The organism is Streptomyces sp. NPDC051105 (assembly GCF_040682795.1).
Lineage (GTDB): Bacteria > Actinomycetota > Actinomycetes > Streptomycetales > Streptomycetaceae > Streptomyces.
In genome coordinates this window covers 340,674-398,344 of record NZ_JBFBBR010000007.1, presented here as the reverse complement: position 1 = coordinate 398,344, position 57,671 = coordinate 340,674, and the positions used below count along the sequence as shown (strand labels likewise).

Annotated in this window: 49 protein-coding genes and 1 tRNA gene (2 of these 50 cut by a window edge); 27 read left to right on the top strand and 23 right to left on the bottom strand. The window is 70.8% G+C overall.

Going from position 1 to position 57,671, the window contains the following annotated elements:
* Positions 1-703, top strand: the 3' portion of a protein-coding gene (locus tag AB0N16_RS20295) for a glycoside hydrolase family 6 protein (RefSeq protein WP_365798490.1). 1,019 nt of this gene lie to the left of the window's left edge; 703 of the gene's 1,722 nt are visible here — the last part of the coding sequence; its start codon lies off the left edge, out of view; it ends in the stop codon at positions 701-703.
* 21 nt (positions 704-724) lie between these two features.
* On the opposite strand, the gene AB0N16_RS20290 is transcribed toward AB0N16_RS20295, so the two are convergent.
* Positions 725-1,504: a phytanoyl-CoA dioxygenase family protein gene (locus AB0N16_RS20290; protein WP_365798488.1), complete on the bottom strand. Its 780-nt coding sequence runs from the start codon at positions 1,502-1,504 to the stop codon at positions 725-727.
* 123 nt (positions 1,505-1,627) lie between these two features.
* Here AB0N16_RS20290 and AB0N16_RS20285 point away from each other — a divergent pair, with 123 nt between their 5' ends.
* Entirely contained in the window at positions 1,628-2,515 is an 888-nt protein-coding gene (locus AB0N16_RS20285) for a methyltransferase (protein WP_365798486.1), read from the top strand.
* 160 nt (positions 2,516-2,675) lie between these two features.
* On the opposite strand, the gene AB0N16_RS20280 is transcribed toward AB0N16_RS20285, so the two are convergent.
* Positions 2,676-3,956 (bottom strand): glycosyltransferase family 39 protein, encoded by a 1,281-nt coding sequence (locus AB0N16_RS20280; protein WP_365798484.1) that lies wholly within the window; start codon positions 3,954-3,956, stop codon positions 2,676-2,678.
* 286 nt (positions 3,957-4,242) lie between these two features.
* Between AB0N16_RS20280 and AB0N16_RS20275 the strand changes: the two genes are divergently transcribed.
* Positions 4,243-7,659, top strand: coding sequence for a hypothetical protein (locus AB0N16_RS20275; protein WP_365798483.1), 3,417 nt, complete (start codon positions 4,243-4,245; stop codon positions 7,657-7,659).
* 57 nt (positions 7,660-7,716) lie between these two features.
* Positions 7,717-8,418, top strand: coding sequence for an SDR family oxidoreductase (locus tag AB0N16_RS20270; protein WP_365798481.1), 702 nt, complete (start codon positions 7,717-7,719; stop codon positions 8,416-8,418).
* A 53-nt stretch (positions 8,419-8,471) separates the two neighbouring features.
* Here the strand turns inward: AB0N16_RS20270 and AB0N16_RS20265 are convergent, their stop codons facing one another.
* Entirely contained in the window at positions 8,472-9,167 is a 696-nt protein-coding gene (locus AB0N16_RS20265) for a glycoside hydrolase family 75 protein (RefSeq protein WP_365798479.1), read from the bottom strand.
* 227 nt (positions 9,168-9,394) lie between these two features.
* Here AB0N16_RS20265 and AB0N16_RS20260 point away from each other — a divergent pair, with 227 nt between their 5' ends.
* Entirely contained in the window at positions 9,395-10,006 is a 612-nt protein-coding gene (locus AB0N16_RS20260) for a hypothetical protein (RefSeq protein WP_365798477.1), read from the top strand.
* Between the two features lie 268 nt (positions 10,007-10,274).
* Here AB0N16_RS20260 and AB0N16_RS20255 read toward each other — a convergent pair whose 3' ends face one another.
* On the bottom strand, positions 10,275-11,111 hold the full coding sequence (locus AB0N16_RS20255) for an aldo/keto reductase (RefSeq protein WP_365798476.1): 837 nt from the start codon (positions 11,109-11,111) through the stop codon (positions 10,275-10,277).
* Between the two features lie 332 nt (positions 11,112-11,443).
* Here AB0N16_RS20255 and AB0N16_RS20250 point away from each other — a divergent pair, with 332 nt between their 5' ends.
* The 9 genes from AB0N16_RS20250 to AB0N16_RS20210 all read left to right on the top strand — a co-directional run bounded on the left by AB0N16_RS20250 (position 11,444) and on the right by AB0N16_RS20210 (position 21,909).
* A complete protein-coding gene (locus AB0N16_RS20250) occupies positions 11,444-11,584 on the top strand; it encodes a pyrroloquinoline quinone precursor peptide PqqA (protein ID WP_365798474.1) in 141 nt (46 codons plus the stop codon).
* Between the two features lie 8 nt (positions 11,585-11,592).
* Complete coding sequence (pqqC, locus tag AB0N16_RS20245; protein WP_365798472.1) at positions 11,593-12,330, top strand: pyrroloquinoline-quinone synthase PqqC; 738 nt, start codon at positions 11,593-11,595, stop codon at positions 12,328-12,330.
* On the top strand, positions 12,327-12,581 hold the full coding sequence (gene pqqD, locus AB0N16_RS20240; RefSeq protein WP_365798470.1) for a pyrroloquinoline quinone biosynthesis peptide chaperone PqqD: 255 nt from the start codon (positions 12,327-12,329) through the stop codon (positions 12,579-12,581). The genes pqqC and pqqD overlap by 4 nt, the downstream gene beginning before the upstream one ends.
* Before the next feature lie 215 nt (positions 12,582-12,796).
* Positions 12,797-13,927: a pyrroloquinoline quinone biosynthesis protein PqqE gene (gene pqqE / locus AB0N16_RS20235; protein WP_365798587.1), complete on the top strand. Its 1,131-nt coding sequence runs from the start codon at positions 12,797-12,799 to the stop codon at positions 13,925-13,927.
* Entirely contained in the window at positions 13,924-15,111 is a 1,188-nt protein-coding gene (locus AB0N16_RS20230) for a glycoside hydrolase family 88 protein (RefSeq protein ID WP_365798468.1), read from the top strand. Before pqqE ends, AB0N16_RS20230 begins: the two co-directional genes overlap by 4 nt.
* Entirely contained in the window at positions 15,108-15,284 is a 177-nt protein-coding gene (locus AB0N16_RS20225) for a hypothetical protein (RefSeq protein ID WP_365798466.1), read from the top strand. The genes AB0N16_RS20230 and AB0N16_RS20225 overlap by 4 nt, the downstream gene beginning before the upstream one ends.
* 12 nt (positions 15,285-15,296) lie before the next feature.
* Positions 15,297-18,527: a glycosyl hydrolase family 28 protein gene (locus AB0N16_RS20220; protein WP_365798464.1), complete on the top strand. Its 3,231-nt coding sequence runs from the start codon at positions 15,297-15,299 to the stop codon at positions 18,525-18,527.
* Positions 18,524-19,867 (top strand): glycoside hydrolase family 27 protein, encoded by a 1,344-nt coding sequence (locus AB0N16_RS20215; RefSeq protein WP_365798462.1) that lies wholly within the window; start codon positions 18,524-18,526, stop codon positions 19,865-19,867. Before AB0N16_RS20220 ends, AB0N16_RS20215 begins: the two co-directional genes overlap by 4 nt.
* Positions 19,868-19,878: 11 nt before the next feature.
* Entirely contained in the window at positions 19,879-21,909 is a 2,031-nt protein-coding gene (locus tag AB0N16_RS20210; protein ID WP_365798460.1) for a PQQ-dependent sugar dehydrogenase, read from the top strand.
* A 7-nt stretch (positions 21,910-21,916) separates the two neighbouring features.
* Here AB0N16_RS20210 and AB0N16_RS20205 read toward each other — a convergent pair whose 3' ends face one another.
* A complete protein-coding gene (locus AB0N16_RS20205) occupies positions 21,917-23,743 on the bottom strand; it encodes an AMP-binding protein (RefSeq protein WP_365798458.1) in 1,827 nt (608 codons plus the stop codon).
* Between the two features lie 247 nt (positions 23,744-23,990).
* A complete protein-coding gene (locus tag AB0N16_RS20200; RefSeq protein WP_365798456.1) occupies positions 23,991-25,490 on the bottom strand; it encodes an MFS transporter in 1,500 nt (499 codons plus the stop codon).
* Positions 25,491-25,599: 109 nt separating this feature from the next.
* On the opposite strand from AB0N16_RS20200, the gene AB0N16_RS20195 reads away from it, so the two are divergent.
* The gene (locus AB0N16_RS20195; RefSeq protein WP_365798454.1) at positions 25,600-26,580 is read left to right on the top strand and encodes an AsnC family transcriptional regulator; all 981 of its coding nucleotides are present in this window, start codon (positions 25,600-25,602) and stop codon (positions 26,578-26,580) included.
* Between the two features lie 56 nt (positions 26,581-26,636).
* On the opposite strand, the gene AB0N16_RS20190 is transcribed toward AB0N16_RS20195, so the two are convergent.
* Positions 26,637-27,512: a LysR substrate-binding domain-containing protein gene (locus tag AB0N16_RS20190; protein WP_365798452.1), complete on the bottom strand. Its 876-nt coding sequence runs from the start codon at positions 27,510-27,512 to the stop codon at positions 26,637-26,639.
* A 157-nt stretch (positions 27,513-27,669) separates the two neighbouring features.
* Here AB0N16_RS20190 and AB0N16_RS20185 point away from each other — a divergent pair, with 157 nt between their 5' ends.
* Together AB0N16_RS20185 and AB0N16_RS20180 are read left to right on the top strand one after the other, a co-directional pair.
* Entirely contained in the window at positions 27,670-28,719 is a 1,050-nt protein-coding gene (locus tag AB0N16_RS20185) for a bile acid:sodium symporter family protein (protein ID WP_365798450.1), read from the top strand.
* A 141-nt stretch (positions 28,720-28,860) separates the two neighbouring features.
* Positions 28,861-29,388, top strand: coding sequence for an isochorismatase family protein (locus AB0N16_RS20180; protein ID WP_365798448.1), 528 nt, complete (start codon positions 28,861-28,863; stop codon positions 29,386-29,388).
* A gap of 12 nt (positions 29,389-29,400) precedes the next feature.
* Here AB0N16_RS20180 and AB0N16_RS20175 read toward each other — a convergent pair whose 3' ends face one another.
* Positions 29,401-30,120, bottom strand: coding sequence for an SDR family oxidoreductase (locus AB0N16_RS20175; RefSeq protein WP_365798446.1), 720 nt, complete (start codon positions 30,118-30,120; stop codon positions 29,401-29,403).
* A gap of 138 nt (positions 30,121-30,258) precedes the next feature.
* Here AB0N16_RS20175 and AB0N16_RS20170 point away from each other — a divergent pair, with 138 nt between their 5' ends.
* Positions 30,259-31,089 (top strand): LysR substrate-binding domain-containing protein, encoded by an 831-nt coding sequence (locus AB0N16_RS20170; RefSeq protein WP_365798444.1) that lies wholly within the window; start codon positions 30,259-30,261, stop codon positions 31,087-31,089.
* Between the two features lie 72 nt (positions 31,090-31,161).
* Here AB0N16_RS20170 and fdhD read toward each other — a convergent pair whose 3' ends face one another.
* The 5 genes from fdhD to AB0N16_RS20145 are packed head-to-tail and all read right to left on the bottom strand — an operon-like array spanning position 31,162 to position 37,585.
* Positions 31,162-32,010, bottom strand: coding sequence for a formate dehydrogenase accessory sulfurtransferase FdhD (fdhD, locus tag AB0N16_RS20165; protein WP_365798442.1), 849 nt, complete (start codon positions 32,008-32,010; stop codon positions 31,162-31,164).
* A gap of 7 nt (positions 32,011-32,017) precedes the next feature.
* Positions 32,018-32,878 carry a 2Fe-2S iron-sulfur cluster-binding protein gene (locus tag AB0N16_RS20160; protein WP_365798440.1) on the bottom strand — a complete coding sequence of 287 codons (861 nt, stop codon included), beginning with the start codon at positions 32,876-32,878 and terminating at the stop codon, positions 32,018-32,020.
* Positions 32,875-34,692, bottom strand: coding sequence for an NADH-ubiquinone oxidoreductase-F iron-sulfur binding region domain-containing protein (locus AB0N16_RS20155; RefSeq protein WP_365798585.1), 1,818 nt, complete (start codon positions 34,690-34,692; stop codon positions 32,875-32,877). Before AB0N16_RS20155 ends, AB0N16_RS20160 begins: the two co-directional genes overlap by 4 nt.
* A gap of 5 nt (positions 34,693-34,697) precedes the next feature.
* The gene (locus tag AB0N16_RS20150; RefSeq protein WP_365798438.1) at positions 34,698-36,617 is read right to left on the bottom strand and encodes a molybdopterin-dependent oxidoreductase; all 1,920 of its coding nucleotides are present in this window, start codon (positions 36,615-36,617) and stop codon (positions 34,698-34,700) included.
* Positions 36,614-37,585, bottom strand: a complete 972-nt coding sequence (locus AB0N16_RS20145) for a 2-dehydropantoate 2-reductase (protein ID WP_365798436.1) — start codon at positions 37,583-37,585, stop codon at positions 36,614-36,616. The genes AB0N16_RS20150 and AB0N16_RS20145 overlap by 4 nt, the downstream gene beginning before the upstream one ends.
* A gap of 283 nt (positions 37,586-37,868) precedes the next feature.
* Here AB0N16_RS20145 and AB0N16_RS20140 point away from each other — a divergent pair, with 283 nt between their 5' ends.
* From AB0N16_RS20140 to AB0N16_RS20120, 5 genes are all read left to right on the top strand, one after another.
* Positions 37,869-39,203 carry an OFA family MFS transporter gene (locus tag AB0N16_RS20140; protein ID WP_365798434.1) on the top strand — a complete coding sequence of 445 codons (1,335 nt, stop codon included), beginning with the start codon at positions 37,869-37,871 and terminating at the stop codon, positions 39,201-39,203.
* Positions 39,178-39,312, top strand: a complete 135-nt coding sequence (locus tag AB0N16_RS20135) for a hypothetical protein (protein ID WP_365798432.1) — start codon at positions 39,178-39,180, stop codon at positions 39,310-39,312. The genes AB0N16_RS20140 and AB0N16_RS20135 overlap by 26 nt, the downstream gene beginning before the upstream one ends.
* Positions 39,313-39,459: 147 nt before the next feature.
* Entirely contained in the window at positions 39,460-40,407 is a 948-nt protein-coding gene (locus AB0N16_RS20130) for a beta-ketoacyl-ACP synthase III (protein ID WP_365798430.1), read from the top strand.
* A 128-nt stretch (positions 40,408-40,535) separates the two neighbouring features.
* Positions 40,536-41,213 (top strand): GntR family transcriptional regulator, encoded by a 678-nt coding sequence (locus tag AB0N16_RS20125; protein ID WP_365798428.1) that lies wholly within the window; start codon positions 40,536-40,538, stop codon positions 41,211-41,213.
* Between the two features lie 244 nt (positions 41,214-41,457).
* On the top strand, positions 41,458-41,868 hold the full coding sequence (locus tag AB0N16_RS20120; protein ID WP_365798583.1) for a hypothetical protein: 411 nt from the start codon (positions 41,458-41,460) through the stop codon (positions 41,866-41,868).
* A 202-nt stretch (positions 41,869-42,070) separates the two neighbouring features.
* Here AB0N16_RS20120 and AB0N16_RS20115 read toward each other — a convergent pair whose 3' ends face one another.
* The 5 genes from AB0N16_RS20115 to AB0N16_RS20095 all read right to left on the bottom strand — a co-directional run bounded on the left by AB0N16_RS20115 (position 42,071) and on the right by AB0N16_RS20095 (position 50,063).
* A complete protein-coding gene (locus tag AB0N16_RS20115; protein ID WP_365798426.1) occupies positions 42,071-43,474 on the bottom strand; it encodes an OFA family MFS transporter in 1,404 nt (467 codons plus the stop codon).
* A gap of 1 nt (position 43,475) precedes the next feature.
* Positions 43,476-44,864, bottom strand: a complete 1,389-nt coding sequence (locus AB0N16_RS20110; protein ID WP_365798424.1) for an OFA family MFS transporter — start codon at positions 44,862-44,864, stop codon at positions 43,476-43,478.
* A gap of 123 nt (positions 44,865-44,987) precedes the next feature.
* Entirely contained in the window at positions 44,988-47,132 is a 2,145-nt protein-coding gene (locus AB0N16_RS20105; RefSeq protein WP_365798422.1) for an acetate--CoA ligase family protein, read from the bottom strand.
* A gap of 4 nt (positions 47,133-47,136) precedes the next feature.
* On the bottom strand, positions 47,137-48,369 hold the full coding sequence (gene frc / locus AB0N16_RS20100; RefSeq protein ID WP_365798420.1) for a formyl-CoA transferase: 1,233 nt from the start codon (positions 48,367-48,369) through the stop codon (positions 47,137-47,139).
* 11 nt (positions 48,370-48,380) lie between these two features.
* Positions 48,381-50,063: a thiamine pyrophosphate-binding protein gene (locus AB0N16_RS20095; RefSeq protein ID WP_365798418.1), complete on the bottom strand. Its 1,683-nt coding sequence runs from the start codon at positions 50,061-50,063 to the stop codon at positions 48,381-48,383.
* A gap of 186 nt (positions 50,064-50,249) precedes the next feature.
* On the opposite strand from AB0N16_RS20095, the gene sucC reads away from it, so the two are divergent.
* The 4 genes from sucC (at position 50,250) to AB0N16_RS20075 (ending at position 54,296) form a co-directional block, all read left to right on the top strand.
* Complete coding sequence (gene sucC / locus AB0N16_RS20090) at positions 50,250-51,380, top strand: ADP-forming succinate--CoA ligase subunit beta (RefSeq protein WP_365798416.1); 1,131 nt, start codon at positions 50,250-50,252, stop codon at positions 51,378-51,380.
* An 11-nt stretch (positions 51,381-51,391) separates the two neighbouring features.
* Entirely contained in the window at positions 51,392-52,276 is an 885-nt protein-coding gene (gene sucD / locus AB0N16_RS20085; RefSeq protein WP_365798414.1) for a succinate--CoA ligase subunit alpha, read from the top strand.
* Between the two features lie 2 nt (positions 52,277-52,278).
* Positions 52,279-53,814: an aldehyde dehydrogenase family protein gene (locus AB0N16_RS20080; RefSeq protein ID WP_365798412.1), complete on the top strand. Its 1,536-nt coding sequence runs from the start codon at positions 52,279-52,281 to the stop codon at positions 53,812-53,814.
* Between the two features lie 394 nt (positions 53,815-54,208).
* Positions 54,209-54,296 (top strand) — tRNA-Leu (locus AB0N16_RS20075).
* A gap of 285 nt (positions 54,297-54,581) precedes the next feature.
* On the opposite strand, the gene AB0N16_RS20070 is transcribed toward AB0N16_RS20075, so the two are convergent.
* From AB0N16_RS20070 to AB0N16_RS20050, 5 genes are all read right to left on the bottom strand, one after another.
* Entirely contained in the window at positions 54,582-54,989 is a 408-nt protein-coding gene (locus tag AB0N16_RS20070; RefSeq protein ID WP_365798409.1) for a transposase, read from the bottom strand.
* Positions 54,990-55,448: 459 nt separating this feature from the next.
* Positions 55,449-55,628 (bottom strand): hypothetical protein, encoded by a 180-nt coding sequence (locus AB0N16_RS20065; RefSeq protein ID WP_365798407.1) that lies wholly within the window; start codon positions 55,626-55,628, stop codon positions 55,449-55,451.
* A 9-nt stretch (positions 55,629-55,637) separates the two neighbouring features.
* Complete coding sequence (locus AB0N16_RS20060) at positions 55,638-55,940, bottom strand: hypothetical protein (protein ID WP_365798405.1); 303 nt, start codon at positions 55,938-55,940, stop codon at positions 55,638-55,640.
* 19 nt (positions 55,941-55,959) lie between these two features.
* Positions 55,960-56,145 carry a hypothetical protein gene (locus tag AB0N16_RS20055; protein WP_365798403.1) on the bottom strand — a complete coding sequence of 62 codons (186 nt, stop codon included), beginning with the start codon at positions 56,143-56,145 and terminating at the stop codon, positions 55,960-55,962.
* A gap of 98 nt (positions 56,146-56,243) precedes the next feature.
* Positions 56,244-57,671, bottom strand: partial view of a Tat pathway signal protein gene (locus AB0N16_RS20050; RefSeq protein WP_365798401.1) — the final stretch only. It continues 3,006 nt past the right edge of the window; only the last 1,428 of its 4,434 coding nucleotides appear in the window; its start codon lies off the right edge, out of view; the stop codon is at positions 56,244-56,246.

The following is a 57,671-nucleotide window of genomic DNA, read 5'->3' as shown; positions in this document are numbered from 1 at the left end:
CCACGGCTGGCTCGGCTGGGACGACAACTTCGCCCCGGCGGCCACCCTGTTCAAGCAGGCGGCCACCAGCGAGGGCGCGACCGTCGACGACGTGGCCGGCTTCATCACCAACACGGCCAACTACAGCGCCCTGAAGGAGAACAACTTCACCATCAACGACACGGTGAACGGCACCTCCGTCCGCCAGTCCAAGTGGGTCGACTGGAACCGCTACGTCGACGAGCTGTCCTTCGCCCAGGCCTTCCGCACCCAGCTGGTCTCGGTCGGCTTCAACTCCGGCATCGGCATGCTGATCGACACCTCCCGCAACGGCTGGGGCGGCAGCGCCCGCCCGACCGGCCCCGGCGCGACGACCAGCGTGGACACCTACGTGGACGGCGGCCGCTACGACCGCCGGATCCACGTCGGCAACTGGTGCAACCAGTCCGGAGCCGGCCTCGGCGAACGCCCGCAGGCCAGCCCGGCCACCGGGATCGACGCCTATGTCTGGATGAAGCCCCCGGGCGAGTCCGACGGCTCCAGCACCGCCATCCCGAACGACGAGGGCAAGGGCTTCGACCGGATGTGCGACCCGACGTACACGGGCAACGCCCGCAACGGCAACAGCATGTCCGGCGCCCTGCCGAACGCGCCGCTGTCCGGGCACTGGTTCTCCGCCCAGTTCCAGCAGCTGATGGCGAACGCCTACCCGCCGCTGTCGTAGGACGGTGACCGTCCGCCGGGGTCAGCCCTCCGCAGAGTCCAGGGCCAGACCCCGGCGGACCGCACGTTCGACCGGCGAGTAGTTCCCGTCGGGGCGGTCCAGCTCCAGGGGCGCGTTGAGGTACAGGGGCGGCTGGGCCAGGAAGCGCGGACGGGTGCCGTGGTTCGGCTGGGCGGCATGGACCAGGAAGGGGTGGCACAGGTAGACGTCGCCCGGCCGGCCGGTGGCGAGGGCCACCGGGCGGTGCGCGGAGGCCGCCGCCACCCGCGGGCCGAGCTCGCCCAGCGTGGCACCCTCCGCGCCGTACGGCTCCAGGATGCGGGGCACGTCCAGGTGCGAGCCGACCCGGACGCGGGTCGGTGCGTCCGCCTCGGTCACCTCGCTGAACAGGAACAGCATCAGCAGGGCGCGCTCCCTGGACCACAGGTTGGCGTACCAGTAAGTGGCGCCCTCCGGCATGAAGCTCGTGTCGATGTGCCAGCCCGCGTCGTCCGGCTCCTCCCGGTGCGGGAACCGCAGGGGGAAGGCACCCAGCGAGTAGCGCGGGTCCCAGCGCCGCTCACCGACCAGCAGGTCGAACGCCCGGTGCAGCGCAGGGGAGTTGGGGGCGGCGGCGAAGGGGCCGTCGGCCAGGCCGGCCACCCAGACCACCGGGTCCTTCCAGGTGGCCGGGTCCTCGGGGTCGTACCCCGTCTCCTGCCACAGCCGCCGGGCGCAGCCCTCGGCGACGCGGGGTGCGACGGCCCCCTCGAGCTTCACGAAGCCGTCGGTCAGGAAACGCTCCACCAGCTCGTCGTCCATTCGCCCATCGTGGCCCGCCGGTCTTGCCATCCGCATCCTCTTTTTTGCCGCCCCGGCAACAGGACTGGCCTCCGGGTGGTGCGTCGGCGCACCCTGGCCGCACCCGGACGAGAGGCTGCTCCCATGGCGCACGATCACCACCACCAGCACACCGACACCCACGCGCACACCGACATCGACTGGGCCGAGATGGCCCCGCACCTGGAGTCGCAGGCCGAGCTGTTCGCCCCGCTCTACGAGAACGCCCTGGGCTGGCTCGGCAAGGAGGTCACCGAGCCGGGGCTGATCGTCGACGCGGGCAGCGGGCCCGGTGTGGTGTCGTGTCTGTTCGCCGAGGCATTCCCGGGCGCCCGGGTGCTGGCCGTGGACGGCAGCGAACCGCTCCTCGACCGCGCCCGGGCCCGCGCCGAGCGGCTGGGTGTGGGGGACCGGTTCGGCGTCCTCGCCGGTGAACTCCCGGGCGTCCTGGACAAGCTGGACTACCCGGCGGACCTCCTGTGGGCCGGGCACAGCCTGCACCACCTCGGCGACCAGCGGGCCGCGCTCACCGCCTTCGGCGAGCGGCTGGCCCCCGGTGGCACCCTGGCCATCCTCGAAGGCGGCCTGCCAAGCCGCTTCCTGCCCCGTGACATCGGCATCGGCCGGGCCGGGCTCCAGGCACGGCTGGACGCGCTGCAGGAGGAGTGGTTCGCGCGGATGCGCACCGACCTGCCCGGAGCCGTCGCCGAGGCCGAGGACTGGCCCGCGCTGCTCAGCTCCGCCGGACTCAAGTACGCCCGCAGCCGCAGCTTCCTCATCGACCTGCCCGCCCCGGCCTCCGACCGGGCCCGCGCCTACGTGACCGAGATCCTCTCCCGGCTGCGCGACACCGTGGGCGAGGGGCTGGACGCCGACGACCGCACCACCCTGGACCGCCTCCTCGATCCGGCCGACCCGGCGAGCGTGCACCGCAGGGCCGACGTGTTCGTCCTCGGCGCCCGGACGGTGCACACCGCCGTACGGCCCGTCTAGTGCTGTGACCGGAAAGCTTCACCGGCTCGCGACGCCCGGCACGGCACCTCGCCGCGTTGTCGCACCAACCGAGTACATCCCGTACGCGGGTGATGCTCCGCCCTGCGACGCACCGCACCGGACGCCGCGAGCTTCCCGGCAAACCTTCCCGGTCACAGCACTAGCAGCCGCGCGCGTACACGCTCACCCGTGCTCCCCGCACCGCCCGTGTCCCGCACTCCTCGAACCGCTCGGCGAGCGTCCTGCGCTTCATGACCTCCCCGGGCGCGGTGTCCGGCGGCTGTCCCACCGGATCCCGCAGTACGACGACCCGGTGCGCGGTGAGCAGCCGGGCCCGGATCACGGACGGGCCGGCCTCCGTGCCGTACAGCGTTCCGGAGGCCGCGGGGGCGCGGTCCAGGGCGAGGTCGCGCAGTCCCCGCACGGTGTCCGGGTCGGCGAGCGACCAGACCCGGCGGCGGGCGGGCAGATAGAGGATCCCGTCGGCGCCCGCGCCCGCCGTACGCACGGCCGCGCCGATGGCGGTGACGTCGTCCAGGCGGCTGCCCGGGGTGCGCAGGTACGTGGTGACGGGGAGCAGTGCGGCGACGGCCGCGCCCGCGGCGAGCAGCGCGCCCGCCCGGCGCGGACCGCCGGCCCGGATCAGCCGGTCCAGGGCGGCACCGGCCAGCAGCGCGGTGCCCGCCTGTCCGTAGAGGACGTACCGGTCGACGTACAACGGCTTGGCCGGCGACATCAGCATCAGCAGCCCGGCGGGCAGCACGGTGAGCGGCAGGGCCAGCCGGACCAGAGGCCTCGGCAGCACCGTCGCGCAGGCGCAGCCGAGCAGCGCGACCCCGCCGAAGCCCAGCAGCGCCCCGGCCCCGAGCCCGCCGATCCACGCCACCTGCGCCGACTGCCGCATGCTCAGGACGGCGAGGGGCGCCAGCGCGGCGACGACCGCGCCGGCCACCCTCAGCCATGCACGCCGGGCCTCGCGGGGTACGGCCACGGCGTGCGCGGCGAGTGCCAGTACCGCGAACTCGTGCAGCAGACAGGCGGTCAGCAGCACCGCGCCGTAGCCGGCCCAGGCCCGGGCGGTGCCGGCGTCCACCGCCCGTACCAGCAGACACGTCGCCCAGACGACGAGAGCGCAGACCAGCGCGTACGACCTCCCCTCCTGCGCATAGCGCTGGACCGGCGGCAGCACCGCGAACACCAGCCCGGCGAGCAGCCCCGCGCGCGGGCCCGCGTACCGGGCGCCGAGCAGGGCGAGCAGGCCGGCCGTGACGGCGACGGCCAGCACGGAGGGCAGCCGCAGCACGAGCAGCGGGTCGGCCCCGGGGAGGAGCCGGAACAGGGCGTGGACGAGGAGGTAGTAGAGGCCGTGCACGGCGTCGGCTCGCTCCAACGTGCGCGCCAGATCCGGGAGTGCGCGTCGGGACAGGTCGTAGCTGACCACCTCGTCCCGCCACAGGGCGCCGTCGCGTCTGATCCCCCACAGACCGAGGGCGAGGGAGAGGACGACCGGGGCGAGAGCGGGTACGGGTCGGTGCCGTGCCCGGGCCGGAACGGACGGGGGCGCGGTGCGGTCGGCGTGCAGGGTGGCGATGGCGGGCTCCGGTGCAGGTCGGGGGCTTGTGCACCGGCGAGTTCAGCGGCCGGCGGCTTGATGGGCAGCCCCGAACCGGCTCTCCTGTCAATTCCGGTTAGGTTGGGGAGAGTTGCTGTCGACGGGGGAGACGTGGATGGGGCGCCGGGAGAAACCGCTGGATCCCGCGGCGGGGGCGGTGGAGCGGTTCGCTTTCGAGCTGCGCAAGCTGCGGGACGAGGCGGGTACGCCGACCTACCGGGCGATGGGGCTGCGGGCCGGTTACTCGGGGCCCACGCTCTCGGCGGCGGCCGCCGGGGCGCGGCTGCCCACACTCGCCGTGGTCACGGCCTACGTCGTCGCGTGTGGCGGCGACCCCGAGGAGTGGGAGCGGCGCTGGCGGACGGCCGCCGCCGAGGCCGCAGGCACCCGGCTCGCCGAGGACGACGAGCCCTGTCCCTATCCGGGCCTCGCCCGGTTCGAGGCCGGTGACCGGGACCACTTCCACGGTCGCGGCGAACTGATCGCCGAACTGGTCGCGCACACCCGTCGCAGCCGTGTCGGGGCGGTGGTCGGCGCCTCGGGCAGCGGCAAGTCGTCCCTTCTGCGGGCCGGGCTCGTCCCCGCCCTGCGGGAGGACGGGGACCCGGAGCGGCGCCCCGCCGTCATCCGGATCCTCACCCCGGGCGCCCACCCCGCCCGCACCCACCCGGCACTCCTCACCCCGCACGACGCCCCCGGAGACACCCTGCTCGTCGTCGACCAGTTCGAGGAGGTCTTCGCGCTCTGTGCCGACCCGGCCGAACGCGAGCTGTTCATCGGCCGGTTGCTGCGGCCGGACCCCCGGCTGCGCGTACTGCTCGCCGTGCGCGCCGACTTCTACCGGCACTGCGCCGAACATCCCCGGCTCGCCGAGGCGTTGCGGGACTCCACCCTGCTCGTCGGCCCGTTGGCGCCGCAGCGGCTCCGGGAGGCGGTGGTCCGGCCCGCGGCAGCCCGGCAGCACATCGTCGAACGTGCCCTGACCGCCCGGATCGTCGCCGACGTCGCCGGTCAACCCGGCGGACTGCCGCTCATGGCCCACGCCCTGCGCGAGGTCTGGCGACGGCGCTCCGCCAAGACCCTGACCCTCGCCGCCTACGAGGCGGTCGGCGGCGTCCGGGGCGCCGTCGCCCACACCGCCGAGGAACTCCACGCCCGCTGCACCCCCGCCGAGGCGGCGGCCGTCCGCGCCCTGCTGCTGCGCCTGGTCACCCCGGGCGACGGCACCGGCGACACCCGGCGCCCGGCACAGCGCGCCGAACTCGGCACCGACCCCACCACCGCCCATGTCCTCGAACGCCTGGTCAAGGCACGCCTGTTGACCGTCGACGGCGACACGGTCGACCTCGCCCACGAGGCCCTGCTCGGCGCCTGGCCCCGGCTGCGCGGCTGGATCGACGCCGACCGCGAACGCCTGCGTGCCCACCGCCGGCTCACCGAGGCGGCGGCCGCCTGGGTCGGGCTGGAGCGGGACGCGGGGGCGCTGTACCGGGGCGCGCGCCTGACCGAGGCGCGGGAGGCCTTCGCCGAAGAAGGGTCCTACCAGGGGGAGTTGAGCCTGCTTGAGCAGGAGTTCCTGACGGCGAGCGTAGAGTCGTACGAACGCGGGCACCGGGCCTCCGTGCGGGCCGGGCGCCGGCTGCGGGCGCTGACCGGTGCGCTCGCCGTCCTGCTGTGTCTGGCCCTGGCCGCGGGCGCCGTCGCCTGGCGGCAGAGCGGGGTCAGCGCGCGGCAGCGGGACCAGGCCGAGGCCCGCCGGGTGGCCGCCCTCGCCGACGGCCTGCGTACCGCCGAACCGCGCACCGCGATGCGCCTCGCCCTGGCCGCCTGGCGTACCGCCGACCTGCCGGAGACCCGGCAGGCGCTGCGGACGGCGGCCGCGCAGAGCGAACAGGACCTGTTCGTCCAGCCCGAGGAGGGCGGCCGGGCCCTGAACGCACCCGTGTGGCTCAGCACGGACGGGCGGATCCTGACGGCGGTGGCGCACGACCGGGCCGTGCAGTGGGACGTCCGCTCCCACCGGCGCATCCACTCCCTCAGCCGACCCGGCCTGTCCGACGGGGTGATCGCGGTCAGCGACGACGGCCGGCTGATCGCTTCCCGGGCGCCCGGCGGCACCGGCACGGTGATCCGCTCGCTCGCCGACGGCCGCCCCCGGCGGCTGGCGACCGGCCCCTGGCAGGACGCCGACGGGACGTTCGGGCCGAACGGACACACCTTCCTTGTACGACGCCTCGCCCACGACTCGGGAAGCGACCGGGCGACCCTGGACCTGTGGGACGCGGACGACGCCCATGACACCGCCGGCACCGACGACACCGATCGGCAACGCCCGCTCCACCGGTACGCCCACGGCGAGGACGACGGCCCGCTGCCCCTGCCGAGTCCGGACGAGCGGTACCTCGCCTGGTGCGGTCAGGACGGCACCCGGCTGCGTGTCCTCGACCTCGTGGCGGGGCGCCTGCTGTCCGCCCGGCCGCCCCGGTCAACCGAGAAGCTGCTCTGCCAGGGGCAGGAGGTCCTCTTCACCCCGGACGGTCACGCCGTCGCGGCCGCCACCCGAGTGGGCGTGGTGACCTGGGACTTCCGCACCGGCCGGGAACGCCCCCGGCTGCCGCTCGCCGGCGGCGCGAACACCGTCGTCTTCCACGGCGCCTACGCCCTGACCTGGACCCCGGGCTCCCTCGCCCTGTGGCGCACGGACCTCCCGGCCCCCGCCGCCGGCGGCCCGCGCACGCCCCTGCTCACCTATCCGGTGGCCGGCTCGGCCGTCGGCGGGCTCCGGCTGAACCCGTCGGCGGGCGTCCTGCGCTATCTGCAGGACGGCAGGACCAGCGCCGTGCACACCGTCTCCCTGCACGGGCTGACGGGCTCGGCCTGGCGGCGGAAGGCGGCGGTCCGGGCTGCGTTCGACACGCGCGGCAGGCCCGTAGCGGCCGCCGCCCCGCCGGTCGTGAACCGGGAGCACACCGTCGCCGCCGACCCCACCGGCCGCACCGCGCTGACCTACGACGGCGGGCTCGTGGACGTCACGACCGGCAGGCGGCGAACGGGCGGAGTGACGGGGGAGGACCTGCTGCGCACCGCAGCGTTCAGCCCCGACGCCCGCTATCTGGCCGCCGAGGATCTGGTCGGCAGGGTCACCCTGTGGGACGCGCACACCTGGCGCAGGCTCGCGGTGCTCAGAGCGGCCGGTGCCACCGTGGTCCCGTCGGCCCTGGCGTTCTCCGCCGACGGGACACTGCTCGCGGCGAGCACCGCCGACGGTTTCGCACAGGTGTGGGAGACGGCCCGCACCCGGCTGGACCCGGCGACCGTGCCGGCCGGTGACGGACCGGTCCTCGCCCTCGGATTCACCCCGGACGCGCGGGAGTTGCACATCGCCACGCCTCATCTCGCCGTCCGGAGCGTTCCGTTGCGGGCCGAGGAGAGTGCGAGCGAGCTGTGCGCCCGGGCGGACGGGGGTCCGACGCGGGCGCAGTGGCGGCGGTACCTGCCCTCCGTGCCGTACCGCCCCACCTGCGGTGGTTGACATCGAGAGCGCTCGAAGTGATGGACTCCGGTCGATCACCAACCACAGGGGGAAACCATGAACGACTCTCCGGTCGCGCTCATCACCGGTGGCGGCAGCGGTATCGGTGCCGCCGTCGGGCGCCAACTGCTGGACGCGGGCCACCGGGTGGCCGTCACCGGGCGGGGCGAGCAGCGGCTGCGCGCCTTCGCCAGTGAACTCGGCGACCCGGACGGCCTGTTGACCATCGTGGGTGACAGCGCCGAGTACGCCGACGTGCAGGCGGCGGTCGACAGCACGCTCAAGGCGTACGGCCGGCTCGACACCGTCGTCGCCAACGCCGGCTTCGCCACCCACGACACCGTCGCCGACGGCGACCCGGCGGGCTGGGCCCAGATGGTGCTCACCAACGTCCTCGGCCCCGCCCTGCTGATCCGCGCCGCCGTCGACGCACTGAAGGCGAGCCGGGGGCGGATCGTCCTGGTCGGCAGCGTCGCCGGGTTCGTGAACACGCCCGGCAACCTGTACGGCGCGACCAAGTGGGCGGTCACCGGGCTCGCGGAGAACACACGCCGCCAGGTCACCGAGTTCGGCATCGGCGTCACGCTGGTCGCGCCGGGCCGGGTGGAGACCCCGTTCTGGGACGCCAACGGCAGCCTGCCGCCCGGCCTTCTGCTGACCGCCGACCAGATCGCCGACTCGGTGGTGTGGGCGATCCGGCAGCCGGATGGCGTGGACGTCAACACCATCGTCGTACGGCCGCTGGGGCAGCCCAACTGACGTACCGGGACGGCCCGGTACCGTGCGGTACCGGGCCGCCCGCCCTCCCCGGTTCAGTTGCTGGCGAGGAACTGCTTCGCCAGCTGGTCGCCCAGGGACACCGCCGCGCTGTGGCTCTCGATGGGGGAGACAGTGGAGTTCTTGAACAATATGTAGGTGACGCCGGAGTCGGCACCGCCGGTCGCCGGGTCGGGGTCGATGCCGAGCGCCTTGGCGGTGGCGTACGACGCCTCGCCGATGATCTTCGTGGGGCCGGTGTCGCCGACCACCGCGTACTCGACCTTGTTGTTGTAGATGACGGCGACCACGCCGCCGCCCTTGATGCCGGCACTGGAGTAGTTCCAGATGCTGCTGGAGCTCGGCACCACGACGTACGGAAGCGACTCGGCCTTGAGCGGCTTGCCGTCGGACTGGTGGAACGCCGTGTCGTCCTGGTACCAGGGGTCGCGGTCCTCGTTGCAGTTGGTGGTGCGCTGGCCGTCGCAGTCGATGTCCATGTCGGACTTCCAGAACACCGCGCCGTTCTTGCCGCACACGGGGATCGTGGCCGAGGTCTCGTCGTCGGTCTTGTACTTGCCGCTGGAGATCTGGGAGCAGGAGGTCACCTTGGCGAGCAGGTTGGCCGCGCTGACCGAGCCCTCCTGGGCGGACTTCGGGACGGTGGTGCCGGACGCGCTCGCGGGGAGCACTCCGGCGGCCAGCAGTGCGGCCCCGGAGGCCGCGGCGAGGGTCAGTGTTCGGATGCGCACTGTGGGGGGCGCCCTTCTGTTAGGAAAGTTTCCTGACCGGGTGCCGTACAAGGTGGCCCCGCCTGCATGTCCGCGTCAACCCCTGGATGCGAACTCGGGGAATTGTCATGCATTGCGCCGATATGAAGCCCGGGGAACACTGGTGGGGCAGGACATTCCGAACATTTATGCAGGAGCCGTGCGGGGGTTGAGCAGTGGCTCCGGTGGCTCCTGGGAGGCGAGGGGTCATGTTCGTACGCACGGTGTACGCCACCGGTGATCCGGCGCAGATCGAGTCCGCCATCCGGGCGCTGAACAGCGAAGGGCGCAGTCTGCTGGAGGAACGTCCCGAGTACCGGGGCGCGGGCGTCTTCGTCGACCGGGATCTGGGCAAACTGCTCGCGGTGAGCTGGTGGGGCTCCGAGGAGGCCCGGCGCAACAGCGACCAGGTGATGCGCGAGCGGCGCGGGCCGATGCTGGAGCCGTTCGCGGGCACCGTCGCCGTCGAGAACTACGAGGTGGCCGTCTTCCATTCGGTGCAGCTGCCGAGGGTGGGCGGCGGGGTGCGGATGACCAGGGTGGAGTTCGACCCGGCCGACACGGACCTGTTCGTCGAGACGTTCCGGTCCTCGGGGGTGCCCCGCCTGGAGACCCTGCCCGGGTTCTCGCGATGTGCCCTGTTCGTAGACCGGCAGCGGGGCCGGGGCACGGTCGGTGTGCTGTTCGTCGACCGCGCCTCGATGGCCGCGTCCCGCGGCGCCCAGGCGGCCGCCCGGCGCCAGGACGTCGCCAAGGCCCATGTGACCGTGGTCGCCCTGGAGGAGTTCGAGGTCGTCCACGCGGACGTGCACTCCGACTGACGCGCCCCGCACGGGAGTCGGGGTGCGAGCCGGGGAACGCGAACGGCCGTCCCGCCGTGTGTGTTCACGGCGGGACGGCCGGTGTGCGACGGGCCGCCGCTCACTCCATGTCGGTTGCCCGGCCCATATGCGCTCGACCCACGGGCGCTCGATGCGTGTGCGCTCGACCCACGGGCGCTCGATGCGTGTGCGCTCGGCCCACGTGTGCTCGGCCCACGTGTGCTCGGCCCACGTGTGCTCGCCCCATGTGGGTTCGGCCCATGTGCGCTCAGCCCATGTCGAAGGTGGCCGGGTCCGGGCCGATGCGGCGGTCCTCGTTGAGCGCGCTGATCGCCGCGAGGTCCTCGGTGTCCAGGCTGAAGTCGAACACCTCGATGTTCTCCTTGATCCGGGACGGCGTGACCGACTTCGGGATCACCACGTTGCCCAGCTGGATGTGCCAGCGCAGCACGACCTGGGCCGGGGTGCGGTTGTGCTTCTGCGCGATGGCGACGATCGCCGGCACCTCCAGCAGGCCCTTGCCCTGGCCGAGCGGGGACCAGGCCTCGGTGGCGATGCCCTGCTCGGCATGGAACTCCCGGGCCGCGTGCTGCTGCAGGTGCGGGTGCAGTTCGATCTGGTTGACCGCCGGGATGACCGACGTCTCCTCGATCAGCCGCTCCAGGTGCTCCGGGAGGAAGTTGGAGACGCCGATCGCCTTGACGAGGCCGTCGGTCAGCAGCTGCTCGAACGCCTTGTAGGAGTCGATGTACTTGCCCCGGGCCGGCAGCGGCCAGTGGATGAGGTACAGGTCCAGGTAGTCCAGACCCAGCTTCGCCAGCGACGCGTCGAAGGCGCGCAGCGTGGCGTCGTACCCCTGGTCGGCGTTCCAGAGCTTGGTGGTGACGAACAAGTCCTCGCGGGGGACGCCGGAGGCGGCGATGGCCTTGCCGGTGCCCTCTTCGTTGCCGTAGATCGCCGCTGTGTCGATGCTGCGGTACCCGGCCTCCAGTGCCGTGGCGACGGCCCGCTCGGCCTCGTCGTCCGGCACCTGCCACACACCGAAGCCCAGCTGGGGCATCTCGACGCCGTTGTTGAGGATTTTCGGGGGGACCTTGCTGCTCACGCGCTCTCGATCCTTAGGGTTGTCGACAGGTGACACTCCTATCGTCAACGATCAACGGCCGTGATGCATTCCTGAGCCCGGAATCCGCCGGAACCGAGCGGTGAGTCGGCCTCTGGAACGGAGATTGGCCGGAAATGCATCCGACCTTATGGGTCCGGACCATTGACCGCGGCCCGTTCCTGCCGAGACTCTGGTTCGCATCGTCGGACGTATCGCTGAACCCGGTACAGGGATGTGAACCATCCTGTGGGTTTTCCAGCGGATCCCTGTGAACGCGACTCCCTGTCTGCGCTCTGAGAGCCCCCCAACCTCAGGAAAGCAGGTATGCACCCATGAACGAGACGACCACCGAAGACCTCCAGGCAGAACCCACCGTTCTGCAGACATCCGATGAAAAGGTCTGGCGAAGCCCTGGTTATCAGGTCGTGGAGACCGCCCTGGAAGTGACCGGCTACGCCCTCGGCGACCGCTGACCCGCCCCGTGACCGTCACGAGCGTCCACGCCGGGACGACCGCCGGCCCCTGGCCGGTCACGGAGTTCACCGAACGGCTGCGGGCCGTCACCGCCGACCGCTACCACGACCGCCACCCCTTCAACCAGCGCATGCACCGGGGCGAACTGACCCCGGCCGAACTGCGCCGCTGGATCACCAACCGCTTCCACTACCAGCGGCACATCCCCGTCAAAGACGCCCTGATCCTCGCCAAACTGGACCGGCCGGCGCTGCGCCGCTCCTGGCTGCGCCGCATCCGCGACCACGACGGCACCGCGGTGGGTGAGGGCGGTATCGAAGGCTGGCTGCGCCTCGGCGAGGCGGCCGGCCTCACCCGTGACCAAGTGTGGGACAGCTCCCGGGTGCTGCCCGGGGTGCGCTTCGCGGTCGAGGGGTACGTCACCTTCTGCCGGGTAAGCCCCGCGCTGGACGCGGTCGCCGCCTCCCTCACGGAGCTGTCCGCGCCCGGCCTGATGCGCACCCGCGTCGCCGCCTTCGAACGCCACTACCCGTGGATCGACCCGGCCGGACTCGCCTACTTCCGCGGCCGCGTCGACCAGGGTGCCCGGGACGGCGAGGAGGCGCTCGGCCTGGTCCTGGGCTGGGCCCGCACCCGTGAGCAGCAGCAGCGCGCCGTCGCCGCGCTCGCCTACAAGTGCGAGGTGCTGTGGGCGCTGCTCGACGCCGTGGACCACGGGGACACCGGGGGCTGGGGCGGGTCATGACCTGGCGACCCGTACTCGCCCGCGCGGTCGTGCTGCGCCACGACCGGGTGCGCGGCACCGGCCTGTTGCTGCTGCCCGAGCGGGTGGTGGTCCTGCACGGCCGGGCCGCGGGGGTGCTGCGCCTGTGCGACGGCAGCCGGGCGGTGGCGGACATCGTCACCGAACTGTCCGCGAGGTTCCCGAACGCCCCGGTCGCCACCGAAGTCCCCGAGTTCCTCACCGCGTTACGGAGAGAGGGGTGGCTGAAATGACCACGGCCCGCCCGGACAGGGATCCACCTGCGGCGAACACCGCCGAGCGGGGTGCGGGCCGGCACCCACCGATCCCGGTCGATCCGGGCGGGGGGCGAGCTTCGCCGGCCCTCGTCAGGTCGGGTGGGGGACCCGTTCCGTCGGCTTTCGTCGAGTCGGCCGGAGGGTGGGTCTCGCCGGCTCCCGGCGGGTCGGGTGGCGCGCCGGAGTCACGGATCCCCGTCGAACCCGGCGGAGGAGCAGGCTCGCCCGCTTCCGGCGCGTCCGGCGGCGGACCGGCCGATCCACCCCCTGTCGCCCCGCCCTGGGCGTTGCTGGCCGAGCTCACACATGCCTGTCCCTTGCGCTGCGGGTACTGTTCCAACCCGGTCAGACTGACCGGTCGGTCAGCTGAGTTGGGGACCGGACAGTGGGCGGAGGTGTTCCGGCAGGCCGGTGAGCTGGGCGTGGTGCAGACCCATCTGTCCGGCGGTGAGCCGCTGTTGAGGCGGGATCTGCCCGAGCTGGTCGCCGCCGCCGACACCGCCGGCCTCTACACCCAGCTCGTCACCAGCGGGCTCGGACTGAGCGAGCGCCGGCTGGCCGGGCTGGTGGGCGCCGGGCTGCGCAGTGTGCAGCTGTCCGTGCAGCACCCGGAACCGACGGCCGCCGAACGCATCGCCGGCGCCCGCTCGTTCGCGGCCAAGGAGCGCGCGGCCCGGCTGGTCCGGGCGGCGAGCCTGCCCCTCGGTCTCAACGTCGTCCTGCACCGGGGCAACCTGGACGCCGTCGAGGATCTGATCGCACTCGCGGTGGCGTGGGGCGCGGACCGGATCGAGCTGGCCAACACCCAGTACCACGGGTGGGCGGCCCGCAACCGCGCCGCCCTGCTGCCACTGCCCGGCCAGGTCGAGCGGGCCCGGGAGACGGTCCTTCGCTGGCGCCGGCGCCTGGACGAACCCGAGCTGGTCTGGGTCGCCCCCGATCTGGCGGGCGGCACGGCGAAGCCCTGCATGGGTGGCTGGGGCCGGATCTCGCTCACCGTGGCCCCCGACGGCACGGTCCTGCCCTGCCCGGCCGCGGCCATCCTGCCCGGCCTGGACCCGCCGAACGTCCGGGAGCGCGAACTCGCCTGGATCTGGCGGGAGTCGAAGGCCTTCAACGCCTACCGGGGGGAGTCCTGGATGCGCGAGCCCTGCCGGGGCTGCGCCCTGCGCACCGCCGACTTCGGCGGCTGCCGCTGCCAGGCGTACGCGCTCACCGGAGACGCCCGCAACACCGACCCGGCCTGCCGCCACGCACCGGGCCACCGTGCCGTACCCCTCCGGCGGACCACCGCGGCCGCCTACCGAGAAGGAGGACCATGAAACGCCTACGAGCCGTCCTGGCGGCCGTCGCACTCACCACCGCCACGGCGGCCACGCTCCCCGCCGCCGTATCCCCGCCCGCCACAGCGGCCACCGCGGTCAGGCCCGCCACCGCCCCCGACTGGTCCACCGCGGTCGTCGACTCCACCATGGCCCGCTACACCCCGAGCACCATCGGCGGCTGGTCCTACCCGGTCGGCCTCTACCTCTACGGCCAGTACCTCACCTACCAGCGCACCCACGACCCCCGCTACCTCGCCTACCTCAAGAGCTACGTCGACCGGTTCGTGAGGAGCGACGGCTCGATCGACCAGTCGTTCAACAGCCTGGACGGCATGCAGGCGGGCCGGCTCCTGGTCATCCTCCACCACGAGACCGGCCAGGACCGCTACCGCAAGGCCGCCAAGAAGATCCGCGACCGCCTGAACACCTACCCGCGCACCGGCGACGGAGGCTTCTGGCACGCGGACAACTCCAGCCGCGCGCACCAACTGTGGGCGGACGGCGTCTACATGGTGAACCCGTTCCTCGTCGAGTACGGCAAGGAGTTCGGGGACAGCGCGTACGCCGACGACGAGGCGGCGAAGCAGCTCGCCGTCTACGGCGGCCACCTCCAGGTCGCGAACGGACTGCTCAAGCACGCCTACGACGAGTCGAAGAGCGCGAGTTGGGCGGATCCGGCGACCGGGCTCGCGCCCGAGCACTGGTGCCGTGCCGTCGGCTGGTACGCGATGGCGATCGTCAACGTGCTGGACGCCGTCCCGGCGGACCAGTCGCGCCGACCCCAACTCCTCGCCATCTTCCGGAAACTGGCGGCGGGTCTGGAGAAGTACCAAGATCCGGCGACCGGGCGCTGGTTCCAGGTGATGGACAAGGGTGGGCGCGGCGACAACTGGACCGAGACCTCCTGCTCCAGCATGTTCACCTACGCCCTGTCCCGCGGCGTCCAGCAGCACTACCTCGACCCGCACTACGCGGATGTCGCCCGCCGCGGCTACCAAGGCGTGCTCGCCGAGCTGTCCGTCGGCGCGGACGGCCGCACCGACCTGGCCGGCATCTCCATCGGCACGAACGTCGGCGACTACGCGTACTACGTCGCCCGCACCCGGGCCACGAACGACTTCCACGGCCTCGGGGCCTTCCTGATCATGAATGAGCAACTGCGAGGTGATTCAGTGTCATGATCACGACATTCAGTCGGCCGGTCCTCGGAGCCGCCCTCGCCCGTGCCGCCGTCGGGCTGCCCGCGACCACCGCACACGCCGCGGGCGTCCACCGCTCCCTCGTCGACACCTCGGGCTCCCCGCAGGACGCCTACCTCCCGCTCACCGATCTCCACGGCCACCAGCTGGTGTGAGGAACCGTCACCGTGAAACCCCCCACTGTCGCGCGGCACAGGGCTGCCGCGATCGTCCTCTCCGTCCTTGCCGTCGTCCTCGGGCTCTCCCGTCCAGCGGCCCTGGCATCCCCGCACACCGCGCCCCGCGCCGCCGTCTACGACGTACGTGATTACGGTGCCAGGGGTGACGGCTCGGCCAACGACACCCCGGCCATCGACAAGGCCGTCGACGCGGCCGCTTCGGCGGGCGGCGGCACCGTCCGTTTCACCGCCGGCACCTACAAGTCCAAGAACACCATCCACATGAAGAGCCATGTGACGCTCCAGCTCGACCGGGGCGCCACCCTCCAGGGCTCCAGCGCCGACACCTACGACAAGGCCGAGCCCAACCCGAACGACGCCTACCAGGACTACGGCCACAGCCACTTCCACGACGCGATGATCTACGGCGACAAGCTCACCGACATCGGTTTGGTCGGCCAGGGCGTCATCGACGGCGCCGGCAACCTGATCACCGGCAACCCGAAGTCCGGCGAGGCCGACAAGATCATCTCGCTGACCCGGTGCGACGGACTCAGGATCGGCGACGGCCTCACCCTGCGTCGCGGCGGCCACTTCGCGGCCCTGATCAACGGCTGCACGAACGTCACGTCCGACCACCTGACCATCGACACCGCGAGCGACCGCGACGGCTGGAACATCATCTCCACCACGAACGTCACGGTCACCGACGCGAACATCAAGGCCAACGACGACGCCCTGGTCTTCAAGAGCGACTACGCCCTGGGCGCGAAACTTCCCAACGGACACGTCCGGGTGCGCGATTCCTCCCTGTCGGCCAAGTGCTGCAACGCCCTGATGTTCGGCTCCGAGACCTGCGGGGACTTCGCGGACTACCAGTTCGAGAACATCCGTATCGAGGGCGCCGACAAGTCCGGGCTCGGCATGGTCTCCATGGACGGCGCGAAGATCTCCGACGTCCACTACAAGGACATCACCATGACCGGAGTGCACTCCCCGATCATGGAGAAGATAGGCACCCGCAGGCGCTGCGGAAACAGCCCGGGCATCGGCTCGATCAGCGATGTGACGTACGAGAACATCACGGCCACCGGCAACAGCCCCTCCTTCAGCCCGACCCTGTGGGGCGAGAACGGCCACCGCATCAGCGACGTGACCTTCGACAACGTCGACCTCACCGTCCCCGGCGGCAACGGCTCCATGTCCACCGGAGTGCCGAGCAACGACCCGAACGACTACAACCCCAAGACCATCGGCACCCGCCCGGCCTACGGCTGGTACCTGCACAACGCCGACCACGTCCGGTTCACCGACAGCAGCGTGAAGTTCGCGGCGAACGACGGCCGTCCCGCGGTCATCGCCAACGCGGCGAGCGACCTCCGCCTCACCCGCTTCACCGCCCAGAAGGGCAGCAACTCTCCGTACGACGTAGTCCTCCAGGACGTCACGGGCGCATGCCTGACGGACAGTCACAACACCTCGGGCGGAGCGCTCCGCGTCTCCGGCAGCCAGGACTGCGGTGCGGCGACGCGGCCGCTCGACCTGGAGAACCCGCGCCAGGACTTCCTCCGCAACTCCGTCGGCGGGCTCTTCCTGCACTGGGGCGAGCGCACCGCGCCCGCCCATACCGGCTGCAGCGCCTGGGAGAACGACGTCACGAACGGCGGCTGGACCCCGGACTACTGGGTGAACGAGGCCCAGAAGCTGCACACCCGGTACCTGGTCCTCGCCACCTTCCACAGCCGCCTCGGCTACGCTCGCCCCTGGCCGTCGAAGATCCCCGGCTCCTGCTCCACCCGCCGGGACTTCCTCGGCGAGCTGATCACCGCCGCCAAGGCCAAGGGCATGAAGGTCATCCTCTACATGACCGATGACCCCCAGTGGCACGACGAGGGCGGCCACGAGTGGCTCGACTCGGCCGCCTACTCCGCCTACAAGGGCAAGGACGTAGACCTCACCACCCGCGACGGCTTCGGCCAGTTCAGCTACGACAACTTCTTCGAAATCATGGACCGCTACCCCGACCTCGGCGGCTTCTGGATCGACAACGACAACGCGTACTGGGAGAGCCACGACCTCTACCGGCAGATCTACGAGAAGCGCCCGAACTACACGCTCAGCAACAACAACGAGGACACGCCGATCATGGACATGATCAGCAATGAGCAGAAGACGGGGATGACCCCGGCCTACGACTACCCGCAGGCCGTCTACACCGCCCCACCTCGCCTGACCGAGGCCGACTTCAAGCTGCCCTCGACCGGCGCCTGGTGGTACGACGGCTCCGACCCGGCCGTCGACCGGAAGCTCACCCTCGGCCGCCTCGTCACCAACGCGGGCTCCTCGGTGAAGGCCCTGATGGCCGAAACCGCCCAGGTCAACGGCAAGTTCCCGGCGAACCAGGCCGCCTTCAACAACTTCGCGAACTCCTACCTCGACCCCATCTGGGAATCCCTGCACGGCACCGAGGGCGGCGGCTATATGTACGGCGGCCTCAAACCCGGCTTCTGGAACGACGGCGCCCACGGTGTGACGACGATCGCCAAGGACGACCCGGACCGCCAGTACGTCCACGTCCTGACCCCGCCGTCGACCAGCACCCTGCGCATCCGCGACAACGGCTACCGCATCGCCTCCGTGACGAACCTCCGCACCGGCAAGGCGGTCTCCTGGTCGCAGTCCGGCGGCGTGCTGACCCTGACCGGGCTCGGCGACTGGGACCCGTACGACACCGTCTTCAAGGTCACCACCGCCGGCCGCCAGGACATCCTCTCCGGCGTCAAGGTGACCGCGAGCGCGGCGGCGAGCGGCCACGCCGGCTCGGCCGCCGGGGACGGGGACCAACTCACCTACTGGGACAACGGCAAGACCCTGCCCGTCAACCTCACCTTCGACCTCGGCTCGGCCAAGAAGGTGCAGTACCTCGGCCTCAACCAGCGCGAGGACTCGGTCGCCTACGCCCGCTCGGACACCGAGCAGTCGGCGCGGATCAAGGACTACAAGGTGTACGTCAGCAACGACGGCACCACCTGGGGGAGCGCGGTCAAGTCCGGGCAGCTGCCCAGCCGGCGCGGCATCCAGGGCATCGACCTCACCGCCACCACGGCCCGCTACGTCCGCCTGGAGGTGGACTCCACCTGGGCCGCCGCCACCGACACCACCCGCTACCAGCGACTGAGGGTCGACGAGGCGTGGATCGGCACCGCCTACGCGACACCCGTCACCGGAGGACGCCCGTGACCAGGACCAGAAACCTCACCGTGGCGGCCGCCGCGCTGCTGCTCGCGGCGGCGGTGCCGCTGCTGCGCCCCGGCCACCCGGCCCCCGCCTCCGACAACGGCCAGGCGGTGCGCCCCGCGATGGGCTGGAGCAGCTGGAGCTATGTGCGCCGGTGGCCCACCCAGGCCAAGATCGAGGCCCAGGCCGACGCGCTCGCCGCGAGCGGCCTGAAGGACCACGGCTTCGTCCAGGTCAACCTCGACGACTTCTGGCAGAAGTGCGACGCGAACGGCTTCACCGTCGACTCCTATGGCCGCTGGGCCGTCGACACCGCCAAGTTCCCCGACGGCATCAAGGCCCTCGCGGACTACGTCCACGCCAAGGGCCTGAAGTTCGGTTTCTACGTCACGCCCGGCATCGCCAAGAACGCCGTCACCCGAAACACCCCGATCGAGGGCACGTCGTACCACGCGAAGGATATCGCGGACACCTCGAAGACCGAGAAGAACTACAACTGCAAGAACATGTACTACATCGACTACTCCAAGCCGGGCGCCCAGGAGTTCGTGAACTCCTGGGCGAAGCAGTTCGCCTCCTGGGGAGTCGACTACCTGAAGATCGACGGGGTGGGCAGCCAGGACATCCCCGACGTCCAGGCCTGGTCCAAGGCCTTGCGCGTCACCGGCCGCCCCATCACCTTCGCGCTCTCCAACAACCTGGCGATCGCCGACGCCCCGACCTGGCGGTCCCTGGCCAACAGCTGGCGCACCCAGGGCGACGTCGAGTGCTACTGCGGGCCCGGCGACAACGGCAGCGGCTACCCGCTCACCGACTGGTCGCACGTCGCCGCCCGCTTCAACACGGCGGCGAGCTGGCAGCAGTACGCAGGACCCGGCGGCTGGAACGACCTGGACTCGCTGGAGATCGGCAACGGCGATCAGGTGGGCCTCACCGCGGACCAGCGGCGCTCCCACTTCACCCTCTGGGCGATGGCCGCCGCCCCGCTGCTCCTCGGCACCGACCTCACCCACCTCGACACGGTCGACAAGGCCATGCTCACCAACGACCGGCTCATCGGCGTCGACCAGGACGGGGTGGCCGCGAAACGGATCGTGAACAGCGGGGCCAAGCAGGTCTGGAGCAAGAAGGAGAGCGACGGCCAGTACGTCGTGGCCCTCTTCAACACCGGCACCTCCGGTAACTCCACGGTCAGCGTGGACTGGTCCCAGGTGGGCTTCACCGGCTCCGGGGACGTCACCGACCTGTGGTCCGGCTCCCACAAGGGCACCGTCGCCACCACCTACAGCGCGACCCTGCGTCCGGGCGAGACCCGGCTGATCCGCGTCCGGCCGCTCGGTTGAGGAGGACCCTCATGACATCGAGAACCCTACTGTCCCGCGCCCTGCCGCTGGCCCTCGCCGTCCCGCTGGTCACCCTGCTGCCGGGGACCGCGCGGGCGGCCACCGACTACCAGGCCGAGGACGCGGCGATCTCCCAGGGCGCGGTCGCCAGCAACCACACCGGATACACGGGCACCGGCTTCGTCGACTACACCAACGTCAAGGGCTCGTACGTGGAGTTCACGGTGAGCGCGACCGCCGCGGGCACTTCGGCGCTCACCCTCCGCTTCGCCAACGGCACCGCCGTCGACCGGCCGATGGACATCTCCGTGGGCGGCACGGTCGTCGCGTCCGGCGTCTCCTTCCCGGCCACCGCCGACTGGAACACCTGGGCGACCAAGACGGTGAACGTCCCGCTGACCGCGGGCAGCAACAAGATCCGCGCCACCGCCAACACCGCGAACGGCGGCCCCAACCTGGACCGGATCGGCATCGGCACGGCGGCCGACACCCAGGCCCCGACCCGCCCGGGCCAGCCGTCCTGCTCCGACATCGGCGAGGACGCGCTCACCCTCGTCTGGGGCGCCGCCACCGACAACGTGGGCGTGACGGCGTACGACCTCTACGAGCACGGGAACAAGATCGGTGAGGCGTCCGGGAGTTCGACCTCGAAAACCCTCACCGGGCTCGCCCCGAACACCACCTACGACCTCACCGTCATCGCCCGCGACGCGGCCGGCAACACCTCGCCGGCCAGTCCCGTCGTCGACTGCACGACCAAGCCGAGCAGCGACAGCACCCCGCCCACCGCCCCCGGCACCCTGTCCGCGACCGGCATCACCGCGAACACCGCCGACCTCTCCTGGGGCGCGTCCACCGACGACCGGGCGGTGACCGCGTACGACATCCGCAGCGGGACCACCGTCTACAAGACGGTCACGAGCGGCACGACCACGACCCTCACCGGCCTCGCCTGCGACAGCCCGTACACCCTGGACGTCGTCGCCAGGGACGCGGCCGGAAACGTCTCCCCGCCGAGCAACGCCGTCACCTTCACCACCAAGGCCTGCGCCACCGACGGTGGGGTCCCCTCCTCCATCGCCACGCTCTCCAGCGGCTGGACCATCCCCTGGGGCACCTACTGGATGCCCGACGGCAAGACCGCGCTGGTCACCGAGCGGGACGACTTCCGGGTCTGGAAGGTGACCAAGGACGGTACCCGGACCCAGGTCGGGACCGTCCCGAACGCCGTCACCACCAACGGCGAGGGCGGCCTGCTCGGCGTCGCCGTCGACCCCAAGTGGGAGACGAACCACTACGTCTACTTCATGCACACCGCGGACGAGGGCAACCGGGTCGTGCGCATGACCTACGACGGCAGCACGCTCGGCGACTACAAGATCCTGCTCCAGGGCATCAAGAAGAACCGCTACCACAACGGCGGCCGGCTCCTCTTCGGCCCCGACGGCTACCTCTACGTCTCGACAGGGGAGGCCCAGACACCGGACCTGGCGCAGGACAGGAACTCCCTCAACGGCAAGGTCCTGCGGATGACGACCGACGGGAAACCGGCCCCCGGCAACCCCTTCGGCAACTACGTCTACAGCCTCGGCCACCGCAATCCGCAGGGCCTCGCCTTCGACCGCAACGGGCGGCTCTGGGAAGCCGAGTTCGGCAACAGCTCCAAGGACGAGCTCAACCTGATCAAGCCGGGCGCCAACTACGGCTGGCCGACCTGCGAGGGCCCCTGCTCGGTCGCCGGGATGACCAACCCCAAGGCCACCTGGAACGTCTCCGAGGCCTCCCCGAGCGGCATCGCCATCGTCCGCAACGTCGTCTACATGGCCTCGCTCCGCGGCGAACGGCTCTGGCGCATCCCGATCAACGGCGACACCGAGAACGTCGGCACCCCGACGGCGTACTACGTGGGAACCTACGGCCGGCTGCGGACCGTGACCAAGGTGCCGGGCGCCGACCAGCTGTGGCTGTCCACCACCAACTGCGACAACAACGGCAACGAGCCGGACGGATCGGACAAGATCTTCCGGGTCGGCATCAGTTGACGGGACATCAGGCCCGGTAGAGGGCCTCGACCTCGTTGGCGTAGGCGTTCTCGATCGCCTTGCGCTTGAGCTTCAGCGACGGGGTCAGCAAGCCGTGTTCCTCGGTGAACGGCTGGGCGAGGATACGGAAGGTACGGATCGACTCGGCCTGTGAGACCAGGGTGTTGGCGGCCACCACCGCGCGCCGCACCTCGGTCTCCAGGTCGGCGTCGCGCACCAGCTGTGCCTCGGACATCCGGGGCTTGCCGCGCATCTGCAGCCAGTGCTCGACGGCCTCGGTGTCCAGCGTGACCAGGGCCGCGATGTAGGGGCGGTCGTTGCCGACGACGATGCACTGGTTGACCAGCGGATGGTCGCGCACCCGCTCCTCCAGGACACCGGGGGAGACGCTCTTGCCGCCGGAGGTCACCAGGATCTCCTTCTTGCGGCCGGTGATGGTGAGATAGCCGTCCTCGTCCAGGGAGCCCAGGTCGCCGGTGGCCAGCCAGCCGTCGTGCAGGGTGGCGTCGGTGGCCTTCTGGTTGTTGAGATAGCCCTGGAAGACATGGCCGCCGTGCAGCCAGACCTCGCCGTCGTCCGCGATGTGCACGGTGGTGCCCGGGACGGCCTGGCCGACCGTGCCGTAGCGGGTGCGCTCGGGCGGGTTGGCGGTGGCGGCCGCTGTCGACTCGGTCAGGCCGTAGCCCTCGTAGATCTGCACGCCCGCGCCGGCGAAGAACAGGCCGAGCCTGCGGTCCATCCCCGAGCCGCCGGACATGGCGTTGCGGATCCGGCCGCCCATCGCCGCCCGCACCTTGGAGTAGACGAGCTTGTCGAAGAGCTGGTGCTGCATGCGCAGGGACGCCGACGGGCCGGGTCCGGTATCCCACGCCTTCGCCTCGACGGCGTCCGCGTACTTCACCGCGATCTCCACCGCCTTCTCGAACGGGCCGCCCTTGCCCTCCTTCTCCGCCTTCCGCCGGGCCGCGTTGAACACCTTCTCGAAGATGTACGGCACGGCCAGGATGAACGTGGGCCGGAACGCGGCCAGATCGGGCAGCAGCGCGGCCGCGTTCAGCTGCGGCTGGTGGCCGAAGCGCACGCCGTGCCGGATCGCGGCCACCTCCACCATGCGGCCGAAGACGTGCGCGAGCGGCAGGAAGAGCAGGGTGGAGACCTCCTCGCCCTTCTTCGCACGGAACACCGACTCCCAGCGGCCGACGACCGTGTCCGCCTCGAACATGAAGTTTCCGTGCGAGAGCACACAGCCCTTCGGGCGGCCGGTGGTGCCCGAGGTGTAGATGATCGTGGCGACCGAGTCCGGGGTGACCGCCTGCCGATGCCGGTGCACGACCTCGTCCTCCAGGTGCGCGCCCGCGTCGTACAGCTCCTGCACCGCGCCCGAGTCCAGCTGCCACAGCTGGCGCAGCTGCGGCAGCCGGTCGATGACGGTGGCGATCGTCATCGCGTGGTCCTCGTGCTCCACGATCGCGGCCGTGCACTCGGCGTCGTACAGCATCCAGAAGCACTGCTCGGCCGACGACGTGGGGTAGACCGGCACCACCTGGGCACCGATCGTCCACAGGGCGAAGTCGAACAGGGTCCACTCGTAGCGGGTGCGGGACATGATCGCGACCCGGTCGCCGAACCGGATGCCGCGCGCCAGCAGCCCCTTGGCGAGGGCCAGGACCTCGTCGCGGAACTCGGCCGAGGTCACGTCACGCCACTGGCCGAGATCGTCCTTGCGGCCCAGGGCGATGTGCAGCGGGTCCGTCAGGGCATGCTCGAACACACAGTCGGCCAGACCGCCGACCGGCGGTGCCGACGCCAACGGCGGGTTGGTGAACTCGCGCAAACCCCGCTCCCGCTTCTCGCTCCCCAGTCACGCTCCGCACAGCGCCGTGAAAGCTACCCCACCGGCAGACCGTTCGGGAGGGGGTGCGAAAACGAGCATTGCTCTCGTATGTGCCCGCCGGTGCCTGGAAAATACCCTCACATGGGGAAGGGTCGGACAGAATCCTTACGGTTGAGTAAGTTCCGCCTCCGTAATCTCCACTGAATCTGTACGACCCGATTACCGCCCCCGGCCGGTTACCGGCCGGTCAGGCACGCGGCAGTGCCGTGTCCTCCGAGGACTGCGCCGCCGGCGCCGTTTTTGTCACTGGGCCGTCCACGCGCGGGGCCCGGACCAGCACCAGGACCAGCGCGCCCGCCACCACCGAGGCACCCCCCAGCACCAGCAGGGCACCGTTCAGCCCCGAGGCGAAGGCCGAGCGCAGGGTGTGCTCGGCGAAGGTCCCGCGCAGTGCTCCGGCGCCGCCGCCCGCCAGTGTGTGCGCGGCGTCGTGCGGGAGGGCGCCGGTCATCCTGGAGGTCACCACGGTCCCGGAGACGGCGACCCCGAGCGCGTACCCCAGCTGCCGGACCGTGTTCACCGCACCGCCCGCCATCCCGGCCCGCTCCGCGGGCACCGCGGCCAGCGCCGCGCCCGCGACCGTCGGCGACACGAGCCCCGTGCCCACACCCACCAGCACGAACCCCGGTATCAGCGCGGTCCAGGAGGAGCCCGCGCCCAGCACCGCCTGGCAGAGGTCGCCCGCGCCGATCAGCAGCAGCCCGCCGCCGACCGTCAGCCGGGCCGGCGCCCCGTGCAGCAGCCGCCCCACCAGCACCGCGACCACCATCGCCGCCACCGTCATCGGCAGCAGTGTCAGGCCGCCCCGCACCGGGGTCATCCCGAGCAGGGTCTGCATCCAGATCGACACGTACGGCAGCGCCCCGAACGCGACCCCGCTGAACGCGAACGCCCCCACCATGACTCCGGTGAACGACCGCCCGCGCAGCAGCGACAGCTCCAGCAGCGGATGCGCGGCCCGCCGTTCCGCCAGCACGAACATCAGCAGCCCCAGGGCCGCGGCGGCGAACGCGCCGAGCGCCGCCGAGGCCGTCCAGCCGTCCTCCCCGGCCCGTACGACCCCGTAGGTCACGCCACCGGCGAACAGCGCGAACGCGGCCGTACCCGCCCAGTCCACGCGCATCCCCCGCGGTCCCCGCGACTCCGGTACGACCCGCAGCGTCAGCCACACCGCGGCCACACTGACCGGCAGGTTCACCAGGAAGATCCACCGCCAGCCGGGCCCCGCCGTCAGCAGCCCGCCGACCACAGGACCGACCGCCGCGGCCCCGCCGCTCACCGCACCCCACACGCCGAGCGCCGCCGATCGCTGCCGCCCCTGGTAGACCGAGCCGAGCAGCGGCAGTGTCGTCGCGAACATCGCGGCCGCGCCCACCCCCTGCACGGCCCGCGCCGCCACCAGGGTCCCCGGCCCCGGCGCCAGCCCGCACAGCAGGCTGGCCGCGGCGAACAGCACGACACCGGCCACGTGCACCCGGCGGCGGCCGAGGATGTCGGCCGCCGCCCCCGCCCCCAGCAGCAGCGCGGCCAGCGCCAGGGCGTACCCGTCCACCACCCACTGCAGGTCGCTCAGTGACGCGTGCAGTGACGCCGCCATGTCCGGCAGCGCCACCACCACGATCGTCACGTCGAGCAACAACATGAACGTTCCCAGACATACCGCGGTCAGCGGCCCCCACCTGCGCATCTCTTCACTCCTCGGCCGAATGGCTTGCTGTCGCTCCGTACCATGGGGTCAGTCCGGCCGATCAGGTCGGTGCAGCCGGGGTGATCGGCCGAATCCGATGGGAGAGACCATGCTGACGCTGGAATCCGACACGTTCGACGACCTGGACCTGCGGCTGCTCAGCGCGCTGGAGGCCGACGGCCGGGCCTCCTTCAGCCGGATCGGGGCGGTGCTCGGCGTCTCCGACCAGACGATCGCCCGCCGCTACCGCAGACTGTGCGCCGAGGCCGGGCTGCGGGTGGTCGCCGTCCGGGACCCCGAACGGCTCGGCCAGGACCAGTGGATGCTCCGGCTGCGCTGCGCGCCCGACGGCGCCACCGTCATCGCCGAGGCCCTCGCCAAGCGCCCCGACACCGCCTGGATCGGGCTGGCCTCCGGCGGCACCGAGATCGCTTGCATGACCCGGCCGCGCCACCCCGGCGACCACGACGACCTGCTGCTCGGCAAACTGCCGCGCACCCCCAGCGTGGTGGAGATCCGCGCCCAGCAGCTACTGCACCGGTTCTACGGCGGGCCGTCCGGGTGGGTGCTGAAGTTCCGGGCGCTGACGGACGACCAGGTCGCCGCGTTGCGCCCGGCGGCCCCGGAGTCCGACGGGCCGGTGCGGCTGGAACCCGAGGACGCTCCGCTGCTCGCCGCGCTGGAGCGGGACGGGCGCGCGACCTACCCGGAGTTGCAACGGGCGACGGGACGGTCCGAGTCGTCGGTGAAGCGCCGGCTGGCCGCGCTGCTCGCCTCCGGGGCGGTGTACATCGACGTCGAGTACCGGTCCGAGGTGCTGGGGTTCTCGAAGTGCGCGCTGCTGTGGATCACCACCACGCCGGCCACGATGCACTCCGTCGGCCAGGCGCTGGCAGGGCATGACGAGGTGGCGTTCGCCGCGGCCACCGCCGGGCCGTCGCACGTCGTGGTGACGGCGGTGCTGCGAGATACGGCGCATCTGTACGCGTATCTGAGCGGCCCGGTGGGGCAACTGGAGGGGGTGCAGCATGTGGAGGCCATGCCGTTTTTGCGGAGGGTGAAGCAGTTGACGTATCAGGGGCCGTGGTGAGTCCGCGGGGCGGTGGCGGCCGGTCTCGTCCACGCGGCGGCAGCCGCACTTCCGATTCAGCCTCGCGCCCGTGCGGGCCGCAACCGCGCGCCTCCTTTCAGGATCGCGGCCGCCAGTGCGTCCGCCGCCGCCTGTGCCGGTGTGCGTCTCGGGCCGTGTACGACGACGAAGTCGACCTTGCCCAGTTCCGGGAGGCCCGCCCGGTCCGGGACACGGAACAGCCCCGGCGGGACCAGGCCCTTCGAGTGGGCCATCACGCCCAGGCCCGCCCTCGCCGCCGCGATCAGCCCGTTGAGGCTGCCGCTGGTGCACACGATGCGCCACTCGCGGCCCTGGCGTTCCAGCGCCTCCAGGGCCAGGGCGCGGGTGATGCCCGGCGGGGGGTAGACGATCAGCGGGACCGGGCGGTCGGGGTCCAGCCGGAGCCGCTCCGCACCGATCCACACCAGGTCGTCGTGCCAGACCAGCTCGCCCAGCGGATCCTCCGCGCGCCGCTTCGCCAGCACCAGGTCCAGCTTCCCGGCGGCCAGCTGCTCGTGCAGGGTGCCCGACAGCTCCACCGTCAGCTCCAGGTCGACCTCGGGGTGGTCGGAGCGGAAGCCCTCCAGGATCTCCGGCAGCCGGGTGAGGACGAAGTCCTCGGACGCGCCGAACCGGAGCCGGCCGCGCACCCTGGTCCCGGTGAAGAAGGCCGCCGCCTGCTCGTGCACCTCCAGGATCCGGCGGGCGAAGCCGAGCATCGCCTCGCCGTCCTCGGTCAGCTCCACCGAGTGGGTGTCCCGGGAGAACAGCTGGCGGCCGACCGCGTCCTCCAGACGGCGTACGTGCTGGCTGACCGTCGACTGGCGCAGTCCCAGGCGGCGGGCGGCCTGGGTGAAGCTGAGTGTCTGGGCCACCGCGAGGAAGGTCCGCAACTGCGAAGGGTCATACACTCGACCATGTTATCGCGGAACGCGATGGCAGTCAGAGTGGTATGCCGGATTCCCGATCACCTGCCGGAGGAGGACGATGGAGGGGGGCCTTCCGGCCACCGGCGAGAGCCCGGCACGCGCCGGCCCGACACCATTGACCGACCGCAAGTGGAGCACCGTGAACCGCCTGAGCTGGCCCCGTTGGATGCCGATCGACCCGTACGTCCTGCTGTTGCTCGGGACGGTAGGCATCGCCGCGCTCCTCCCGGCCCGGGACACCGCCGCCGACGTGGCCTCGGGTGCGTCCACGGCCGCGATCGCCTTTCTCTTCTTCCTCTACGGCGCCCGGCTCTCCACCCGCGAGGCCGTCGACGGACTGCGGCACTGGCGGCTCCATGTCACGGTCCTGGTCTGCACTTTCGTGATCTTCCCGGTGCTCGGCCTGGCCGCCCGCGGCCTGGTGCCCGTGCTGCTCACCCATCCGCTCTACCAAGGGCTCCTCTTTCTCACCCTGGTGCCCTCGACCATCCAGTCGTCGATCGCCTTCACCTCGATCGCCCGGGGCAACGTGCCCGCCGCGATCTGCGCCGGCTCCTTCTCCTCGCTGATCGGCATCGTCCTGACCCCGCTGCTCGCCGCCGCCCTGCTCGGCAGCAACGGGGGCGGCTTCTCCGCCGACTCGATCGTCAAGATCGTCCTCCAGCTGCTGGTGCCGTTCGTCGCCGGACAGCTGCTGCGCCGGTGGATCGGCGAGTTCATCGCCCGGCACAAGAGAGTCCTCGGCCTGGTCGACCGCGGCTCGATCCTGCTCGTCGTCTACACCGCGTTCAGCGAGGGCATGGTCCGGGGCATCTGGCACCAGGTGAGCGCCGTCCGGCTGGCCGGGCTCCTCGCCGTCGAGGCGGTACTGCTCGCCGTGATGCTCGTCCTGACCTGGTACGGCGCCAAGGCGCTCGGCTTCGGCCGCGGCGACCGCATCGCCATCCAGTTCGCCGGGTCGAAGAAGTCCCTCGCTTCCGGACTGCCCATGGCCAGCGTCCTGTTCGGCGCCCATGCCTCGCTGGCCGTGCTGCCCCTGATGCTCTTCCACCAGATGCAGCTCATGGTGTGCGCGGTCATCGCCAAGCGCCGCGCCCACGACCCGGAGGCCCAGGAGGATCCCGTGCCCCCGCCCGCCGCCGCGGCGGAGTCACGGTCGGCCGTCGGTACCGGGACCTCGGGCCGCTGAGCGGCCGGCCCGGGGCGCGGCCGCTCCGAGGCCGCCCCGGAACCCGGTCACCGCTGTCGTCGGCTGCCGAACGCGACCCGTTCACGGGCCTGTTGATCCGGATTTCCGGTACGGACGGCTGATGACGGCTAACGTTCCGTCATGACCGCACCCCTGGCGCTCGACCCGGCGCGCACCGCTCTCGTCCTCGTCGACCTGATGGACCGCATCGTCGCGCTGCCCCTGGAGCCCCGCAAGGGCACCGAAGTCCTGCACACCGCCGAGGAGCTGGCCCACGCCTTCCGCGCGGCCGGCGCACCCGTGGTGCTCGTCCGCGTCGAACGGCCCTCCCTCGCCGAACAGCCGCCGGGCAGCGGACTCGTCGCCGGACTCAGGAAGGAGGGTGACGTGGAGATCGTCAAGCAGACGATCGGCGGCTTCCAGGGCACGGAACTCGACGCCCGGCTGCGCCGGCTCGGCGTCACCCGGCTGGTGTTCGGCGGCATCGCCACCAACCTCGGCGTCGAGTCCACCGCCCGCGCCGCCGCCGACCTCGGCTACGACCTGGTCTTCGTCGAGGACGCCATGGCCGCCCTCACCGGCGCCGAGCACGAGGCGTCCGTCCGGCTCGACTTCCCGCGCCTCGGCACGGTCGTGACCGCCGCCGCCGTCCGCCTCACCCCCGCCTGACCGCCTGATCGCTCAGACCAGCGTCCCGCCGCCGTCCACGACCACCACCGACCCGGTGCTGTACCCCCCACGCATCAGGTATAGGTACGCCTCCGCCACATCCGCCGGCTCGCCCATCCGCCCCACCGGCAGCGACTCGGCGGACGACCGGAACAGCTCCTCCCGGACCGCCTCCGGCAGCTTCCGCCACAGCTCCGTCCGCACCACCCCCGGCGAGACCACGTTGACCCGCACCGGCGCCAGCTCCACGGCCAGCGCCCGGGTCAGCGACTCCATCGCCCCGCACAGCGCCGACGCGACGCTCGAACCGGGCAACGGCCGCTGTCCCGCCGTACCCGTGGTCAGCACCACCGAACCCCCGGGGCGGATCGACCCGGCGCCGTACTTCACCGCCGCGTACGCACCCCACAGCCGGGTGTCCAGGAAGGTCCGGGCGGCCGCGATCTCCGTGTCGGCCACGGTCTCCAGCAGGAGCGAGTCACCGGCCGTGTACACCAGGTGGTCGTAGGCTCCGACCCGCGCGAAGAAACCGCGCACCGCGTCCTCGTCCGTGGCGTCCAGTACCCGCCCCTCGGCGCCCTCCGGCAGCACCTTCAGCGCCGCGTCGACACTCTCCTGCCGTCGCGAGGCGACGACCACCCGCGCGCCCTCCCGTGCCGCGCCCTCGGCGACCGCGAGCCCGATACCCGAGGTACCCCCGATGACGACGACACGCTGTCCCTGCAGACTCATGGCTGATCCCTTTCCACGCCGGTGTTCCGTCCCGTTCGGACACCTCCAGCCTGTGGTCCCGCTGCATCGGCCGTCCAAGACCTCTTTCGACGGTGGCGATACCCTGAAGACATCGCCACCCGGGAAGGAGCCGCGGTCATGGACCTGGATCTGCGCAAGGTCCGCTACTTCACGGCGGTCGCCGAGCTCCTCCACTTCGGCCGGGCGGCGGACCGGCTGCACATCGCCCAGCCCGTGCTGAGCCGTCAGATCCGCGCCCTGGAGAAGGACTTGGGGGCCGAGCTGTTCGTACGGGACAGCCACGGCGTGACCCTGACCGACGCGGGCCGCCAACTCCTCGAAGACGCACGGCAGTTGCTGGCCGTCGCCGACGGAACCCGGCGCCGGGTCGTGCAGGCCGCGCGGGGCCGGCGGCGCCTCGTCGTCGGTTTCCGGGCCGGTGTCGTGGTCACCGAGGCGCTGCGGGCCTTCACCGCCGGCCACCCGGACGTCGAGGCGCGCGCCCGCCGGGTCGAGTGGGACGACCAGGAGCAGCTGATCCTCGACGGCACCGTCGACATCGCCTACGTACGGCTTCCGGTCCGGGAGGAGGGGCTCGAACTGCGGCCCCTGTACAGCGAGCCCCGCGTGGCCATGCTCCCGGACCGGCACCGGCTCGCCGGAAAGCAGGAGATCTCCCTCTCGGACCTCGACGGCGAGCAGTGGCTGCGCTACAACGACCCCCGGCCCGGCGACCTGCCGCTGCGCACCATCGAGGAGAAGTTCGAGTGCGTGGCCGCCGGCACCGCCATCACGATGGTGCCCCGCTCGGCCGCCGAGCAGTACTCCCGCCCGGACATCGTCTACGTCCCGGTCGTCGACGCCGAACCCGACCGGGTGCTGCTGGCCTGGGCGGCCGGCCGCCGCTCCCCGCTGGTCGCCGCGTTCGCCGAGGCCGCGGCGGGCGTCGGGGCGCCCGGCTCCGACTGAGGCGGGGCCCCTGCGGCGCAGGGGGCGCTCCCCGCCGGTCGGGGCCCCGCCGCCGTGCCGCGGGGAACCTCGTCAGCCCTGGGCGGCCGCGGTCCGCAGGGCGATGCGGTCCTCGCCCGCGTACACGTTCATGTTGGGGCCCCGCAGGAAACCGACCAGGGTCAGCCCGGTCTCCGCCGCCAGGTCCACCGCCAGCGAGGACGGCGCGGAGACCGCCGCGAGCACCGGGATGCCCGCCATCACGGCCTTCTGCGCCAGCTCGAAGGAGGCCCGCCCGGAGACCAGCAGGATCGTCCGGGACAGCGGCAGGTCACCGTTCTGAAGGGCCCGGCCGACCAGCTTGTCCACCGCGTTGTGCCGGCCCACGTCCTCGCGGATGTCCAGCAGCTCGCCGTCCTCCGTGAACAGGGCCGCCGCGTGCAGCCCCCCGGTCCGGTCGAACACCCGCTGGGCCGCACGGAGCCGGTCGGGGAGGCTCGCGAGCAGCTCGGGTCCGACCCGGACCGGGGGAGTGTCGGCGATCGGCCAGCGAGCCGTCGTACGCACCGCGTCCAGGCTCGCCTTGCCGCACAGCCCGCAGGACGAGGAGGTGTAGACGTTCCGCTCCAGGGTGAAGTCGGGGAGCTCGACGCCCGGCGAGGTCCGTACGTCGACGACGTTGTAGGTGTTGGAGCCGTCGACCGTGGCGCCCGCGCAGTAGACGATGTTCTGGAGGTCGGCGGCGGCCGCCAGCACCCCCTCGCTCACCAGGAAACCCGCCGCCAGCGCGAAGTCGTCGCCGGGTGTGCGCATGGTGATGGCCAGGGGTTTCCCGTTGAGTCTGATCTCCAGCGGTTCCTCGGCGACGAGCGTGTCCGGCCGGGCGGAGACCGCTCCGTCGCGGATGCGGATGACCTTGCGTCGTTCCGTGACTCGTCCCATGGTCTGATCAGCCCCGGTTCTGTACGTGCTGGTAGCCGAAACGGCCCTTGATGCAGAGATTGCCGTGGGTCACCGGGTTGTCGTGCGGCGAGGTGACCTTGACTATCTCATTGTCCTGCACGTGGAGCGTGAGGTTGCAGCCCACACCGCAGTACGCGCACACGGTGGTCGTTTCCGTCTGCTTCGACTCGTCCCAGGTACCCGCCGCCCGCATGTCGAACTCCGACTTGAACGACAGCGCCCCGGTCGGACACACCTCCACGCAGTTCCCGCAGTAGACGCAGGCAGAGTCGGTCAGCGGGGCGTCGTGCTCCACGGCGATCCGGGCGCCGAAGCCCCGCCCGGCGACCGAGATCGCGAAACTGTTCTGCCACTGGTCGCCGCAGGCGTCGACGCACTTGTAGCAGAGGATGCACTTGTCGTAGTCGCGTACGTACAGATCGTTGTCGACCCTCGGCTCCTCGTTCAGGCGGGCCGCGTCGGGGCCGAAGCGGTCCGGTTTCGCCTCGTACTCCTTGATCCACTCGGCGACCCGCGGGGTCGTCGACAGGTCCACCGAGGACGCCAGCAGCTCCAGGACGATCCTGCGGCTGTGCCGGACGCGCTCGGTACCGGTGCGTACCACCATTCCCGCCTCGGCCTTCCGGGAGCAGGCCGGCACCAGGGTCCTCGACCCCTCCACCTCGACCACGCACACCCGGCAGGCGTTCTTCGGGCGCAGGGTGTCGCCCTCGCACAGCGTCGGGACGTCCTCCCCGGCCGCCCGGCAGGCGTCCAGGATCGTCGAGCCCTCCGGGACCCGGGCCTCCCGGCCGTCGAGCGTGAACTCCAGCAGCCGGCGCGGGATCCCCAGCGGTGTCACGGTCATGCGTACGCCCCCAGACGGTCGATGGCGGATTCCACGGCGTTCCACGCGGTCTGGCCGAGACCGCAGATCGAGGCGTCCCGCATCGCCCGGCCGACCTCGCGCAGCAGCGCGATGTCGTCGGCCGCGCCGGCGCCGGTGCGCTCGGCGATCCGGTGCAGCGCCTCCTCCTGCCGGACCGTCCCCACCCGGCACGGCACACACTGCCCGCAGGACTCGTCCCGGAAGAACTCCGCGATGCGGAGCAGGAGCCGGGGCAGCGGCACGGTGCCGTCGAAGGCCATGACCACACCCGAGCCGAGCGTGGTGCCCGCCTCCCGGGTGCCCTCGAAGGTCAACGGGATGCCCAGTTCGTCCGGCCGTACGAAGCCGCCGGCGGCCCCGCCGAGCAGCACCGCCCGCAAGTCGTCCCGGACTCCGGCGAGTTGCAGCAGCTCGCCGAGCGTGGCGCCGAAGGGGAGCTCGTAGACACCGGGGCGGGCCACGCTCCCCGACACGCAGAACAGCTTGGGTCCGGTGGACCTGGCGGTCCCGATCGCCGCGTAGGCCGGGGCCCCCATGGTCAGGATCGGCAGGACGTTGACCAGCGTCTCCACGTTGTTCTCGACCGTCGGCCTGCCGAACAGTCCCTTCTCCACCGGGAACGGCGGCTTCGAGCGCGGCTCGCCCCGGTACCCCTCGATGGAGTTGAACAGGGCCGTCTCCTCACCGCAGATGTACGCCCCGGCACCGCGCCGGATCTCGATGTCGAAGGCGAAGCCCTGACCGAGGACGTCGTCACCGAGCAGACCGCGGGCGCGGGCCTGGCCGATCGCGTGCCGCATACGGTGCACCGCTCGCGGATACTCACCGCGGATGTACAGGAAACCCCGGTGCGCGCCGATCGCGTACGCCGCGACGGTCATCGCCTCCACCAGCGCGTATGGGTCGCCCTCCAGGAGCACGCGGTCCTTGAAGGTGCCCGGCTCGGATTCGTCGGCGTTGCAGACGAGGTAGTGCGGGCGGTCCGGCTGGGACGCCGTGGCCTGCCACTTGCGGCCGGTGGGGAAGGCGGCGCCACCGCGTCCGACCAGGCCGGAGTCGGTGACCTCGCGGATGACCCCGGCGGGCCCGAGGGCGAAGGCGTGACGCAGGGCGGTGTAGCCGCCGTGGGCGCGGTAGTCGTCGAGCGAGGACGGGTCGACCACGCCCACCCGCTTCAACAGGGTCAGACCCTCCTGTCCCGCCTGCGGTACGGCCGTCGCGGCCGGCGGCTCCTCGGGGGCCGAGTCGGGCGCGGTGGCCGCGAGGACGGCCGTCCTGACCGTCGCCGGGGCCGCAACCGCCGTACGCACCGGGTCCCCGGCCCGGATCGCGAGGGCGGCCGGGGCCCGCTCGCACAGGCCCAGACAGGGGCTGCGCTCGACGTGCACTCCGGGACCGAGACCCGCCGCCACCCCGGCGCACAGTTCCGGCGCCCCGGCCGCCGTGCACGCCAGGTCCGTGCAGACGTGCAGGACGGTCGCCGGGCGGGGTCTGACGGAGAACATCGCGTAGAAGGTGGCCACGCCGTAGGCCTCGGCCGGCGGGACCGTCAGGCGGCGGCACAGATAGTCGATGGCGCCCTCGCTGATCCAGCCGACGCGGTCGTTGATCGCGTGCAACCCCGGCAACAGTAGGTCGCGGCGGTCCCGGGCGGGGCGCCCGCCGCGTGCCCACCGCAGATCCGCGTCGGAACGGTCGGCGCCCTCCCAGGAGGACTCCGGAGGGCCGAGCAGGGCGTCGACGGCGGCTCGTTCCTCGTCCGTCGGTTTGCTGTCGCCGAAGTGCAGGTCCACCTGCATCACCTCACGATGGTCGCGACCGGAAGCTTGTCGATACGGATCGCCGACGCCTTGAACTCCGCCGTCCCCGCGATCGGGCAATTCGCCTCGATCGTCAGCTGGTTGGTGTCCACCTCGTCGGGAAAGTGCATGGTCATGAAGGCGAGACCGGGGCGCAGGGCGGTGTCGATCCAGACGGGGGCCACCACCGAGCCCCGCCGCGAGGACACCTGAACCTCCTCGCCGACGACGACGCCGTACCGCTCGGCGTCCTCCGGGCACAGCTCGATGTACTCGCCGCGCCGCAGCGGGGAGGCGTAACCGCCGCTCTGCACGCCGGTGTTGTAGGAGTCGAGCCGCCGCCCGGTGGTGAGCCGGACGGGGTACTCCTCGTCGGTGAGGTCGACCGGCGGATCGTGCCGGACCAGCCCGAAGGGGGCCGGCGCCCCGCGTCGCGCCGGGTCCTTCTCCCACAACCTCCCGTGCAGATAGGCCGGTTCGAGGCGCTCGGTGCTCGGGCACGGCCACTGGATGCCCTGGTGCTCGACGAGCCGGTCGTACGTCATCCCGTAGTGGTCCGGGGAGACCGACCTCAGCTCGTTCCAGACGGCCTGGGCGTCGGCGTACTTCCAGTCGTGGCCGAGGCGGGTGGCGAGGTCGCAGAGGATGTCGATGTCCTCGCGCGCCTCGCCGGGCGGGGTCACGGCCCGGCGCACCCGCTGCACCCGCCGTTCGCTGTTGGTGGTGGTGCCCTCGGTCTCCGCCCAGCCGGCGGTCGCGGGCAGTACGACGTCCGCCAGTTCGGCGGTTTTGGTGAGGAAGATGTCCTGCACGATCAGGAAGTCGAGGGCGCTCAGCCGGCGGATCGCCTGCTCGCTGTCGGCCTCCGACTGGGCCGGGTTCTCGCCGATGCAGTAGACCGCCTTGAGCGTGCCCTCCTCCATCGCCTCGAACATCTCGGTGAGGTTCAGCCCGTAGTGCGGCTGGATGACCGTGTCCCAGGCCGACTCGAACTTCAGCCGGGCGTCCGGGTCGAGGATGTCCTGGAAGCCGGGGAGGCGGTTGGGGATCGCGCCCATGTCGCCGCCGCCCTGCACGTTGTTCTGGCCGCGCAGTGGCTGCAACCCGGCGCCGTAGCGGCCCACCTGGCCGGTGAGCAGGGAGAGGTTGATCAGGGCGCGGACGTTGTCGGTGCCGTTGTGGTGCTCGGTGATGCCGAGGGTCCAGCACAGCTGGGCGCGCTCGGCGCGGGCGTAGGCGTGCGCCAGCTCCCGTATCGCGGCGGCGGGGACGCCGGTCACCTTCTCCGCCAGCGACAGCGTCCACGGTTCGACGAGCGCCCGGTACTCCTCGAAGCCGGTCGTCGCCCGCTCGACGAACGCCTCGTTGGCCAGCCCCGCGTGGATGATCTCCCGGCCGATCGCGTGCGCCATCGGGATGTCCGTGCCGACGTTCAGCCCGAGCCAGCTCTCCGCCCACTCGGCGGTGGAGGTGCGGCGCGGGTCGACGGCGTACATCCGGGCGCCGTTCCTGATGCCCTTCAGCACGTGCTGGAAGAAGATCGGGTGCGCGAAGCGGGCGTTGGAACCCCACATCACGATGACGTCGGTGTACTCGATCTCCTCGTACGAGGACGTACCGCCGCCGGAGCCGAAGGCGGCGCTCAGGCCGGCCACGCTCGGGGCGTGACAGGTCCGGTTGCAGGAGTCGACGTTGTTGGTGCCCATCACCACCCGGGCGAACTTCTGGGCCACGTAGTTCATCTCGTTGGTGGCACGGGCGCAGGAGAACAGCCCGAACGCCCCACGGTTGCGGTCCAGGCCGCGGGCCGCGCGGTCCAGGGCCTCCTGCCAGCTCGCCCGCCGGAACGGCTCGTCACGGGAGTCCCGCACCAGGGGGTGGGTGAGCCGGGTGTAGGTCTTCTGCTGCCGTTTCCTCATGCGGCGCTCCTCAGCGCGAGCAGGTCCGAGATGGCGTGCACGGTGCGCAGGGTGGGCACCTGCACGCCGGTGATCTCCGCCAGCTCGACGACGGCCGCGAGGAGCACGTCGAGTTCCAGCGGCTTGCCGCGCTCCAGGTCCTGGAGCGTGGAGGTGCGGTGGTCGCCGACCTTCTCGGCGCCCGCGAGCCGGCGTTCGATGGAGACACCGACCTCGCAGCCGAGCGCCTCGGCGACCGAGAGGGTCTCGCGCATCATGATCTCGATGACCCGGCGGGTGCCGCCGTGCAGGCACATCTGCCGCATGGTGGCCCGGGCCAGCGCGCTGATCGGGTTGAAGGAGATGTTCCCGAGCAGCTTGAGCCAGATGTCGTTGCGCAGGTCGGGCTCGACCGGGCACTTCAGCCCGCCGGTCTGCATGGCCTCGCTGAACCGCAGACAGCGTTTGGACACGCTGCGGTCGGGCTCGCCGACCGAGAACCTGGTGCCCTCCAAGTGCCGTACCACGCCCGGGGCTTCGAGCTCGGTGGCCGCGTACACCACGCAGCCGATGGCGCGTTCGGGGGCGAGTACGGCGCTGACCGCGCCGTCCGGGTCGACGCTCTCGACGCGGTGGCCGTCGTAGGGGCCGCCGTGCCGGTGGAAGTACCACCAGGGGATGCCGTTCTGGGCCGCGACCACCGCCGTGCGCTCGTGCAGCAGCGGCTCGATCAGCGGCCCGCACGCCGCGTACGAGTTGGCCTTCAGGCCCAGGAAGACGTAGTCGACCGGGCCGACCTCGGCCGGGTCGTCGGTGGCGTGGGCGTGCGCGGTGAAGTCGCCGCGCGGGCTGAGCACCCGTACTCCGTACTGCCTCATGGCCGCCAGATGGGGTCCACGGGCGACGAGATGCACATCGGCGCCCGCGCGGTGGAGCGCGGCACCGACATAGGCGCCGATCGCACCGGCGCCGAGGACTGCGACTTTCACGGAACACTCCGTTCGGTTTGAGGGATACCGCGGAGGTGGCCTCGGGGAAGACCGGGTCGTGGGTCGTCGTGTGAAGCGGTCCGGCCGTGTGAAGCCGGTCCGCCGTGTGAAGCGGTCCGGTCGTCGGCCGAATCATGTCGACGAAATATTGTCTACAGTATGGAGTCGGGCCGGGCAAGGGTTCGGACAGTGACCGTTCGGCGCATTCTGGATACCGCTCATCGCATACGATCGAGCCGTCGGGTTCTCAACCACCCTGGCCTGGCCCTACCGTTCGGGACTCATGAGCAGCCCCCCTGTAGCACCGCCGGGCTGGAGCCGCTGGCTCGTCCCGCCCGCCGCCCTCTCCGTCCATCTCTCCATCGGCCAGGCCTACGCCTGGAGTGTCTTCAAGCCGCCCCTCGAATCCGCGCTGAACCTCAGCGGCACCGAGAGCGCGCTGCCCTTCCAGCTCGCGATCGTGATGCTCGGTCTGTCGGCCGCGTTCGGCGGCACCCTCGTCGAGCGCAACGGACCGCGCTGGGCCATGACGGTCGCCCTGGTCTGCTTCTCCACCGGCTTCCTGATCTCCGCGCTCGGCGCCGAGACCGAGCAGTACTGGCTGATCGTCCTCGGCTACGGCTTCGTCGGCGGCATCGGCCTCGGTATCGGCTACATCTCGCCCGTCTCCACGCTGATCAAGTGGTTCCCGGACCGGCCCGGCATGGCCACCGGCATCGCCATCATGGGCTTCGGCGGCGGTGCGCTGATCGCCTCGCCCTGGTCCGCGCAGATGCTCTCGTCCTTCGGCAGTGACAACGATGGCATCGCCCTCGCCTTCCTGGTGCACGGGCTGGCGTACGCCGTCTTCATGACCCTCGGCGTGCTGCTGATCCGGGTGCCGCGCAGCGAGGACCGCGAAAACACAGCGGACGCGCCGAGCGCCTTCGAGGGCGTGCAGGTCTCGGCGAACACCGCGATCCGCACCCCGCAGTTCTGGTGCCTGTGGGTCGTGCTCTGCATGAACGTGACCGCGGGCATCGGCATCCTGGAGAAGGCCGCCCCGATGATCACGGACTTCTTCGCCGACAGTTCCACCCCGGTGACGGTGTCCGCGGCGGCCGGGTTCGTCGCCCTGCTGTCCGCCGCCAACATGGCGGGCCGGATCGGCTGGTCGTCCACCTCCGACGTGATCGGGCGCAAGAACATCTACCGCGTCTACCTCGGCGTCGGCGCGCTGATGTACCTACTCATCACGTTGTTCGGGGACTCGTCCAAGCCGCTGTTCATCCTCTGCGCGCTGGTGATCCTGTCCTTCTACGGCGGCGGCTTCGCCACCGTCCCCGCGTATCTGAAGGACCTGTTCGGCACCTACCAGGTCGGTGCGATCCACGGCCGGCTGCTCACCGCCTGGTCCCTCGCCGGTGTGCTCGGACCGCTGATCGTCAACTGGATCGCCGACCACCAGAAGGACGCCGGCAAGCACGGCGGCGACCTGTACACGCTGTCCTTCGGCATCATGATCGGACTGCTCGTCATCGGGTTCGTCGCCAACGAGCTGATCCGGCCCGTCAACGTCCGCCACCACATCCCCGCCCCGAGGGAGGCAGTCGATGTCGAACGACAGCAGCCGGCCTGAGCCCGACCGCCGCTGGCTGATCGCCGCCGCCTGGCTCTGGGTGGGCGCGCCCTTCGCCTACGGAGTGTATGAACTCGTACAGAAAGCGACACAGCTGTTCAACGGGTGAACCGGGAGAGTGCTCGGGCGTCCGAAGGTCTGCAAGAAGCCGACAACTCGGGCGCCCGTTTCCTGTGGCCTTACGTGCCGTCGTACCCGTGAGTCACTGAACAGACTGGTGGGCCCACACCGAGGCAACGAGGGGGACCCACCACCCATGAACGGCTCGCGCATCGCCGCCGTCGGCCACTACCAGCCCGCCAAGGTGCTCACCAACGAGGACCTGGCGGGTCTGGTGGACACCAGTGACGAGTGGATCCGCAGCCGGGTGGGCATCCGCACCCGGCACATCGCAGGGCCCGACGAACCCGTCGACGAACTCGCCGCGCACGCCGCGGCCAAGGCCCTCGCCGCGGCCGGCCTCACCCCCGCGGACATCGACCTGGTCCTGGTCGCCACCTCGACCGCGATCGACCGCTCCCCGAACATGGCCGCTCGCGTCGCCGCCCGGCTCGGGATCCCGCAGCCCGCCGCGATGGACGTCAACGTCGTGTGCGCCGGCTTCACCCACGCGCTCGCCACCGCCGACCACACCGTCCGCGCGGGTGCCGCCACCCGTGCGCTCGTCATCGGCGCCGACAAGATGTCCGAGGTGACGGACTGGACCGACCGCACGACGTGTGTCCTGGTCGGCGACGGGGCGGGCGCGGCCGTGGTCGAGGCGTGCGGGCCCGGCGAGGAGCCCGGGATCGGGCCGGTGCTGTGGGGATCCGTCCCCGAGATGAGCCACGCCGTACGCATCGAGGGCACCCCGCCCCGGTTCGCGCAGGAGGGGCAGAGCGTCTACCGCTGGGCCACCACCCAGCTGCCGCCCATCGCCCGGCGCGCCTGCGAGAAGGCCGGGGTCACCCCCGCCGACCTCGCGGCCGTCGTGCTGCACCAGGCGAACCTGCGGATCATCGAGCCGCTCGCGCAGAAGATCGGCGCGGTCAACGCGGTGGTCGCCAGGGACGTCACCGAATCGGGCAACACCTCGGCCGCGAGCATCCCGCTCGCACTGTCCAAGCTGGTCGAGCAGGGGAGCGTCTCCAGCGGCGACTCGGTCCTGCTGTTCGGCTTCGGCGGCAACCTGTCGTACGCGGGGCAGGTCGTGCGATGTCCCTGAGGGGCGCGTCCCGTGGGTGACGTGGTCAACTCCCGCTTCCCCTGGCAGTTGTGCGCCGTAGACTGTAGACGAAAGACAATCGATACTGAGTGTCCGCTCGTAACGGGTGTCTGCCGAAGGGGGAACCGATGTTGTCAGCCGGACTGCCGCAGGGCGCGGTGCCCAAGCTCGAACGCCCCGGCCCGCTCCGCGACCGCGTCTACGAGGCACTGCTGGAACTCATCACCACCCGCGCCCTCCAGCCCGGCCAGCACCTGGTCGAGAGCGAACTCGCCGGTCACCTGGGCGTCTCCCGGCAGCCGGTGCGCGAGGCGCTGCAGCGGCTGAACACCGAGGGCTGGGTCGACCTCAGGCCCGCCCAGGGCGCGTTCGTCCACGAGCCCACGGAGGACGAGGCCGACCAACTCCTCACGGTCCGCACCCTGTTGGAGGCGGAGGCGGCACGGCTGGCGGCGGCCGAGGCGGGCAGTGCGGGAGTGGCCGCACTGGAATCCCTGTGCGCCGAGGGCGAGAAGGCCGTCGCAGCGGACGACGTGGACGGGGCCGTCGCCCTGAACGCCGCGTTCCACGCCAAGATCATGGACCTGGCCGGCAACGCGGTCCTCGCCGAACTCGCCGCCCAGGTCGACCGCCGGGTCCGCTGGTACTACACGCCGGTGGCCCGGCAGCGCGGCCACCAGTCCTGGATCGAACACCGCGAACTGATCGCGGCGATCACGGCTCGCGACGAACAACTGGCGACCCGCCTGATGCGCGAACACACCGAGCACACCCGGCGGTCGTACCACGAGCGCGCGAAGTCCTGACCGGGCCGCCGGCGCGATCCCCCCGCCGTCGGCGGTGATCCTGTTGATCGGCGGGGCCGAGAGCGTACGTGGACCGCGATGGCGCCTGGGTGCGGCGCGTACCAGGTGACGATGATCGTGTAATCCCATGTACGAGCAAGATCACTATCCGCTAAGCTCAACGTGATCATCAGGAGCCCGCCAGGGTCCTTTCAAAGAAGGAACGGGCGGGCTCAGACAACGAAGAGGGGGAAACCGCGTGAGATTGAGCAAGGCGCGAGCCGCTTCCGTCACGCTGTGCGCGTTCGCTCTGGGGCTGGTCACGGCCAACTCCGCGTCTGCCGCAGGGTGGACCTACGGCGCCTACGAAGGCGGCGGGTACGGCGTCTGGAACTACGACCCGGGCCCCGACCCGATCGGCTACGGCGACGCACCCGGAGACGCCATCGCGGCCTGTGACATCTCCGCAGACGGCTGGGGCATCGAGGTCCGGCTCGACATCGGCCGTGACGGGGACATCGACCGCACGGTCAGCACCCGCGGGCATTCCTCCCCGTACTGCTCGGACTACAAGACCGGCGACATCTCCCCCGAGGGAACTCCCGTCCGCGTGTGGGTCGTGAAGGTCAACGGTTCGACGGACTACCACCCCGTCTACAAGGACGGAAACGCGTAGGTCCCCACCGCTCCGAGCGGAATGACTGTCAAGTGGGCGGCGGTCCGTACCCAGCGTACGGGCCGCCGCTCACGTGTGCACTCGGCTGCATGCGGCCCGGAGTCAGGAAACGGTTGAGTCCCGGACGTCGATCCGGGACTCGATCCGGCCGCTTCGACGTGAGAGGAGAGCCTCCAGTAGCGCACTGGAGGGAGCGGACCCGTCAGGTGGCCGCTTGTGGCTGTACCGCCCCCACCTTCGCCGTCGTGCCCGGACCGCGGCCCGGCTGCCGGAGCAGCAGCGCCACCCCCGCCGCCAGCATCGAGATGCCGCCGGCCAGGGCGTACGCGCCGTCGTAGCCCCAGGCGCCGACCACCATGGAGCCGAGACCGCCGCCGAACAGGCCGCTGACGAGCTTGCCGCTGTAGACCAGGCCGTAGTTGGTGGCGTTGTAGTTCTCGCCGAAGTAGTCCGGGGTGAGGGCGGCGAACAGGGGGTAAAAGGCGCCGCCGCCGAAGCCGGAGAGGAAGGCGAAGAACAGGAACAGCCACTCGCTCTTGACGTCACCGGCCCAGATCACGCCGAACTGGGCCAGGCCAAGCACGACGATGACGAAGACGAGGGTCGGTTTGCGGCCGAGGCGGTCGGAGAGCCAGCCGACCACGCCCCGCCCGATGCCGTTGATGACCGCCATCACACCCATCGAGGAGGCCGCGACCAGCGGGCCGAAGCCGACGTCCTTGGCGAAGTCCACCTGGAAGGAGATACCGAAGATCGAGACGCCGGCCGTCATCACGATGGAGATCCACATCAACGGGAGCATGCCGGTGCGGATCGCCTCCTTCGGCGTGAACTGCCGTACCGCGGGCGGATTCTTGGCGAGAGCCGTGGCGCTCTTGGCGTCCCCGGACTGGGAGAGCGGGTCGATGTCGGCCGGCCACCAGTTCTTCGGCGGGTCCTTGAAGAAGAACGCGGCGACCAGGACGACCACCATCACGTACACGCCGATCAGGTCCAGGACCCGGTGGTAGTTGGCCGTGTCGAAGGCGTAGTTGAAGATGAAGATGAAGGGGAGCGAGCCGTAGGCGAAGCCGCCGTTCACGAACCCCGTGCGGGCGCCCCGGCGTTCGGGGAACCACTTGCCGACCATGTTGATGCAGGTCGCGTAGACCAGGCCGGAACCGAGACCGCCGATCACCCCGAAGCCGATGATCGCCAGCCATATCTCGCTGATGTGCGACAGCGCCAGGAAGCCGAGCAGGCACATGAACGATCCGGTGTACATGGCGCGCCGTGCGGTCAGGATGCCCTTCTCGCGCAGCCAGCCCGCCGGGAAGGCGATGCCGGCCTGGAAGAACACCCAGACGCTCAGGATCCAGAAGGTGTTGGACTGCGTCCAGCCGTGCGCGTGGGACAGGGTGTCCTCCGCGGAGCCGTACGCGTACTCGAAGACGCTGATGGCCATCATGGCTATCCAGGGGAGGTACACCATGATGTTGCGGGAGTGGCCGAGGATGTCCCGGTCGGTCTCGCCGATCCGGTAGACGCGGCCGCGGGCGTCCGTGACCTCGCGGTACGGGCGGCGTCCGGTGTCCGTGCTGTTCGTGGCTACAGGGTCTGCCGTCATGTCACGCCATCTCCTCGCCGAGCGGCTGCGGGTTGGGGACGATGCGCCGGGCGCTGGGCCTGCCCGGTGCCTTGAGGAAGAGCGCCAGCACCGCGGAGGCCAGGCCGACGGAGCCCGCCAGGACGAACGCGCCGTGGTAGTCCCACTCACCCACGACGACCGCGCCCAGACCGGAGCCCACCAAGCCGGAGATCAGCTTGGAGCTGTAGACCATCCCGTAGTTGGTGGCGTTGTTGTTCTCACCGAAGTAGTCCGCCGTCATGGCCGCGAACAGCGGGAAGATCGCCCCGCCGCCGAACCCGGAGACCATGGAGCAGAACAGGAAGAACGGCATGCTGCCCATCTGGCCGGAGACCAGCACACCGAACTGCGCGCTGCCGAGCACGATGCAGACGATGATCAGGGTGTTGCGGCGGCCGTACCGGTCGGAGATCCAGCCGATGACCCCGCGCCCGGTGCCGTTGACGATCGCCTTCAACGACATCGCCGTGGCCACGATCCCGCCCGCGAACCCCATGTCCTTGCCGAACGGCACCTGGAAGGCGATGCCGAAGATGTTGATCCCGGCCGTGCACAGCAGGCAGAACCACATCATCCACAGCACGGGCGTACGGGCCGCCTCCTTCGGGGTGTACTGCTTGACCGCCGGCGGGTTCTTCTCCAACGCCCGCCTTATCCGCGGATCCTGAGTGGCCTTCAGGGGATCGACGTGCGGCGGCCACCAGTTCTTCGGCGGATCCCTGAAGAACCAGCCCGCCGACGCCACCACCAGACACAGTCCGACGCCGACCGAGGTGAGCAGGACCCGGTAGTTGCTCAGGTCGAGGACGGAGGTGAAGAGGAACACGAACGGCACGGACCCATAGGCGAAACCGCCGTTCACGAAGCCCGTCTTGCCGCCCTTGCGCTCCGGATACCACTTGCCGACCATGTTCACGCAGGTCGCGTAGACGAGACCGGCGCCGATACCGCTGCACATGCCGAAGCCGAGATAGGCGACGACCACGTTCGGCGCGAACGCCAGCGCCACATAGCCGAGCAGGGTGCCGACCGCGCCGATCAGCATGGCCGTACGCGCGGGAAGCCGCCCGCTCTCCCGCAGTTGCCCGGCCGGGAAGGCCACGGCCGCCTGGAAGAACACCCAGACGCCCATCAGCCAGAAGATGTGTCCGCTGCTCCACAGATGTGCCTCGTGGAGCGTGTCCTCCGCCGACGTGAACGCGTACTCGGCGGAACTGATGCCCATCATGCCCACCCAGGGCAGGATGACCATCCACTTGCGTGTCCGGCCCATCAGATCGACGTCGGTCTCGCCGATCCGGTATGTGCGGCCGTTGCGGTCCGTCACCTCCCTGAAGGGGACGGATGTCGTTAGATCGATGGATGACATGTTCGTTCAGCACCCCTTGCGTCGAAAGCTCTGGCCAGCGCCCCCTGTCCAATGCCTTTCGTGCGCGCACGGGTCCCGGGGCCGGCCGCAGCGCACCGCCGGCCGGCCCCCTCCACGGCTAGGTCATGAGCCGCCCCCCAGCAGTCCGGCCGCCCGCGCCCAGCGGTACTTGGCGCCGAGCACGGCCACCGGCCGTTCGGTCGTGTACGGGTACGCCACGACCCCCCGCTCGTACAGGTACTGGCAGGCCTCCTCGACCTCGACGTCCCCCGCGAGCGAGGCGACGACCGGCTTCTCGATGCCCCGCTCCCGGAACTCCGCGACCACGCGCGCGGTCAGCTCCGCGAACACCATCGGCGGGGTGACGATGGTGTGCCAGTAGCCGAGGACCAGGGCGTGGATGCGCGGGTCCTCGAGACCGAGCCGGATCGTCGCCTCGTACGTCGACGGCGGCTCGCCGCCCGTGATGTCCACCGGGTTGCCCGCGGCTCCGAACGGCGGGATGAAGCGGCGGAACGCCTCGTCCAGGTCCGGCGGTATCTCCATCAGGGACAGGCCGTTGTCGGTGATGGCGTCGGACAGCAGCACACCGCTGCCGCCCGCGCCGGTGATGATCACGACGTTGTCGCCCTGCGGGGCCGGCAGCACCGGCAGGCCCCGCGCGTACTCCAGCATGTCGTTCAGGCCCGGTGCCCGGATCACCCCGGCCTGCCGCAGGATGTCGTCGTACACCGCGTCGTCACCCGCGAGAGCCCCGGTATGCGAACCGGCCGCCTTGGCACCGGCCGCCGTACGGCCCGCCTTGAGGACCACGACAGGCTTCCTCGGAACGGTGTTCCGCGCCGCCTCGACGAAGGCGCGGCCGTCCTTGAGGTCCTCCAGGTGCATCGCGATGCACTCGGTGTGCGGGTCCTCGCCGAACCAGGTCAGCAGGTCGTCCTCGTCCAGGTCCGACTTGTTGCCGAGGCCCACGATCGCCGACACACCGGTCTTCGTGGTCCGCGCGAAGCCGAGGATCGCCATCCCGATGCCGCCCGACTGGGACGTCAGCGCCACCCCGCCCTTCACGTCGTACGGCGTGCAGAACGTGGCGCACAGGTCCTGCCAGGTGGAGTAGTAGCCGTAGATGTTCGGACCGAGGATGCGGACGCCGTACCGTTCGCCGATCGCGACGATCTCCTCCTGGAGTTCGTGTTCGCCGGTCTCCGCGAAACCGGAGGGGATCAGGACGGCGTTGGGGATCTTCTTCCGGCCCACCTCCTCCAGTGCCGCTGCCACGAACTTGGCGGGAATGGCGAAGACGGCCACATCCACCTCTCCGGGAACGTCCGTGACACTCTTGTACGCCTTGCGGCCCAGAATGTCATCGGCCTTGGGGTTCACCGGATGGATCTCCCCGGCGAAGCCGCCGTCGACGAGGTTGCGCATCACCGAGTTGCCGATCTTGCCCTGCTCGTTGGAGGCGCCGATCACGGCGACCGAGCGGGGCTGCATCAGCCGGCGCATGGAGGTGAGGATCTCCTCGCGGGAGTACTTCCTGCGCGGCGCCGGCTGCTTCTCGGCGAGGATGATCCGGATGTCGGCGGCGACCGCGCCCTGGGGGGTGGCGATCACCGGGTTGAGGTCCACCTCGGCGATCTCCGGGAAGTCCGCGACCAGTTGGGAGACCCGCCGGATCTGCTCGGCGACCGCCCACCGGTCCACGCCGGCCTGCCCGCGCACCCCCCGCAGCACCTCGGCGGCCTGGATGGAGTCGAGCATGGACAGCGCCTCGTCGGCGGAGACGGGCGCGAGCCGGAAGGTCACGTCCTTCAGCACCTCGACCAGCACCCCGCCGAGCCCGAAGGCGACCACCTTCCCGAAGGTCGGGTCGGTGACCGCGCCGACGATGACCTCCTGCCCCTTCGGGAGCAGCTCCTGCACCTGCACGCCCTCGATCCGGGCGTCGGCGTCGTAGGCCTTCGCGTTCTCGACGATCCGGTGGAAGGCCGCGCGCACGTCCGCCGCGCCCTCGACCCCGACGATCACCCCGCCCGCGTCGGTCTTGTGCAGGATGTCCGGCGAGACGATCTTCATCACCACCGGCCCGGCGAAGCGCGCCGCGTACGCCACCGCCTCGTCGACATCGGTCGCCAGTTCCTCGCCCGGTACGGCGATCCCGTACGCGTCGGCGATCACCTTGCCCTCGGGCGCGGTGAGCGCGTTGCGGCCCGCCGCGCGCACGGAGTCGAGGAGCGCGCGGACCCGCAGCTCCCGGTCCTCTGCCATCACGTCAGATCACTCCGTTCGACTTGAGCAGGCGCAACTCTTCGTCGCCCAGACCGAGTTCGCCGATGTAGACCTCTGCGTTGTGCTCGCCCAGGAGCGGTGAACTGGTCACGTCCACGGGGGAGTCGGAGAGCTTGAGCGGGCTGCCGACGGTGACGAACTCGCCCCGCTCGGGGTGCGGGACGGTGACCACCATCTCGTTGGCGACCAGCGACTCGTCCTCGATGATCTCCTTGGTGGAGAGGATCGGCCCACACGGGATGTTGTGGGCGTTGAGCTTCTCCAGCACCTCCCACTTGGGGAGCGTCGAGGACCACTCCTCGATCAGCTGGAACATCTTGCCGAGCTTGGGCAGCCGGGCCTCCGGGGTCGCCCACTCCTGGTCGTCCGCGAGCTCCGGCCGGCCGATCAGCCGGGTGATCGGCTGCCAGCCGACGGGCTGCACGATGACGTACACGTAGTCGTTCGGGCCGCCCGGCGCGCACTGGACCGCCCAGCCGGGCTGGCCGCCGCCGGAGGCGTTGCCGGAGCGGGGCACCTCGGTGCCGAAGTCCTCGTTGGGGTACTCGGCGAGCGGCCCGTGCACCAGGCGCTGCTGGTCGCGCAGCTTCACCCGGCAGAGGTTGAGCACGGCGTGCTGCATGGCGACGTTGACCCGCTGGCCGCGGCCGGTCCGCTCACGCTGGAAGAGTGCCGCCAGTATCCCGGCGACTGTATGCACTCCGGTGCCCGAGTCACCGATCTGCGCGCCCGTGGCCAGCGGCGGCCCGTCCTCGAAACCGGTGGTCGCCATCGAGCCGCCCATCGCCTGGGCGACCACCTCGTACGCCTTGAAGTCGGTGTACGGGCCTTCCCCGAACCCCTTGATGGATGCGTACACGATCCGGGGGTTGATCTCCTTGATGCGGTCCCAGGTGAACCCCATCCGGTCGACCGCGCCCGGGCCGAAGTTCTCCACCATGACGTCCGAGCGGCGTATCAGCTCGGTGAGGAGCTGCTTGCCGCGCTCGGTCTTGGTGTTGAGGGTGATGCTCCGTTTGTTGCAGTTGAGCATCGTGAAGTAGAGGGAGTCGACGTCCGGGAGGTCACGCAGCTGCTTGCGCGTGATGTCACCGGTCGGCGCCTCCAGTTTCACGACGTCCGCGCCGAGCCAGGCGAGCAGCTGGGTGGCGGACGGCCCCGACTGGACGTGCGTCATGTCGAGGACGCGGATACCTTCGAGTGCCTTGGCGGTCATCGGCGTTCACCTCACTTGTACATGGTCTGGTTCATGGTTCCGGGGGCGTACGCGTCCGGGTCGACCCAGACGTTGATCAGCGACGGCTTGCCCGACTCCCGGGCCCGGCGCAGGGCGGGGCCGATGTCGGCGGGGTCGCGGACCTCCTCGCCGTAACCGCCCAGCATCTGGGCGAACTTGTCGTAGTGGACGTCGCCGAGGGTGTTGCCGACCCGCTCGCGCTCCTTGCCGTACTTGGCGGCCTGGCCGTAACGGATCTGGTTCATCGAGGAGTTGTTGCCGACGATCCCGACGAAGGGGAGGTCGTAGCGGACCAGCGTCTCGAAGTCCCAGCCGGTGAGCGAGAACGCGCCGTCCCCGAAGAGGGCGACGACCTCCTTGTCGGGGCGGGCCTGCTTGGCGGCGAGCACGAAGGGGACGCCGACACCGAGGGTGCCGAGCGGGCCCGGGTCCATCCAGTGGCCGGGGGACTTGGGCTGTACCACCTGCCCGGAGAAGGTGACGATGTCGCCGCCGTCGCCGATGTAGATCGAGTCCTCGGTGAGGAAGTCGTTGATCTCGCTGACCAGGCGGTAGGGGTGGATGGGCGAGGCGTCCGACCGCAGTTGGGGCAGCCGCTTCTCGAGCGCGGTGTGCTCGGCGGCCCGGAGCTCGTCGAGCCACTCCTTGCGCCGGGAGGCGCCACCGTTGACGCGGCCCGAGGCGGCCTCGGTCACCGACTTCAGGACGAGCCCCGCGTCGCCGACGATCCCGAGGTCGATGTCGCGGTTCTTGCCGACCGTGCGGTAGTCGAGGTCGATCTGCACGACGGTCGCGGCGGGGGAGAGGCGCTTGCCGTAGCCCATCCGGAAGTCGAAGGGGGTGCCGACGATCACGATGACGTCGGCGTTGGAGAACGCGTACCGCCGGGAGAGCTGGAAGTGGTGCGGGTCGCCGGGCGGCAGGGTGCCGCGTCCGGCGCCGTTCATGTACGCCGGGATGTTGAGGGTGCGGACCAGCTCGATGGCGGCCGCGGTGCCCCGGGTCGTCCAGACCTGGCTGCCCAGCAGGATGGCCGGTTTCTCCGCGTGCACGAGGAGGTCGGCGAGCTTCTCGATCGCCTCCGGGTCGCCGGCCGAGCGGGTGGAGGCCCGGTAGGCGCCGGACCTGGGGACGCGCGCCTTCTCCGCCGGGACCTTGGCGTCCAGGACGTCGCGCGGTATCTCCAGGAAGGAGGGGCCGGGGGCGCCGTGGTAGCACTCGCGGAACGCCATGGAGACCATGTCGGCGGCGCGGGCGGTGTCCGGGACGGTCGCCGCGAACTTGGTGATCGGCGTCATCATGTCGACGTGCGGCAGGTCCTGCAGGGACCCCATCTTGTGCTGGGTGAGCGCCCCCTGGCCGCCGATCAGCAGCATCGGGGACTCCGCGCGGAAGGCGTTGGCGACCCCGGTGACGGCGTCGGTCGTCCCCGGGCCGGCGGTGACGACCGCGCAGCCGGGCTTGCCGGTGATCCGTGCGTAGCCGTCGGCGGCGTGGGCCGCCACCTGCTCGTGGCGGACGTCGACGACTTCTATGCCCTCGTCTACGCAGCCGTCGTAGATGTCGATGATGTGGCCGCCGCAGAGGGTGTAGACGCGGTCGACCCCCTCGGCCTTCAGTGCCTTGGCAACGAGATGACCACCGGAAATCACGTCCTGGGTGTCGTGGGGCATGGCGAAGTCCTGTCCCTTCGTAGGGGTGGGATGCCGTCTTCGTACATTGCATACAGTCGACGAATACTGTATGAAGCTTGTTATCCCGCATCCGGTGGGTGGTGTCCAGGGGGCGTGCGGCACTTTTCAGTCATCGGAGTTCGGCCTCTCGATGACTTCTGGATGACTTCGCAGACAGGAGCCGGAATGGACCTGTACGAACACCAGGCAAGGGAACTCTTCGAGGAACACGGCATCGTGGTGCCGAGGGCCGAGGTCACCGACTCGCCCAAGGAGGCCCGCGAGATCGCCCGCCGACTCGGCGGCCGGGTCGTCGTGAAGGCGCAGGTCAAGACCGGTGGCCGGGGCAAGGCGGGCGGCGTCAAGCTGGCCGCCGACCCGGCCGCCGCGGAACTGACGGCCCGGCAGATCCTCGGCATGGACATCAAGGGGCACCCGGTCGGCAAGGTGATGCTGGCCCAACCCGTGGAGATCGAGAGCGAGTTCTACGTCTCCTACGTCCTGGACCGCGCGGCGGGTACCTTCCTCGCGATCGCCTCCGCCGAGGGTGGCATGGAGATCGAGGAGGTGGCCGCGACCCGTCCCGAGGCGGTGGCCCGGGTGCCCGTCGATCCCGCGGTGGGCGTCACCTCCGCCAAGGCCCAGGAGATCGCCGGGGCCGCCGGACTGCCACCGCAGACGGTGGACGTCCTGGTACGGCTCTGGGAGGTGCTGGTCCGCGAGGACGCCCTGCTCGTGGAGGTGAACCCGCTCGTGCGGACCAAGGAGGGCCGGATCCTGGCGCTCGACGGCAAGGTCAGCCTTGACGACAACGCCCGCTTCCGGCAGGCACGTTGGGGCGCCGACGAGGACGGGCACCACGACCCGCTGGAGGCGACGGCCGCCGCCAAGGGCCTCAACTACGTCAAGCTGGACGGCGAGGTCGGCATCATCGGCAACGGAGCCGGCCTGGTGATGTCCACCCTGGACGTGGTGGCCGGCTGCGGCGCGAGCCCCGCCAACTTCCTGGACATCGGCGGCGGAGCCTCCGCCCAGGTCATGGCCGACGGACTCTCGGTCATCCTGTCCGACCCGTCGGTGAAGTCGGTCTTCGTCAACGTCTTCGGCGGGATCACGGCGTGCGACGCGGTCGCCGACGGGATCGTGCAGGCCCTGGAGACCGTCCGGCTGACCAAGCCGCTGGTGGTCCGCCTCGACGGCAACAACGCGGCGCGCGGCCGGGCGATCCTCGACGGACGTGCGCACCCCCTGGTCGAACAGGCCACCACGATGGACGGCGCCGCCCGCCGCGCCGCCGAACTCGCCACCACGGCCTGAGGAGTTCTGTCATGGCGATCTACCTCACCAAGGAGAGCAAGGTCCTCGTCCAGGGCATGACCGGCGGCGAGGGCATGAAGCACACCCGGCGGATGCTCGCCGCAGGGACCGATGTCGTCGGCGGGGTCAACCCGCGAAAGGCCGGGCAGAGCGTCGACTTCGACGAGCGTGCGGTCCCGGTCTTCGGCACGGTCGCCGAGGGCATGGCCGCGACCGGCGCCGATGTCACGGTCGTCTTCGTGCCGCCCGCGTTCGCCAAGGCGGCGGTGCTGGAGGCGGCCGACGCCGGCATCGGCCTCGCGGTGGTGATCACCGAGGGCATCCCGGTCCACGACTCGGTGTCCTTCACCTCGTACGCGAAGCGGAACGGCACCCGGGTCATCGGCCCCAACTGCCCCGGCCTGATCACCCCCGGCCAGTCCAACGCGGGCATCATCCCCGCCGACATCACCAAGCCGGGCCGGATCGGTCTCGTCTCCAAGTCGGGCACGCTGACCTACCAACTCATGTACGAGCTGCGGGACATCGGCTTCTCCACCTGCGTGGGCATCGGCGGCGACCCGGTCGTCGGCACGAACCACATCGACTGCCTGGCCGCCTTCCAGGAGGACCCCGACACCGAACTCGTCGTCCTCATCGGGGAGATCGGCGGCGACGCGGAGGAACGGGCCGCCGCCTACATCCGGGAGCACGTCACCAAGCCGGTCGTCGGCTACATCGCCGGGTTCACCGCGCCCGAGGGCCGCACCATGGGCCACGCGGGCGCCATCGTCTCCGGTTCGGCCGGCACCGCGCGGGCCAAGCAGGAGGCGCTGGAAGCGGTCGGGGTGCGGGTGGGGAGCACACCGACCGAGACCGCCCGGCTGGTGCTGGAGCTCCTGGAAGCCGGGGGTTGATCATGGTCCTTGTCCGCAAGCCCGGCACCGGCTGGGACGACGCCTGGGCACGCTGTCTCGCCCTCGCCCCCGAGGCGTTCCGGGACGACCGGATCCTCAACCTCTGGGCGGGCACCTGGCGGCCCGACGGCCGCCCGCTGCCCGCGACCAGCCCCGTCGACGGCAGCCCCATCGCCGGACCCCCACGGCTCGACCGCGGCACCGCCCACCGGGCCGTACGCGCCTGCCTCGACCAGCATCGCGCCTGGCGGCACGTCCCGCTGGACGAGCGCCGGGCCAGGGTGGCCGCCACCCTGGACGCCCTGACCGAACACCGCGAACTGCTCGCCCTGCTGCTCGTCTGGGAGATCGGCAAGCCCTGGCGGCTGGCCCAGGCGGACGTGGACCGGGCGATCGACGGGGTGCGCTGGTACGTCGACGGCATCGAGCCGATGCTCGCGGGGCGTGCCCCGCTGGACGGGCCGGTGTCCAACATCGCCAGCTGGAACTACCCGATGAGCGTGCTCGTTCACGCGGTACTGGTCCAGGCCCTGGCGGGCAACGCGGTGGTGGCGAAGACCCCGACCGACGGTGGGGTCGCCTGTCTCACCCTGGCCTGCGCGCTGGCCGCCCGGGAGGGCCTGCCGGTGACCCTGCTGAGCGGCAGCGGGGGCGAGCTGTCCGAGGTGCTGGTGCGGGCGCCGGAGATCGGCTGTGTCTCCTTCGTCGGCGGCCGGGACACGGGGGCCGCGGTGGCCACCGCCGTCGCCGACCTCGGCAAGCGGCACGTCCTCGAACAGGAGGGGCTCAACACCTGGGGCATCTGGAACTTCACCGGCTGGGAGGCGTTCACCGCCGTCGTCCCCAAGCTCTTCGACTACGGCAAGCAGCGATGCACCGCCTACCCGCGCTTCGTCGTCCAGCGCGAGCTGTTCGACGAGTTCCTGACCGCCTACCTCCCGGCGGTCCGGGGGCTGCGTGTGGGCCACCCTCTCGCGGTCCGCGACCCCGCCGATCCGCCGCCCGAGCTGGACTTCGGGCCGGTGATCAACGCGGCCAAGGCCAAGGACCTGACCGACCAGGTGGCCGAGGCCGTCGACCGCGGCGCCGTCCCGCTGCACCGCGGCCGCCCGGCGGACGCGCGCTTCCTGCCCGGCCAGGACACCTCGGCGTACGTCCACCCGGTCACTTTGCTCAACCCGCCCCGGTCCTCCCCGCTCCACCACGCGGAACCGTTCGGCCCGGTCGACACGATCGTCCTGGTCGACACCGAGGCCGAACTGCTGGCCGCCATGAACGCGTCCAACGGCGCGCTGGTCGCCACCCTCTCCACCGACGACGAGGCCACCTTCGCGCGGCTGGCCCCGCAGATCCGCGCCTTCAAGGTCGGTCACGGCACACCGCGTTCACGCGGCGACCGGGACGAACTGTTCGGCGGCTTCGGCGCGTCCTGGCGGGGCGCCTTCGTCGGCGGCGAACTGCTGGTGCGCGCGGTGACACAGGGGCCGGTGGGGGAGCGGCTGCCGGGGAACTTCCCGGAGTACCAGCTCATGCCGTGAGGGCGAGCCCCGGGGCCATGACCTCCTCGGCACGATGCGGTTCGCCCCGGCGCGGACCAGGGGGAGGTCTGTGGCACCGGTCGCCGCCGGGTCGTCGTACGACACCGGGACCCGGACCGGGTGGACGGTCGCCGCCGGATTCCGGCCGGTTCGGCGCCGTGCGCGTCCAGCACCCGGGCGTGCTCGGCGACGGACTCCACGGTGCTGTGCGGCGGCCCCGCTCCGAGCCCGCGCGTGCCGCCCGCCCCGGCCGGTAGCAAACCGGACACGCTCGGTGAGGTGGCGCCCACCTGCGGATATGCCGACGGAAACGCAGGTGAAGGGCACTCCGAAAGCTTGGTATTGTTGTCCATGTCGCCGCGGGGAACATCCCCGGTCAGGCGGCAGACACCTGGTCCGGGTGGCGGAATGGCAGACGCGCTAGCTTGAGGTGCTAGTGCCCTTTATCGGGCGTGGGGGTTCAAGTCCCCCCTCGGACACCAACTGAGACCCCTGTTCATCAGGGGTTTTCTGCTTTTCCGGGCTATGGCGTGACCAACAGCCTGGAGAGTCCCCAGGTCAGACCAGTCGGGGCCCGACCCTACGGTGGGCGTCAGGTGCGCGCTATCGGGTGTATTCGGGGTCAGGGGCCTTCGCCGGTGCTCCGCAGAAGTGGGCAGTCGACGGGTCGGTGCCCGCTGATGACGCTGAACGGAAAATCAATGCTCAGGTGGGCAGGCGGCAGCATCCGGTCGGCGAAGCCGGCCGGATGAGTCTGTGGTGCGCGGTCACGCAACAGTCGGGGCGAGGGTGACGGTGTGGCCGAGGTGTTCGAGCTGCCGGACGAGATCGCGTGTCCTGCGCTGCGGGTTGAGGTGCTTGTGGTGCCAGTCTGGTCCGAGTTCCTGGTAGCAGGCCTGCGGGTCGTTGATGAGGTGCCAAGTGATGATCAGGATCGAGCGGGCGACGGCGACCAGGGCCTTGGCGTGGCCCCGGCGTTTGACCAGGCGGCGGTAGCGGGCGCCGAGGAAGGTGTCGGTTCGTGCGGCGGCGCTGGCCGCTTCGCCGAGAGCGCCCTTGAGCCATGGGTTGCCCTTGCCCGCCGGGCCCGTGGTGCTCTTGGCTCCGGACTGGATGGTGCGGGGGCAGAGTTTCGCCCAGGACGCGAGGTGATCCGGTGAGGGGAAAACGCTCATGTCCGGGCCGATGTACGGGTGAAGTCCCTCAGCTGCCGGACCGGCTTGGGCGGCACGAAGGAAGGGCGGACCCTGATCGTGCGGGAGCCGCATGCAGACGACCCCGCTGTTCTTGGCAATGTCGATCGCGGCGACCCGGGCTACCGCTTCCTCCTGCAGTTCTTCTCGCGACTCATCCACCCTGCCTCCCATGGCCTGTTGCTGGGCGGAGGCTGCCCGGAGAACCGGAGGGGAACGGAAAGGCTGATCGGCGTGCACGAGGCAACAGTCGGCGACCCCTGGCTGGCTCCCGCCTCAGACTCTTTCTCGGGCGCACCAGCCCAAACCTCATCGACGTGCGCGGACAGCCCCTACGTTCATGGTCAAGGCGCACACATCTCGATCGGCAGGGCGCCTGGAAGCACACAACTCAAGGAGTCCGGCGCACGCCGATTTTCACGCCGCCAGGCGTGACGGGAGTTACGCGTCCGTCAGGACGGTGATGCCCCACGGGTTCCCGGCGTGTCCGCTGTCCATCGCGCAGTCCGTGTACGGGTTGTCCGTGTTCGGCGGCCTGCTCGTGCCGCTGAGGTGATAGAAGTCCCCGGTCGTCACAGGAGCGCTTGATCCACTATAGGCGCCGCTGAGGTCGACGGTCATGTCCGCAGGTCACCTGGTCTCATGGGCTCGGGCGCGGGATTCCCGCCGCCTTCTGCGCGCCCGTTCCGCGAGCCCGGTCGCTTCGACGAGCGCTCTGAGCGACGAGGTGATCACGGATGCCTCGAAGAAGTCGCCGACCATGTAGTGAAGGTCGCGGAACTCCACCGCGCCGACCGCGCCCAGCACACCACAGTAGAGCGCGGCCCAGAAACCCCGCCATCGGCGCATGGGGTAGACGACCAGCGGCACGAGGGGCCAGCCGTAGGCCACGGCCCCGAGTACCGCCGCCAGTGCGACGACTATGACGGTCACGACTCTTCGGCCTTTCGGTTCACAGGACGCCGGTTCCCACGAGGATCCAGCCCGCGGCTAGCGCGGCGGGGAGGAATATGAGGACGCTCGCGAAGACGAGCCCCATTTTCCACGAGGTCCGATCGGCGATCTTCACGCACAGCAACGTCATAGGCGTCAGGTACAGGAAAAGCGGGACGAACACGAAAAGGAATCCTGCCCCCATGACGCGCCTCTCTGTCTTCCTTGTCGTCTCTGTGTTTTTCCTACGGCAACCGGGTGTCGGGCCCTGGGCCCGACACCCGGTCATTCAATCATCCGCGCCTACGGCGTCAGGTTGGTCAGGAACTCTGTCCCCGGGTCGTCGCAGTGCAAGACCTTCGAGGGCCGGTTTCCGGGACCGTCCCCGAAGAGCGGGACGGGAGGGTCCACGCCCCACGGGTTGCCGCCGCTGCCCCGGCCGGAGGCGTCGCAGCTGCCGAACGCGTTGCCGTTGGGCGCGGTGACCGGGAAGTTGGAGAAGTCCTTCCAGTCCCCTGCGTGCACCCGTGTGCTGGACGGACGTCCGAGGTCGTCGGTCATCGTTCCGTCGATGTAGACGTAGAGGTCGGGCATGTAGCTCTGCCACACGAGACCATTGCTGGGGTCCGCGTCCCCGTTCCCCTCCTTGTGTGTGGGCTTCACGGAACCGTCGGCGCAGAACGCGGCCGCGATGTCGTGCCAGATCGGCGGGGCGTTGCCGATCATGGTGCCCCACATGTTGTTGTTCCAGTCGCCGGAGTTCTTGAAGAACATCGAGTAGATGTCCTCCGCCACCCGGCGCACCGAGAAGTTGGTGTCGGGGCTGTTGTCGACCTTGTCGACCCAGGCCTTGACGTTGTCGTTGACGGAAGTGTGGCCGATCATGGCGCGGTACCCGTGGACACCGCCGCCCACGGCACGGAAGTCCACGCAGGTGTTGTCCGAGTTCAGCCGCGCGCCCCGGAAGTGCGGGAAGTACGCCTGCCCCGGGGTGTCGCCGTCCTGGAGGGGGTCGGCGGTGTAGGTCCGTCCGTACTCCAGCGCGTCAGGGGTCGTGTAGGTCAGGTCGGGGGTGGCGATGCCGTAGTCCGACGAGATCGCCTTGATCAGCTGGGTGACGAAGACGGGCAGGTGGGCGTTACCGACCCGCACGTCGTAGCTCGCGCTCTGGCTGCCCGAGATGATGTGTCCGGTGTCGTCCTTCACGAACGTCACGCTGACATCGCTCTTGATCTTGTAGCTGTTCGGGTCCTTGAACGCCTGGTCAGGAGAGGCCGACGGGTTCGGGCGTACGTTGGACATGCCCATCCACTTCGGGATGGACATGGTCGGCACCGAGCCGTCGGCCTTCACCGTGTAGCCGCCGGCCTTGATGTCCTGGTACCACTGTTCACCCGCGTTGTAGGTCTGGGGACCTACGCACTCGTCCTTGTTGGCTTCGGTCGTGCACTTGGGCCACGACGTCAGACCGCTGGCCGTCACCACATTGCTCGGGCTGCCGTCCCACAGCGGGCCCCCATCCGTGCCGTACGACAGCTCGGTGGCCCAGTTGTAGAGGTCCTTCATCGCCCGGATGGGCGTGTTGAGCTCGGAGACCGGCCAGTTGGAGTTGAGCTCCTGGTTGGGGTCGAAGACCGAGGCCGCCGTCAGCGTGCGGTGCACGAACGTGCCCTGTACCGGCTGGAAGGCCACGGCACCGAAGGCGATGTCGTCGTCCGCGCTACCCGTGGG

Coding starts and splice junctions, on each gene's coding strand:
- AB0N16_RS20290 (WP_365798488.1), bottom strand. CDS start 1,504: ATGGACGACGAGCTGGTGGAGCGTTTCCTGACCGACGGCTTCGTGAAG.
- AB0N16_RS20285 (WP_365798486.1), top strand. CDS start 1,628: ATGGCGCACGATCACCACCACCAGCACACCGACACCCACGCGCACACC.
- AB0N16_RS20275 (WP_365798483.1), top strand. CDS start 4,243: ATGGGGCGCCGGGAGAAACCGCTGGATCCCGCGGCGGGGGCGGTGGAG.
- AB0N16_RS20270 (WP_365798481.1), top strand. CDS start 7,717: ATGAACGACTCTCCGGTCGCGCTCATCACCGGTGGCGGCAGCGGTATC.
- AB0N16_RS20260 (WP_365798477.1), top strand. CDS start 9,395: ATGTTCGTACGCACGGTGTACGCCACCGGTGATCCGGCGCAGATCGAG.
- AB0N16_RS20250 (WP_365798474.1), top strand. CDS start 11,444: ATGAACGAGACGACCACCGAAGACCTCCAGGCAGAACCCACCGTTCTG.
- pqqD (WP_365798470.1), top strand. CDS start 12,327: ATGACCTGGCGACCCGTACTCGCCCGCGCGGTCGTGCTGCGCCACGAC.
- AB0N16_RS20230 (WP_365798468.1), top strand. CDS start 13,924: ATGAAACGCCTACGAGCCGTCCTGGCGGCCGTCGCACTCACCACCGCC.
- AB0N16_RS20225 (WP_365798466.1), top strand. CDS start 15,108: ATGATCACGACATTCAGTCGGCCGGTCCTCGGAGCCGCCCTCGCCCGT.
- AB0N16_RS20210 (WP_365798460.1), top strand. CDS start 19,879: ATGACATCGAGAACCCTACTGTCCCGCGCCCTGCCGCTGGCCCTCGCC.
- AB0N16_RS20200 (WP_365798456.1), bottom strand. CDS start 25,490: ATGCGCAGGTGGGGGCCGCTGACCGCGGTATGTCTGGGAACGTTCATG.
- AB0N16_RS20195 (WP_365798454.1), top strand. CDS start 25,600: ATGCTGACGCTGGAATCCGACACGTTCGACGACCTGGACCTGCGGCTG.
- AB0N16_RS20180 (WP_365798448.1), top strand. CDS start 28,861: ATGACCGCACCCCTGGCGCTCGACCCGGCGCGCACCGCTCTCGTCCTC.
- AB0N16_RS20175 (WP_365798446.1), bottom strand. CDS start 30,120: ATGAGTCTGCAGGGACAGCGTGTCGTCGTCATCGGGGGTACCTCGGGT.
- AB0N16_RS20170 (WP_365798444.1), top strand. CDS start 30,259: ATGGACCTGGATCTGCGCAAGGTCCGCTACTTCACGGCGGTCGCCGAG.
- fdhD (WP_365798442.1), bottom strand. CDS start 32,010: ATGGGACGAGTCACGGAACGACGCAAGGTCATCCGCATCCGCGACGGA.
- AB0N16_RS20160 (WP_365798440.1), bottom strand. CDS start 32,878: ATGACCGTGACACCGCTGGGGATCCCGCGCCGGCTGCTGGAGTTCACG.
- AB0N16_RS20150 (WP_365798438.1), bottom strand. CDS start 36,617: ATGAGGAAACGGCAGCAGAAGACCTACACCCGGCTCACCCACCCCCTG.
- AB0N16_RS20140 (WP_365798434.1), top strand. CDS start 37,869: ATGAGCAGCCCCCCTGTAGCACCGCCGGGCTGGAGCCGCTGGCTCGTC.
- AB0N16_RS20135 (WP_365798432.1), top strand. CDS start 39,178: ATGTCGAACGACAGCAGCCGGCCTGAGCCCGACCGCCGCTGGCTGATC.
- AB0N16_RS20130 (WP_365798430.1), top strand. CDS start 39,460: ATGAACGGCTCGCGCATCGCCGCCGTCGGCCACTACCAGCCCGCCAAG.
- AB0N16_RS20125 (WP_365798428.1), top strand. CDS start 40,536: ATGTTGTCAGCCGGACTGCCGCAGGGCGCGGTGCCCAAGCTCGAACGC.
- AB0N16_RS20115 (WP_365798426.1), bottom strand. CDS start 43,474: ATGACGGCAGACCCTGTAGCCACGAACAGCACGGACACCGGACGCCGC.
- AB0N16_RS20110 (WP_365798424.1), bottom strand. CDS start 44,864: ATGTCATCCATCGATCTAACGACATCCGTCCCCTTCAGGGAGGTGACG.
- AB0N16_RS20105 (WP_365798422.1), bottom strand. CDS start 47,132: ATGGCAGAGGACCGGGAGCTGCGGGTCCGCGCGCTCCTCGACTCCGTG.
- frc (WP_365798420.1), bottom strand. CDS start 48,369: ATGACCGCCAAGGCACTCGAAGGTATCCGCGTCCTCGACATGACGCAC.
- AB0N16_RS20095 (WP_365798418.1), bottom strand. CDS start 50,063: ATGCCCCACGACACCCAGGACGTGATTTCCGGTGGTCATCTCGTTGCC.
- sucC (WP_365798416.1), top strand. CDS start 50,250: ATGGACCTGTACGAACACCAGGCAAGGGAACTCTTCGAGGAACACGGC.
- sucD (WP_365798414.1), top strand. CDS start 51,392: ATGGCGATCTACCTCACCAAGGAGAGCAAGGTCCTCGTCCAGGGCATG.
- AB0N16_RS20080 (WP_365798412.1), top strand. CDS start 52,279: ATGGTCCTTGTCCGCAAGCCCGGCACCGGCTGGGACGACGCCTGGGCA.
- AB0N16_RS20070 (WP_365798409.1), bottom strand. CDS start 54,989: ATGAGCGTTTTCCCCTCACCGGATCACCTCGCGTCCTGGGCGAAACTC.
- AB0N16_RS20065 (WP_365798407.1), bottom strand. CDS start 55,628: ATGACCGTCGACCTCAGCGGCGCCTATAGTGGATCAAGCGCTCCTGTG.
- AB0N16_RS20055 (WP_365798403.1), bottom strand. CDS start 56,145: ATGGGGGCAGGATTCCTTTTCGTGTTCGTCCCGCTTTTCCTGTACCTG.